We start from the raw sequence: 41,574 nt of genomic DNA, 5'->3' as shown, positions 1-41,574 counted from the left end.
GGTTCGGACAGGGCAAGGCCAAAAAAGCGAAATCCAGTCAGAAAGCGGGTCTGGTTCGGACAGAGCAAGGCCAAAAAAGCGAAAACCAGTCAGAAAGCGGGTGTGTTCGGACACGCAAGGCAAAAAAAGCACAAGCCAGTCAGAATGCGGACCAAGGGACAGATAAAGTTTTAATAATTTATGCTTTAACTGGAGTAAAAGGCCCGGATCGCACAGATCCGGGCCTTTACTATCTAGGTGATAAGCCATGCATAATAAACTGGATGGTCCGCTCAATCTCTAAATCATCTTCCCAGTCCTCTTCAGGAAACAGCAGGTAGCGCCCGATTATATAACCGAATATTGTTGATGCTGTAAGCCGGACTACACTGTAAGGAGGGAGATCGATGATTTGCCCTTCAGCCTGGCAGTAATGGATAAGCTCAGTGAATCGTTCGTAAACCTTTTCTGCTAAGTGCTCTTTAAAAAGTTTCTTTAATTCTGGATGGAAAGGTATTTCCTGGAAGAGGATCTTGAAAAGCGCCAAATTATTTTTAAAAAATATGACCCTGTTTTCGATCATCGCCCTTAAAAAATCTTCATAGTTCTCATATCTTGTATTCAGAACTTTATTTAAATCGTTGATCACAAACGGAGCGATAAATTTGGCCATCATCGGAACAACAATTGACAATAACAAGTCTTTTTTTGTTTTATAATGCCGGAAAATCGTTCCTTCCGCAACACCAGCTTTCTTGGCAATCTCGCTCGTTGAAGTGGCGGCAAAGCCTTTTTCTGAAAAAGACTCAATCGCGGCGGCGATGATTTTTTTTTGTTTGTCCGTTAAACCATCCTTTTCCTCTTCAAAAAATTCTTCAATGATAGAATCCTGGTCCGACATTTTTTGCTCCCTCATCCGTTATTTGTCCATTAAACAACATTGTAAAGGAATTCATTTTAAAAGTGAATCAGAGTTGATTTTATATTTTACGGTATCTTTTCAATGTAATGATGTTCAAGAACATAAATAGGATAGAGAATCCGGCCAGCACTAGTAAATCTATATAAATCTCACCGAGCCCATACCCGCGCACCATGACGTCCCTTAAAGCATCAGCTGCATAAAATAGGGGCGTGAAAGGGCCAATCCAGCTTAACCAATCAGAAATGGTCTCTAAATTAAATAGACCGGAAAAGAAAATTTGCGGAACGACGACGATTGGAATAAACTGAATCATTTGCAGCTCATTGTTTGCAAAGGCCGATAATAAAATTCCGAGTGTAAGTGCTGATAAAGATAAAATAAGGGTAATCAATAGCACGTATAAGAAGGATCCTTCCATCATCATATTTAAGACATAAATCGCATACCAGGCGATGATTCCCGCCTGCAGCATCGTGAAGATCCCGAAGCCAAGGACGTAGCCAACGACAATTTCCCAGCGTCGGAGTGGACTGGATAGAAGCCTCTCCAATGTCCCGGTTGTTCTTTCGCGCAGAAAAGAAACACCGGCGATCAAAAAAACAAAGAAAAAAGCGAAGAAACCAAGCAGCACGGGGCCAAAATAATCAAACTGTCCCATTTCACTGGAGCCGTGGTAATAATCAACCTCCGGTTCAGGTGCGCCATCTTGCTGGAGAGGTTTAAGCGCCCTATTCATCCACTTCATAACAGCTCCATTTACGCTCGGGTCACTTCCTTCAACAACGACAGAAGGTGTTTGCCCATCGAGTTTTAGATATCCATCTATTTCTTGTTCCGATAAATCTGTTTTTGCCTGTTTAGTAGACTCATATTCTGATATTTTGGCATCTTCCAAGTCCATTTGATTGATAACTTGTTCGGGAAAGCCAACCAACCCGATTTTCGGAGTGTAATCATCACCATTAAAGACAAGATGAAGCATTGATAATATTAAGATCGGGGCTAAAATCATCAACGCCATCGTCCGCTTATCACGCAAAAATTGCCGCAAAATTCTTATCACTAATGCACCGATTCTCACGATTTTGCACCTCCATAGCTTAAAAATGCTTCTTCGATAGTGGCAGTCCCCGTATTGGCTTTTAATTCTGCCGCAGATCCAACCGCAATCAGCCGTCCCTCGCGAATCATTCCGAGTCGATCACATTTTTCCGCTTCGTCCATGACATGGGTCGTGACGATAATGGTCGTTCCTTTTCTTTTAAGCGCATAAAAGCTTTTCCAAACATTTTTTCTTAATACAGGGTCAATGCCGACAGTCGGTTCATCGAGTATGAGCAGCTCGGGTTCATGAAGCAATGCAATCGCGAGCGACAAGCGGCGCTTCATCCCCCCGGAATAATTGGATACGAGCTTTGTCATGTGTTCTGACAGCTGAACGATTTCCATTACTTCATTCATTCTTTGTTGGCGCTCACGCCCTTTTAAACGATAAAGAGAAGCGAAAAACTCGAGGTTTTCCTTTGCTAACAGTTCACCATACAGCGCATCGGACTGAGCCATATACCCAATCCTTTCAATCAGGGACAATGACGGCATTTTTTGATTGAAAATAAAATTACTTCCTTCTGTTGGAGTGTCAAGACCCACTAACTGCTTTACGAGTGTTGTCTTTCCTGCCCCAGAAGGATCAAGAAACCCAAAAATTTCACCCATTTTGATATCCAGGTTAATATCGGCGAGCACTTGCTGATTTCCAAAAGACTTGGAAACATTCTGGATCGATATAATGTTCTTTTCCATACGAAGATCATCTCCTTTACGAAAGTGAGTAATCACTCATTTTTATTTTAAAATGAAATGACTTATTTGTAAAGTGAGTAATCACTCACTCGTTAAAAAACAAAAAAATGCCCAAAGGCATTTTTTTGTTATAAAAACTCAATCTCCATCGAATTAACCTGTGAAACAAGCAATTCTTCGTATTGTTTCTGTGCAAGGTATTGGATTTCTTGCTCGCTGGCTTTAGGGTTTTCTTTCGTTACTCTTTCAATCAAATCCTGCTGAACCTTTTGCGAGAGAACGATCAGTTCGTATTGCGTCCGTTCGGTATCCCAAAATTTATCTTCGCCAAAGTCATTGATTAACTTTTGTGCTGCTTCCGATTGTTGATATTGCTCCCGGACTTGGTCAATCTCAGCCTTTACTTCATCCGGGGCAGCTTCATGCCCCTTTTCAAGCGCAAGCAGCGCCATGGAACGAAGGCGGATGATTTGTGTCAACAGCTGGTTTTGGTCTTCATTCAACTTTTCCTGGGCATCCCAATAGGCCATTGCCTCTTCCAAAGCTTTTCCTTTATATTTTTCATTATCAGCTTCGCGGCTGATTTCGATATGAAGCTTGTTAATAAAACGGTAAAACTCGAGGTCATCATTGGTGATCCACTCACCGTTTAAGGTGGCAACTCCCTTGGCGCCCTTCACTTCATATTGAACGACTTTCTCCGTTTCTTTGCCGTCCTTTTCCATCGTAAATACGATTTCCCACTTGCCTTCCATTGGCAGTTCCGCCTCGCCGGCATAAATGCCATCTTCCTTTTCGGCAAGGGCAATATCGAAGCTGCCGTGATCCATATTAACCATCGAAAGAGCGGCCGAGACCTTCAATCCTTCGACTGCTTTATCTCCATCGGTTACCTTGATCTCAAACGGGACCGCTTTTTCTTTTGAAAAATAGAGCGGCTTTGTAAAATTCACCTCCCAATCATTACTTTCACTGCAGCCGGATAACAGGATCAAGAGGAAGATGATCAATCCGCTAAACAACTTTTTCATTATCGTAATCCCCCAATCGTTGTGCCTTCATAAATTCAGTTACCGTATACTTTTTAATGATGCTGTTTTCCAAGAATGCGACATGCGTACATACCTGCCTAATCTCATCGAGGTGATGGGATGAAAGGAGGATCGTTTTCCCGGACAGGGATTTCAGCACCTCGAGAATTTCTTGTCGTCCCATCGGATCTATCCCGCTCGTTGGTTCATCAAGAATAAGAATATCTGCATCCTGATAAAGTGTAATCGCAAGGCCGAGCCGCTGCAGCATTCCTTTTGAATACTGCTTTACCTTAGTATCGCGGTCGTCCCAAAGGTTCACTGCTTTTAGCGAAATTTCAATTTCCGCCACATCAGGCTTTCCGCTTGCCGTCCCGGCGAAAAACAACATATTTTCCATGCCTGTTAAAGCAGGATAGAGCATAAATTTTTCGGGAAGAAAGGCAATTTCGTTTTGGAATGTCCGCTTCTTTCCCGTCCGGGTTATATCGTTAATTTTCACCGTTCCCTGTTTAACAGGGAGGAGGCCGAGCAGGCTATTGATAAATGTTGATTTCCCGGCTCCATTTCTTCCGACAAGCGCACAAATCTCACTCTTTTCAATCCGCAGGTCGATATCGGCAAGGACGATTTTTTTGCCAAATCCCTGGGTTAATCCGGTTACTTCAATCATTCATATCCCTCCTTGCGGTGCATCGTAACGGAGGCTGTCATAGAAATTGTCAGCCAGATCACCAGATTTGCTGTTAAAAAGATTGCGGGTTTCGTCCATAGAAACGATTCAAACAGTTTGGACATATGCCCGGATGAGTAGACGCCAAGCCCTGACTCAAGGTAAACGCGCACAGCTTGAATCGGGTTTAGAAAAAAGGCGGCCGAAAAGAGTTTGATATTTTCATAGGATACGTCAGGGAGCAGCGAGAGCAGGACGATATCGTGTAAGAAGAAAAAATAAAACCAAATAAGAACGGTAAAGCCAACAATTTGGATTTTCGACCTGCCAATGCTGCCAACAAAGGCGCCAATTTGTGTGAATACGATCATTAAGCTGAGAACAGCAATGATAAAGGTTAAATAGGCGCTGAAATCGGGTTGAAAATAAATTTTCAGCGGCAGTAAATAGACAAATAACCATATCAATATCAAGCCGGTTAATACAACTTGAATGGCCACGCTCTTTTTAACGAGAAACGTGAAATAGCTTTCCTGTTTGGAGAGCAGCATGATCATTGTTTTTTGTTCTTTTTCCTGATAAACAGAAAAGGCACTGAAAAACAGGCAGAGTACGGGAATTACATAAATAAGTGCATCAAACAGGTTGATCAGGAGGACGTAAAAACCCTGGTCGAATGAAAGAACAGAAGACTGGATCAGCAAGGCGGCCGAAAGCAGAACAATGATGATACCAGCCAGCCAGAATCCTTTTCCTCTTAAGCTTTCCTTCCATTCCTTCCAAATGTAATACATAGTCGATTTCTCCCTCTTATTAAAATCAGCAGAGCAATCACTGCGGCGAAAATGAGCCAACCCTTTTGAAACTCTTTGTTTGTGGTTTGCACAAGCGGATAGTGGTCTTCAAACATTTTGTCATTTTTTTGTAAAAGGCCGTTGATTCTGTCGAACAGCTTTATTGCCGGGCTTTTTAAAAATAAATAGGTTAATTCTTGATCTTCGATTTGTTCATAAAGTGAAGAATAATAGGAAACCGGCTGATCGCCAATCCCGTTTTGGTCCAAGTCAGCTAACGGAAACTGCGATCCCCAATCGTTTCCTGTTCCATCGGCATTCCATGAATTATCGGCGCTCCCGCCCAGGGTGAGCGCAGGAATGGAATTACCGTGAATTTGATTCTTTGAAAAAACCTGTTCGCTTGAGCTGGCCCACAGTTCAATACCAATTTGATTTTGGATGATGCGGTTATTGGTAATCATGTTTCGTGACGATTGATCTATATATAACCCTCTTTGATTCAGATAGAAAGTGTTATTCTCAATTTCATTGTCGTTAGCTGATAAAATCAGCAAACCGAAGGACCGGTGGCCATAGTTGAAAATAAATTCGTTGTTGGTCAGTGTCAGGCGGTTGGAATTCATCACCGCGGCACCGCCGCTATTTAGGGTAAAGATGTTGCCTTTAAAAATATTATCATCAGAGTACATATAGTGGAGCCCGTATCGTGTTTCACTAATATGATTGTTAATGGTTCGGTTATTGTTTGCATAGTCAAAAAACATTCCGTCCCTTGAGCCTGAGATCCGGTTGTTTTCAAATATATTGTTATTTGAGTAATAAACATGGAGGCCATTGCCCTGTCCGGCAATTTCCCCGTTTCCGCTGCCGGAAATGACGGAGTTTTTGATCGTATTATGATCTGCTTTGCTTAAATAAACGCCGTGATACGAATTTTTAACCGTTAAATTGTCCAATACATTGTGATCTGAATAGATTTTAACGGCAGCATATTCCTCGGCTGAGTTTCGATTCATGCTGCTTCCACTAACAGTAAGATCGTGTAATTCAACTCCAGAGGCATGAATTGAAACAACATTTCCTGTGCCGTCCCCTTTAATGCTCGTTCGAGTCGAACCGATCAGCGTCAGCGCCTTGGAAATTGTGATATTGCCTTGGTAAGTTTTATTTTCCAGCTGAAGGACGGCGCCTTCTTCAGCTGAATCAATCAGCGCCTGTAGATCTTCTGCGGCTGCAGCCCGATCATCAGGCCATCCGAATAGGACAATGGCGGTCATAAAGAAAAAGGCGATCAGCTTTCTCATCTTCGGCGATCCTTCCATAAAGGAATCACAATCAGAATAAACGCCGCCATGATCAGGTATGATCCTATCCCTAGATAGCTCGTTGTAATAAAGTTGGCAATCTGGTTTTCTCCTAACATAGGCGGGACAAAAGGATCTACTTTAATCGGAGCCGTCGGGCTTAAGTTCGTACCAAAATTGTTAAGCCAGCGGTATAAATCGTAAACACCAAGCAATCCGCCCACCATGAAGACGGCGATCAGCCCATAGAGGATTGATTTTCTGCGCAGCAATGCTGTTGCCAGCGTTAAAATCGCCAGGCCGCCGATTATATAAGCTAAATAGCTTAACTCAGGAAAGTTTTCTTCACTGAATTCGGCCATTCCGATGTAATGATTGAGTCCGTTGACAATGTCAATTTGTCCATCCAGTTTATTTGGATAGACGATGATATTCAATCCTTCCGGATATTGCGGAGCAAAGAACTCCATTCTCCACCACGGAAAGAAAATTGAAGCAGCGACCAGTATTGCCGCACACACAACAAACAGTGATGAGATTCCGGATAATCGCTGTTGTTTCAGGGTAATCACACCTTTCTGAAAACGGGATAAGGGTATCCAAGTGTCATTAGATACCCTTTTCCTGGTTTAGTTCTTCGGTTTTACAAGAAAGTAACCGGTCATTTCCTGATGCAGGGCCGAGCAGAAATTCGTACAATAGAGCGGGAATGTTCCGGCTTTATTGGCCGTAAATTCGATTGTATTGGTCTGTCCAGGCTGCACTTCAATATTCAGGTCATAGCCGTTAATCGCGAAACCGTGAGTGATATCCTGATCGAAATCGATGTTGGTTAAGTGGATAAGCACTTTATCCCCTTCGTTAACCGCGATTTCATCAGGGCGCTCTGCTTTTGCATCAAAGATAAATTTGGAACGCATCGCAATTCCATAAACGTGTACTTCATTGCCGTTTCGGACAATTTTCGTATCCTCCTGTTTATAAACGGCATCTTTATTTTTCTCATCCTTTGGATAAACGGAGATCGTTTTAATTTTGTCGGCTTTGATCATCTGTGCATAGTGCGGCTCAGGGTTTACTGGAGCCGATTGAATGACCTCCATCTTCTTGCCGCGTAAATCAATCAGCTGCATTGATTCAGGATGGGAAGGACCGACGGAGAGATAGCTGTCCTTGGCAATTTTATTTAATGCGACAATATATTTTCCATCAGGAGAAACAGAATCGCCTTCGGCTGCGGCAGCATGCCCGGGTGAATATTGGACAGGGACGCGGTCTAATGTCTCTCCTGTAGCCGGATCCCATTTGACGATTTCAGAGGAGATGAACATCGTTGTATAGGCCAATCCTTTATCATCAAACTGGGTATGGAGCGGCCCAAGCGCATTTTCCGGGTTGACTTCTCTTTCCATGACAGATTCATATTTCAGGACCGGAATACCATTGCGTTCCTCGGCAAAATCACCCTTTTCAATCGCTGCGAACGCTTTTTCAAAGGAAAAAACAGTCATCGCAGGTGCGAGTTTGCCTGACGCAATAAAGTATTTACCGTCTGGCGTAACATCGACTCCGTGAGGCGATTTCGCTACAGGGACTAAATAAATTCCGCCTTTATGCTTTTCCGGGAAAATCATTTTTTGTCCGGTTACTTCGTCGTACTGTCCGTCCTTGACCTTCTGTTCAAGCTCTTTCCAGTTAAACAGAACGATATAATCGCGATCCGCCTGGGAGGCGTTGATTTCAAGGTTTGTTGTCGCTTCTTCGGTATTGTAAGTCGTCAAGACAGCCCAATCAGCCGATCCCTTTTTCCCGGCATCCGATAGATCATAAGACCAAGGCGGCAGAGCCACCTGATAAGCAATGTTCAACTTTTCACTGCTCTGGTCAAATGTGACTGCTGACATAACACCGCGGTACTTCTCGCTGTATTCATCAAGAGGTGCGTACTCTCTGCCAATCGGTACGGCAAAACGGGTCGGCAGGAACATGTACTCGGTGTTTTCAGTTACAAATGCTGCACAGTGAGGGCCGCTGGTATTTGGAACATCGATAATATCTTTTGTTGTAAACGTTTCCAAATTCATCGCGGCTGCACGGCTGTTGCCTACATCTGTGGCAAACATATATTTTCCGTCATATTCACCCTTCGTTTCGGAAAAAGCCGGGTGATGGAGGTCGCCCCATGTGTAATCGCCGAGCATTTCTTTCGTATGAGTATCCCAGCCATAACCGGTTGCTGAATCTTTGGAGAATACCGGAATCGTCCGAATATGGCGCATCGAAGGCACCCCGTAAATAAACATTTGACCGGAATGGCCGCCGGAGGCGAACAAATAATACTCATCTTTTTTGCCAAAAGGTACATACACCTTTTCAGCATTGCTATTATTATTGCTGTCATTTGTTGCTTCGCTGCGCGGTCCGGGTGAAAAATCAGCAAAGAATACCATCGCCGCCATAAAACCAGCTATTAGCCCCGTAACGGCAGGAATCCACTTTTTCATTCAGGCTGCACCACCTTCATCTTATTTTTCTGAAGCTTGTTTCAATAATTCTGCAATCTGGCTGATTTCTTCGTCTGTTAATGGGTTGCCACTAATGACACCCGACATAACAGCCGACGTTGGCTCTTTTAAAAACTCTTCGAGCGGTTTTCCATGCTTTCCTTCAACATTATTGAAAGCCTGGGATAAATCAGGGCCTGTTGCTCCGCCTTTAAGATCAAGAGAAGCTGCGGAGTGGCACCCAAGACAGCCTTTTGTTTGAAGGATATTACCTTCTGCTGCAACGGTTTCCGCCTCCTTGTTACCCTCGCTGTCCGGATTGCTGTTCGCGGCATTATCGCCTTCACTCGATGCCTCTTCCTGCTGCTCGGTCGGGGCTGTCGATTCAGGCGTATCCGTCGTTTTTCCGGAAAACACATCAAACACTAAATAACCGAGTCCAAGCCCCAATAATGCAAATATAACGAAACTGGCTGCCGCTTTTTGCATTGCTTTCCCCCCTTTATGTTTCTACAGTTTTTATCCTATCTCGTTACCTTCGTGGGCAAAGTGATAGAAAGCACAGTTTACAGGGCCGATTGTGAAACTTCTGTGACGTACAAAGCGATCAAACTGACATGCTGCATGGACACTGATCGTGATAAATCTCACTTTCTAAACATCCAGACTTGGCTAGAATGAAAAGGATAAGGAAATTGGTCGAAGGGGGTAGACAGAATGACCAATTATAAAGAAAGAATACAGTCCAGCCATGCAGTCCGGCCAACGGATATTGAAGATTTTTTGAGGAAAATAGAAGTGTTTAAAAATTTTCCGAGACAATCAATCCAAGTGATAGATAAGCAGATTATCAAGAAAAGCTATAAAAAAGGCGAGCAAATTATTTCCGAGTATGATGAAGCACAAGGGGTGTTTTTTGTTCATTCCGGAATCGTAAAATTAACGAAGCAGGACGAAGAAGGCAACGAGATCATCGTCTGTATGAAAAAGAAAGGGGATATTTTTGCCGAAGCTTGTCTATTCAACCAGGCGGGGAGTCATTACCCGGCCACAGCGAAAATGGTCAAGGATGGTGAAATTTCTTTCTTAAATACGGTTGATTTAGAATATGAGCTGATGTTGTCCCCGGAGCTTTCTATTGAAATTATCCGCTATATGAGCGCGGAGCTTCGCGAAATGATTTCGATTATGAGGGACCTTGCTCTGTTGGATGTTTATACAAAAACGTTAAAAACGCTCGAAAGGCTTGCCGCAAAATTTGGTGCGACCCGCTGTAATCGCATGCATATAGAACTGCCCATTACTGTCCAGGAGTTTGCTTCTCTCGTAGGAACATCGCGGGAAAGTGTCAGCCGCGTTTTCTCCAAGCTTAGAAAGGATGGCATTATCGATGTGCGCAGTAAAGAAATCGTTATCATTGACTGGTGCCGGTTTTGCTCATTGTTTCATTCGCGGTTATAGCAGTATATACTTTGGTGCAGCTTAATATTAATCTTTGAATACACCGTTCTATTTTTCGCCGCCAATCAATCCTGACACGGAACTCTTGTCAGGACTTTTATTTTTTTAGCAAAAAGTTTGCACAACTGTGCCGGTATGTCACAATCGGGTATAATATAAGCAGATAACTGACAGTGCTCATTCAGCGCGTTGACAGCAATAAAGGAGAAATTGTCCAAATGGCTGATTTCCAAACAAGTATTACGATCGACAAGCCTTTAAACGAAGTATTTGCTTTTATGGTCAATCTGGAAAACTCCCCGGACTTTATGCCGAACCTCATAAAGTCGGAAAAAATAACCGATGGGCCGATAAGCGCCGGCACCAAGTATTTGGAGACAAGATATATCAGCGGGCGGCAGACGGTGGCGGAGGTTGTTTTCACCGAATTTAACGAGAACCGGTCATATACGGTCAAAAGCGAGACAAACGGGCTCGGCGTCGTCTTCGATTATAACTTTCAAGAAGTGGACGAAGCGACCCGGATAGAATTCGCCGCAACTATTGAGACGAGCGGCTTCATTATGAAGCTGACGAAACCGCTGCTAGTCAAAATGATTAAACGTGAAGACGGCAACCAGCTTCAGTATTTAAAAGATGTAATGGAAGAAAATAAAACAAATTAAAAAAGAGCCGGCCGGCTCTTTTTTAAATTTGACTATTTAAACTTGTAAATCCAAAACCGCTCGTTATTAATCCATGCCAACGCTTGCGGATCGTTATGCTTTAGCTTTTCTTCCATTTCTGCAGCCATCAGTTGCGTTTGGGACCGATGTGCTTTTATCGTCTCGATTTTGATATCGGCGACTTTGCTTACATCGTTGATGATGTCAGCCTGGCCGAGTTCTTCAACACAATTGTTTGAGAAAGCTACACAGTGAAGCTTCGGGCGGCTGGCCGCAGGTATTTTTTCGAGGGCACGAACGACTGCTGCCCCGGACGCGTCATGATCCGGATGTACCGAATAGCCTGGGTAAAACGTGATCACTAGCGATGGATTTAATTCATCAACCAGAGATGTAATCATGTCTGTCAGCTTTGTTTCATCCTCAAATTCAACCGTTTTATCGCGCAGACCCATCATTCTCAAATCGGCAATCCCAAGGACTTTCGCCGCATTTTGAAGCTCTTGCTTACGAATCAACGGAAGTGTTTCCCGCGTTGCAAATGGGGGGTTCCCCATATTCCGCCCCATTTCGCCGAGCGTCAGACATGCATAAGTTACCGGGGAACCTTGTCGGACATGGGTGGCAATCGTTCCGGACACACCAAATGCTTCATCGTCCGGGTGCGGGAATACGACAAGTACGTGTCTTTCTTTTTCCATTAGATACATTCCTTTCTGGGCGGTAATCGCTCTATTCAAAAGGAGACTGGCTAATTTGCAGGGCAACAGCCAGCTTCCCGTTCGCATCATGACCGGCCATTAACAAACGGTCTGCGCCATCGAATTCATAGTGGGTAATTCCTTCCGCATATACCCAGCCGTACTCAAGCTTCAAGCCGACACGGAATGGCCCGGGTCCAGTTATCCTCCCGTGTTCATACTGAATTTTCGCATTGCGGATATATGCTCCCGCCGAGAAAAACGATTGGTCAACATGGGAAGCGTATGCTCCGTTTGTCGTCTCCATATGGACAAACACTGGTTTGTTGGCAAAGTGATCAATCGCTTTCTGGACTTCTTCTTGACTGACAACCTCCACGTGTACTCCCCCTTTCAAAAAAACTCCTCAATATAAGCTGTATATAAAATCATCATTTTAAACGCGAGTGCTACTTTATATTACTAAATAATAGAGAGAATTGCGAAGCAGCCGCTTTTGAAACATGATTGCTTAGCGCTTCTTTATGTAATAACAATTATCTCAAAAAACAGGGCCACATAAACGGCCCTGTCTGACTTACTGATTTTATCTGTGTTCAGTGTTTTCCTGCGCCAAAATGACGGTAGGCTCCGTGCATTGTCGGCCCAACATATTGGTTCAGCTGGAACCCGTGGCTGATCGCTGCAGTGATAAAGTCTTTCGCCACTGCAACTGCGTCAGGAACCGATTTTCCCTTTGCCAGTTCAGCCGTAATTGCTGAGGAATAAGTACAGCCCGCACCGTGCGTGTAGGTGGTTTCAATCCGTTCAGTTTCGTAAAGCGTAAAGTCCGAACCGTCAAAAAGAAGATCAACCGCTTTTTCATGCTCCAGCTTGCTTCCACCTTTGATCAGGACGTATTTCGCCCCTAGTTCGTGGATTTTTAGAGCCGCTTCTTTCATATCGTCAACCGTCTTGATCGGGCCTGTCTTTGCAAGCTGCCATGCTTCAAACAGGTTGGGAGTGACAACCGTTGCCCGCGGCACTAAAATGTCACGCAAAGCTTCTGCAGTCTCCGGATGCAGCACTTCATCTTCCCCTTTGCAAACCATTACAGGGTCGATCACCACGCCCGTAAACTGGTTCTCATCGATGGTCTTTGCAGCCAGTTCAATAATCTCTACCGAACCAAGCATTCCTGTTTTCATCGCATCAAGCCCGACGGAAAGTATCGTTTCGAGCTGCGCTTCAAGCGTCTTGATGTCAATCGGAAAAACATTGTGGTGCCAGTCGTTTTTCGGATCCATGGTCACAATCGTCGTTAACGCGGTCATCCCATACACACCGAGCTCCTGGAATGTTTTTAAATCCGCCTGGATTCCGGCACCGCCGCTCGAATCCGATCCGGCAATCGTTAGTACTTTTTTCATACCCATCTGTTTATGTTCCTCCTTGGAGATTATAGATCATCGCATGTCTTATAGAAATTATAACAATAACAGGGAATATCACAATAAATTCATACTACCGGCTTGCAGTTTTTGAGAAAACTCTAAGATAAGCGGTCACAAAAAATTAACACTGATTAAGAGATTTTGTCACGTTTGCGACAAAATTTTTTTTGTTCTTTTTCATTAAGACCATGTTAATCATGCGTAAAAATCGTTTTTTCTCATTTTGACTATAAAAATACTGCGTAATTATCCATTGTGACAAATGTCGCAGATTGTTTGTTTTTAAGTCTCTTAAAATGAAAGAGGGGAGAAGGTGTTTTTACCTGTATTCTAAAGAGTCTAAGGGGTGGAAGTATGAACGGGAAAGGCTGTCCTGAAGAATATCCGATTACCCTTATCGTCAATGGTAATGAGATAGCTGTATTCCAGCTGACTAACCAGGATCTTGAAGATTGGGTATACGGTTATTTGTATTCAGAGGGATTGATTGAGTCGGCAGATGATATTGAAGAAGTTCAGATCAATGAAGAAACGCTGACACTGTATGCCTCACTGAACAATGAGTTTGCAGAAGAAGCTTTTTTTACAAAAAAGAAACACTATACCGCAGGCTGCGGCAGAGGTGTAACTTTTTTTTCAATGACAGATGTGAAGAAGTTTGAAAAAGTTCATTCTTCTGTCACATATCACTTAAGCTACTTACTTAAAAAACAAAGTGAATTCGCCCGAAACTCACCTTTGTATCTGCAAACAGGCGGTATGCACGGGGCATGCCTTATTGAGGCGGACGGGAAGATCACGATCCGCGAAGACATAGGGCGCCACAACGCTGTCGATAAAATGATTGGTCATGCACTAAGAAAGCGCTTAAATCCAGAAGAGCTCATCTTGCTGACGACCGGAAGGATTTCGTACGAAATGCTTTCAAAAGCAGCGCGATTTGGTTTTGCAATAATCGGTTCGCGAACGGCTGCCACAAAGCAGGCTGTCCAGCTCGCCAAGTTCTTAAATATAGAAGTAGTCGGCTATTTGCGGGGGAAAATGGCGATTCCTTATACTTCATGTGGCCGCATTATTAAAGATTTACGGGAAGTTACTGATGGGGGTTCATCCAATTTTTAGGATTAATTAATAGATGTTCTATTCAAGTAAGAAGAGGGGGATTGTAAATGGAGTTTACTAGAAGGCAATTTTTAAAATTGTCCGGTGCAATGGCAGCTACGATTGCAGTAGTGGAACTTGGCTTTGATGACAAAAAAGCCTGGGCAGATTCGAAGCAATTTAAGATTGCAGAGCTGAAGCCGACACCGACGATTTGCCCATACTGCGGGGTAGGCTGCGGGATTCTTGTTTATTCGCAAGGGGACGATGTCATCTATACAGAAGGGGACCCCGATCATCCGATCAACGAAGGGAGCCTTTGCAGTAAAGGGACAACGGTCCGCCAGGTTTATACTTCGGACCGCAGGATGAAAAAACCGCTGTACCGTGCGCCCGGAAGCAGCAAGTGGGAAGAAGTCGATTGGGATTGGGCGTTGAACCGCATCGCTGAAAAAACGAAGGAAACGCGGGATCGCACGTTCAAAACGAAAGAAAATGGCTTGACTGTCAATAAAACGGAAGCGATCGCAAGCCTTGGCGGTGCAGCTCTGGATAATGAGGAAACTTATTTAATCGGCAAACTGCTGCGGGCCGGTTTAGGATTAACCTATATTGAACACCAGGCCCGAATATGACACAGCTCAACGGTTGCCGGTCTGGCACCAACATTGGGTCGAGGAGCAATGACAAATCACTGGAACGATCTTCAGCATACCGATGTGGCAATGATTATCGGTGCGAACCCTGCTGAAAATCATCCGATCAGCATGAGATGGATTTTAAAAGCAAAACAAAAAGGCGGAAAAGTAATTTCTGTCGATCCGCGCTATACACGGACATCAACGCAGGCAGATGTTTATGCACCATTACGTTCAGGTGGAGATATCGCCTTTATTGGCGGATTGATCAATTATATTCTTGAAAATAATCTATTCCATAAAGAATATGTGGCAGCCTATACGAATGCCTCTTTAATCGTGGCCGACAGCTACTCGTTTGATGATGGATTATTCAGCGGCTATGATCAATCAACAAGAAGCTATGATAAAAACAAATGGACATTCAAAAAAGGTCCGGATGACAAGTATTTAAGGGATGAAACGCTTCAGGACCCCCACTCTGTCTTCCAGCTGTTGAAAAAGCATTATTCGAGATATGACATTGACACAGTGACGGCTGTAACCGGGACACCGAAGGATGCATATTTGAAGGTAGCTGAGACATTCGCGTCAACCGGAAAGCCAGGCAAAGCGGGAACGATTATGTATGCGATGGGAGCAACCCAGCATACGGTTGGGACGCAAAACGTACGGGCGTATACGATTTTACAGTTGCTGCTTGGCAACATCGGTGTACAGGGCGGTGGCATCAATGCGATGCGCGGCGAGTCAAACGTCCAGGGGTCGACCGATTTTGCACTGCTTTACAATAACGTAAACGGTTATATGGAAGTTCCGACAGCCGCGCCAGAAGAAGCGACCTTAAAGGGTTTTCTTGAAAAGGTAACTCCAAAGGCGGGTTACTGGACAAATAAACCGAAATTTTATGTCAGTATGCTGAAAGCTTACTACGGGGATAACGCCAATCAGAATAATGAGTTTGGCTATCAGTATTTACCAAAGCTGACACCGAAAAAAGATTATTCGCATATGAAACTATTCGAAGCGATGTATAAAGGCGAGCTTGAGGGCTTGTTCCTGTTCGGCACAAACCCCGTTGTCGGCGGACCGAACGCAGGCAAAGAAAAAGAGGCACTGAGCAAATTGAAATGGATGGTCGCGATCGACCTTTGGGAAACGGAAACATCCGCCTTCTGGCAAAAAGAGGCTGGATCTGATCCGGCTTCGATTCAAACCGAAGTTTTCCATCTGCCTGCCTGCTCGTCTTTTGAAAAAGAAGGGTCGATTACAAACAGCAGCCGTTGGATGCAATACCGCTGGCAGGCAATTAAACCAAAGCATGAATCAAAAGCCGACCTGGAAATTGTTCATATGCTCGCAACGCGCATCAAGGCATTGTACAAAAACAGCACCAATCCGGCAGACGAGCCAATTAAAGCAATGACCTGGGATTATGGGCATGGCGACCATCCCGACATTGATCTTGTATGCCGCGAAATCAACGGGTATGATATGGCAACGAAAAAGCTGGTGCCGGGCTTTGCGAAACTCGCTGATGATGGATCTACTTGCAGCGGCAACTGGATATACAGCGGTTTTTATCCTGAAGAAGGAAAAAATCTCGCAAAGAGCCGCGATAATAAAGATACGGGCATGGGCAACTTCTTAAATTGGTCGTTTGCATGGCCGGCGAACCGGCGGATTCTGTATAACAGGGCATCAACCGATCCGAGCGGCAAGCCGTGGTCAAGGGACAGGGTAGGAATTTACTGGGATGCTTCGAAAAATCTATGGACAGGAAACGATGTTCCCGATTTCACGAAAGACCGCGCTCCCGATGCAGCAGGCGGAAAAGATGCATTCTTTATGTTGCCGACTGGCCTTGGCGGGATATTTGCCGGGGTGAACGAAGGGCCGTTCCCTGAACATTATGAACCGTTCGAAAGCCCGATTCCAAACGCTTTCTCAAGTATACAGCTAAATCCTGCCGTGAAATTTGGCTTGGAAGAACTGAATCCTAAGGGCGATCCAGCGAAATACCCGTATATTGCGACAACGTACCGGGTTTCTGAGCACTGGCAGTCCGGATCGATGACCAGGAACCAGGAATGGCTCTCAGAGCTGATGTCCCACATGTATATTGAAATCAGCGAGGAGCTTGCCAAAGAAAAAGGGATAAGCAATAAGGACAAAATTATTGTGTCTTCAGCCAGGGGTGAAATCGAGGCTTTCGCGATGGTGACAAAACGCTTTAAGCCTTATACCTTGCAAGGCAAAAAGGTGCACCAGATTGGAATGCCATGGCATTTTGGCTACAAGGGTATCGTCACCGGTGAGACGGCCAATCGCCTGACTCCTCATATTGGTGATGCTAATACGAATATACCGGAATATAAAGCATTCCTGTGCGATGTAAGGAGGGCGTGATCATGGCAGATTACATTAAATTCGTCGATGTGACGAAATGCGATGGGTGCCGGGCTTGCATGGTAGCGTGCAAAAACTGGAATGACCTTCCTGCAGAATTTGAAGACTTTCAAGGAAGCTATCAATCTCATGAAAAGATAACAGCAAACACGTGGAACGTCCTGACCTTCAACGAACAGGAAAATTCTGATGGCGACTTTGACTGGCTATTCCGGCATTCATCCTGCCTGCACTGTGTTCAGGCGGCCTGTGAAAAAGCCTGTCCGGAGGATGCGATCAGCCATACCGAATTTGGTTCGGTCGTGATTGACGCAGACAAGTGTGTAGGCTGTGGATACTGTGTGCAAAACTGTACGTTTGATGTAGTAAAGCTGGCAACCTATCAAGATAAGAATGGCAAGGAATACAAAAAAGCACAAAAATGTACGCTCTGTACGGACCGGCTTGAGCAGGGCCTACAGCCAGCCTGCGTAACAGCCTGTCATACAGAATGCCTCATTTATGGGGACAAGGCAGAGATTTTAGCAGAAGCTGAAAAACGTCTTGCTAACATCAAGGAGCGCTATCCGAATGCAAATATTTATAATCCGCAAGGAATTGATGGAACGATGACGGTTTATTTACTTGCAGATAAACCGGCTGTTTACGGTCTTCCTGAGGATCCGAAAATCCCGCTTTCACAGGTGGTTTGGAAAGATTATGCACAGCCAATCGGGAAAGCGATGCTTGGCGCGACAACAATGGCGGTTATCGGGGCAGTCATTTCGAACTCGTTTTTGAAAAAGAAAGATCCTGAACAGGGAGGCCATGACCATGACTAAGAATAATCAAAAAATGGTAAAGCGTTTTAGCAAGCCGGTTATTATTGCCCACTGGCTAAATGCAGGAGCCTTCTTTCTTCTTTATCTAACGGGCCTGCCTATGTACACCGAATTGTTCGACTGGGTCTATGTTGTTTTTGGCGGGCCGGCGGGAGCAAGGCTGGTCCACCGGATTGGCGCAGTCCTGTTTATTCTGCCGGTTGTCTATATTTTGTTGGCCGACCCAAAAAGCTTTTTTTACTGGATCAAGCAGATCCTGACCTGGAAGTCTCATGACTTTCAATTCTTTCTTCAGTTTCCGAAAGAGTTTTTCGGCGGACATGCGAAAGTTCCGAAGCAGGACTTTTATAATGCCGGTGAAAAGCTCAATTCATTGCTGGCGATTATAACCACGATCATGTTAATGGGTTCCGGGTTCATTATGTGGTTCCCAGCTTATTTTTCTCAAAGTATGATTATGTGGGCATACCCGCTTCACAATATCGGCTTGGGACTGTCGATTGCTGTCGTCGTTGGCCATATCTATTTATCGGTCGGCCATCCCAATTCCCGTGTCTCTCTGCGCGGGATGACAAAGGGAGACATCCCCGAAACATATGCAAAAGACCATCACGGCCGCTGGTACGATGATCTGAAGCAAGATGGGTCACCAAAGAAAAAGCAGGCGTAACAAAAAACGATAATCTATCAAAAACAATTCATCGACAACAGGGAAGGTGCTGCCCGCATGGGCGGCCCTTCATAGTTATTAGAAAGAAAAGAGGGGTAACGATGGGAAAAACAAATGTGCTGACAGCCGATTATGAACAGCTCCAGACTGATATTATTACCTTGCATGAACAGTGGCTCGAGCGGATATCCGAAAATCAAATGATTGCGGAGCCGCATCCAGCAAAATATGAATACCCGGTAATTCCCGGATTGGCACTTTCGATAAACTACCAACAATATAAACAGTTTATAATAGAATTATTGGATCTCCTTAACAGCAAGCAGCCGCAAACGATGGAGGCGGCAAAGGGCCTTCCTGCTCTTTTAACAGAGGAAATGGCAGAGTCCTGGTTTCATCAGGCAATTTCAATGAACAGCTTTTATTTTGAAAAATTTTCATCTGAATATAATATTCCGCAATGGCTGCCTTTTTTTGCAGCGGAGCATGCTGTGCGCCCTTATTTACAGAAAGCTGCCGCTGAGCTTCGTGAGCAGCTGAAATTGGCTGATCATTCACATGGCTGCCCGGCATGCGGAGAGCCGGCCCGGCTTGCCGTCATCGGGAAAAAAGGAAAAAAAGAGCTAACTTGCCCGCGTTGCTGCTATAGTTGGGAAGAAAAGAAAATCAGCTGTGCCCAGTGTGGAAATGACGATCATGATCAAATGCTCATACTTAAAATTGAAGATGATGAAAGTATGCAAATTCATGTGTGTAAAGCCTGTAATGGGTATACAAAAGTAGTCGATACAAAAAGGCTGCTGAAGAAAGATCACCCTGCAATATTGGACTTGAAGTCGATCCATCTTGATTATATAGCGCAGGAAAGAGGGTATGGGGTTCCCGGTTCTATTGAAACACATTAAAAAGCAATGGGGTGATCGATTTGCAAGCGACCGGAATTATTCTTGCAGGCGGGAAATCAAGCAGAATGGGTACCAACAAGGCATTTTTGGAGGTCGGTAACCAGGCTGTTATCGAACGGATTATTGCCGAGCTTTCGAAAATAGTCAGTGACCTTGTGGTGGTGACGAACCACTTTGCAGAATACCAATCTTTAGGTGTGCCGATGACAGAGGATAACTGGAAAGGAAAAGGGCCGCTTGCAGGGATGGAAGCCGGCCTTTTGGCATCAAAGCATGACAAAAATCTTGTCGTTGCTTGCGATATGCCTTTCATATCAGTTAAACTCGGTCAATTCTTGCTGGAACAGCTTAATCAGTACGAAGCAGCTGTGCCGGAAATAAACAGCCGGCTCCATCCCCTTTTTGCTGCTTACCGCAAAGAGACTGTGCCGTCGATCCAGGAATCATTATCAGAAGATCAGCTCAAAATTAGAAGTTTTCTCCACAGGGTCAATTCCAAAATACTTAAAGAAGATGAACTCTCCGGTCTGGGGCTTGATGGTGCCTCATTATATAATATGAATAATCCTGATGAGTACAGACAAGCTTTACAATTAGCAAAACAATTCAAGCAAGACGGACAAAAAGGCAGCGATCAGCGATGAAATTTTTCCAGGTTAAATCAGTTGAGGAAACCTTCCAGTCAATTCACGAAAATATTCAACCAATTACCGATAAAAAGACTAAGCCGTTATTGGAAGCACTTCATTACGTCTTAGCTGAAGATATATATGTAAAAGAAAATGTCCCGGAATTTCGCCGTTCCTCCGTGGACGGTTTTGCTTGTTTCGCCAGGGACACTTTCGGATCGTCCGAAAGCATGCCGGGGTTTTTAAAATTAACAGCTGAGGTGCAGATGGGTGAGGTACCTCCTTTTCCCCTCAAGCGCGGGGAAGCGATCTATGTTCCAACAGGAGGAATGCTTCCAGAAGGCAGCGATGCAGTGATCATGATTGAAAACTGTGAAAATCTCGATGGCCTGATCAACCTGTACCGCCAAGTCGCTCCCGGGGAGAATGTGATTTCTGTGGGGGAAGACTTAAGTAAAGGTGAGCTTTTGCTTGCTGAAGGAACGATGCTTCGCTCCCAGGAGCTTGGGGCACTCGCATCACAAGGAATAACCGAAGTCGCGGTTTACCGGAAGCCGGTAGTTGCCTATTTGTCTTCAGGGGACGAAATTGTTCCAATTGAAACCAAAGCGGCTGGCTATGGCAAGGTAAGGGACATGAACGGAGTTATGATTGGTGCCAAGGCGGCTGAATGGGGATTGGACTTTCACTATGGCGGCATTGTCAAGGACGATTATCAAGAGCTTGAAAAGAGATTAAGCCAGCTGCTTGAACAGGCCGATTGTTTAGTCATCTCCGGAGGAAGTTCGGTCGGAACAAAAGACTATTCAGCCAGTGTTATCCAATCTCTTGGCGCTCCTGGCATATTTGTTCACGGTATTTCAATCAAACCCGGGAAGCCGACAATTCTTGCAAATGCGAACGGCAAACCGATTATCGGTTTACCGGGCCATCCTGCATCGGCGCTAATCATTTTTGATCTGTTTGGAAAAGCAGTGGTTGCCCGTCTGCAAGGGGAGGGATCTTCAGAAAAACAGCTTATTTATGCAAAAGCAACAAAAAATATCGCATCTACACCGGGCCGCACGGATTACATCCGCGCTTCCCTTTTTCTAAAGGATGGAGAATGGCAGGCAGAGCCTATTCTTGGTAAATCAGGCCTCATCTCGACACTTATAAAAAGTGAAGGACTGATTGAAATTCCTGCACCGAGTGAAGGGGTTCAAAAAGGAGAGACCGTCCCAGTCAGATTATTTAAATAAGGTGTGAGAAGAATGGCTAAACATAACAACTATAAACGAAAAATATATCTCCAGAACACGCCTCGCGAACAGGCAAAAAAGGAATTGCTCGACAAATATGAACCTGACAGGTTAACCGAATATGTAAAAAGTGCAGATTCGCTCGGCCGGGTTACCGCAGAGCCTATTTTCGCCCGTTTTTCGATGCCTCACTTTCATGCAGCCGCGATGGATGGGATTGCAGTAAAAGCTGAAGCAACTTTTTCCGCCCATGAATCAAACCCGGTTCAGTTAAACCGAAGTGAAGACTTTGTCTTTGTTGATACAGGCAATCCTGTTCCTTCGCCTTACAACGCGGTCATTATGATCGAAAATGTCGAAGAAATCGATGAAGAGACTGTCGAAATTATTGAGCCTGCCGCACCATGGCAGCATATTCGCCCGATCGGCGAGGATATTGTCCAGGAGGAGATGCTGTTTCCGCAAGGACATGCAGTCAGGCCGGCAGATATCGGTGCCCTGCTGGCTTCAGGTGCGATTGAAATCCCGGTTATAAAGAAGCCGTTGGTGACAATTATTCCGACAGGAAATGAGCTGGTCCAGCCAGAGCTTGCTCCTGTCCCGGAAAAACTGATCGAATTTAACGGGACGGTTTTTGCCAATTTTATTCGCGAATGGGGCGGAGAGCCTCTGATTGAAAAGATCGTCAAAGATGACCCGTCCCTGATCCGTACAGCGTTATTAACTGCTGTCGCAAGTTCTGATATCGTGGTCATTAACGCCGGATCTTCAGCAGGTTCGCGCGATTACACCGTCCATATTATCGGGGAATTAGGCACAGTATACACGCACGGGGTGGCAACACGCCCGGGAAAACCAGTGATTCTCGGTGAAATTAACGGGACAATCGTCGTCGGTGTTCCGGGGTATCCGGTTTCAGCTTATTTGGCACTTGAGTGGTTTGTCAGGCCGCTCATCTGCAAGCATTTGCACATACATGAACCTGAACGCCCGAAACTGCTGGTCACGCTTGGAAGGCGGATTGTGTCAACAATGGGTGCCGAAGATTTTATCAGGATGAATATCGGTTACGTGAACGGGAAGTATATCGCCAACCCGCTAACGAGAGCAGCGGGCGTAACCATGTCATTTGTCCGCGCCGATGGCATCCTTGTCGTACCCCCAAACCAGCTCGGCTACGAGCAGGGGGAGAGTGTTGAAGTGGAGCTATTTAAGCCGGTAAGCGAAATAGCGGGAGCAATTGTTTTTAATGGCAGCCATGATTTAACGATTGATTTGTTGTCAGCTGCAGTTAAGAAGCACAATCCCCACATGAAAATTGTCTCTTCCCATGTCGGAAGCATGGCCGGTTTAATCGCGATTAAAAAAGGGGAAGCGCATATAGCCGGGACCCATCTTCTTGACCCGGAAACAAAACAATACAACCTTCCTTATATTAAAAGATTCCTGCCCGGCCATGAGCTTGTTCTCTACCCTTTTCTGAAACGGAAGCAAGGGTGGCTTCTCCCTCCGGGCAATCCACTGTCTATTCAAACGATAAACGATATAATAGAAAAAAAGGCAGACTATGTGAACCGGCAAAATGGTGCCGGTACGAGAGTCCTATTCGATCTTCTTTTGAACGATGCGGGCTTTTCCCCTGAACAGGTAAACGGTTATGATCGGGAAATGTTCTCACATCTGAGCGTAGCAGCAGAAGTCAAAAATAATCTGAACGCTGCAGGATTGGGTATTTACCCGGCTGCAAAAGCAATGGGTCTCGATTTTGTTCCATTATCAGATGAAAGCTATGATTTGCTGATGACGAGAGAGTTTTTTGAAAGTGAACAGGGCAGATGGTTAATCTCGATTATTAAATCAAAGGAATTCGAGGAACAAGTCAACAGAATTGGCGGCTATTCACTGCAAGTGGATGCAAAACCGATTATAATATAAATATCAATCGGCAATGGAAGAGGTGACAATCATGAAATACGAGATGACGAAGGAACCGATTAATATCCAATCGGTTATAGATAAAGTAGTCCAGCGGGAAGCCGGTGCGATCACGACATTTATTGGTACAGTCCGTGAATTCACACACGGCAAAAAAACTCTTTACCTCGTTTATGAATCATATGAGACGATGGCGGTAAAGAAGCTTGAGCAAATTGGCAAAGAGATTGCAGAGCGCTGGCCCGAAGCACAAACAGCGATCACCCATCGGATCGGCCGCCTTGACATTACCGATGTTGCCGTTGTGATAGCAGTATCGACCCCGCACCGGGCAGACGCCTATGAGGCGAACCGTTATGCAATTGAGCGCATCAAGGAAATTGTCCCAATCTGGAAAAAAGAGTATTGGGAAGATGGCGAAAAATGGATTGGCAATCAGCTAGAAACTGTTCAATATCCGGCAGGGGGGCCAGAGGAAGGTGATTTGAATGAATAAAATCCTGTTCTTTGCCCATCTTCGCGATATTGCCGGGGAAGAATCGATTATGTTAAATGTAGCCGGAAAAACGGTGTCCGAGTTAAAAGAAATAATCGCTGAAAAGTACTTAGTCGAAAAGCTCGATACGGTCATGACGGCTATTAATGAAGAATTCGCCAGCAATGAAGAAATCATCTACGAGGGCGATGTGATTGCCTTCATCCCTCCGGTCAGCGGCGGCTAAAACAGTCAGGCAATTTGCCTGGCACAAATAACAAACAAGGAAGCGTCTCGCAAAAATATTGGGAGTTGTTATCATGTCAGAACGGTATTCGCGGCAAGTATTATTTCCTTCGATTGGAGAAGCTGGTCAGCAAAAAATCAGCCAAAAACATGTATTGATTATTGGAGCCGGTGCATTGGGATCAGGAAATGCTGAAACACTGGCACGCGCTGGAATTGGCAGGCTGACAATTGTGGACAGGGATTACGTGGAAGCCAGCAACCTTCAGCGTCAACAGCTATATACAGAAGCAGATGCCGCTGAAAAGCTTCCGAAAGCAGTAGCGGCAGAAAAGCGCCTGAGAGCGATTAACTCCGAAGTGTCAATTCGTTCGATCATTGGTGATGCTACACCGGAAATGCTCGAAGAACTTATCGCGGGAGTCGACTTAATTCTTGATTCCACTGATAATTTTGAAACCAGGATGGCTCTTAATGACATATCGCAAAAATATAATATCCCGTGGATTTATGGTGCATGCGTCAGCAGCTTTGGCATGAGCTTTTCGATATTGCCTGGCCGGACTCCATGCCTGAACTGCTTGCTTAAAACCGTCCCAATTCAAGGACTTACTTGCGATACGGCCGGAATTATTGCTCCTGCGGTCCAGATGGTCATTGCCCATCAGACAGCTGAAGCCCTGAAAATATTAGTTGAGGATTGGGGAGCGATCCGAACCTCGTTTGTCAGCTTTGATTTATGGCGCAATCAATATACAAGCATGAAAATGACAAAGGCGAAAGACAAAGGCTGCCTGTCGTGCGGGGACATAAAAACCTTTCCTTATTTGGAAAGTGAAAACCACACCAAAACAACGGTGCTTTGCGGAAGGGATACGGTACAAATTCGGCCGCCGCACCAACAACAAATCAACTTAAACGACTTGGCAGGCCAGCTTCAACGCCTTGGATACCGTATAAATGGCAATCCATATTTGATTTCGGCTGAAGCGGACGAAAAGCGCATCGTCATTTTTCACGATGGTCGGGCGCTTATCCACGGTACAAAAGATTTATCACAGGCAAAGACCATTTATCAGCGGCTGCTTGGTTAATAGAGATTTGCACAATCAAAAAGCGAGGGATCACAAAACTTTCTTTGTGACCCTCGCTTTTCGATGTCCAGCTCCGACGTACAGGACGTACTAGTGCCGACGTTGCCACAGGACGTGGCGCTCTTAGTCGGCCAGCGCCTAGCCCCTCGAGTCGCTTCGGTCCTGCCAATGAAGTCAAAGAACGACTTCACCGTCAGGCCCTTCGACGTACAGGACGTACTAGTGCCGACGTTGCCACAGGACGTGGCGTTCTTAGTCGGCCAGCGCTTGTCGGGGCTGAACGATAGGAACAAACGGCTTTTGGTTTGTTTCCGCAAGGCGCTTCCGCTTTTCGTTTTAATGAACAGTTTCATCTGAAGCGACAATGACTAGTTTTCCTTTGTCCAATTCCACTTCATATCGATCAGCTTCTGATTGACTTAAACCAAGTGAACGGAATTTTGAACGAAGCTCATCACCGCGAGATTTAAACATATTGCCAACCGAATCAAGCAAGCCTTGCTCTTGTAAACCGACGTCTCCTGTGTCAGTGGCATCGGTCATGTGCTCTGAACGGTTTTTATCGTGGGCGAAAATATAAATATCTTCTTTCGAATAACCTTCTGATTGCAATGCTCCGATCATATCAGTGGCTTGAACACCGTTTTCGACTAATTGTACTTTATACATAAAAAATTCCTCCTTGTCATTAATAGTGGGAAACTTGATGAACTGTTTCCTCGTATAGTATGTTTATAACCGTTGTACATAAAAATAAACTTCTTGTTTTAAGTTGATGATTTTGTAAATAAAGAAAAGGGTAGTTTGATAGTATCTTATGAAAGAGTTGTCTTCATGACTTTATATCGTGATCAGGAGGAGTTTAAGCTATGGGAATAATATTGGATAATGACTGGGCCGAGCTGCTTGAACCGGAATTTAACAGTCCCTATTATATAAAGCTGAGCGAGTTTTTAAAGAAAGAATATCAACAGAAAACCGTACACCCGGATCAACACGACGTTTTTAACGCGCTTCGCTTTACACCTTATCAAAACGTGAAAGTGGTTTTGCTCGGACAGGACCCTTACCATGGCCCGAACCAGGCGCACGGTTTGAGCTTCTCGGTTAAACCCGGAGTAGCAATTCCCCCCTCGTTGAAAAATATGTATAAAGAACTGCACGATGATCTCGGCTGTCCTATTGCGAACAACGGCTATTTGCGAAAATGGGCCGACCAGGGTGTGTTGCTGCTAAATGCCGTGTTAACGGTTCGCGACGGTGAAGCGAACTCTCATCGCGGAAAAGGCTGGGAGTTGTTTACTGACCGGATTATTACGTTATTAAGTGAACGGGAGGAACCGGTTATTTTTTTATTGTGGGGGCGTCCCGCTCAAGAGAAGCAAAAGCTGATTGATACGGACAGGCATTACATTATTCTGTCATCCCATCCAAGTCCATTGTCGGCAAGAAGGGGCTTCTTTGGCAGCCGTCCTTTTTCAAAAGTGAACCAGATATTAAGACAAATGGGAGAAAAAGAAATAGACTGGAAAATTGACAATATTTGATAAGAAACGACATGTTTCACGTGAAACTGTCACCAGTATTGCGCGGTGTTAAGATCATCGATTATACGTTACAATAAGAGAAAAAGTTGAAAAATAAGGGATGGTTATTTTTGGAGAAACAACGGATAAACTGTATAAAGTGCCGTTATTATTATGTGACATGGGACCCGAAATTTCCAAAGGGCTGTAAAGCATACGAATTTAAATCAAGGAACCTGCCCTCCCTTGAAGTGTTCCGGGCTTCCGGAAAACCATGTCTTCGCCATGAAACGAAATAGTAACAGAAGCTTGATCTTTTTTAATATAGAGGTGTAGCGATGAACGATATATCGATTCAGAAGTTAATCGGGAAAATAGAGGAAGAATTAGTGCTGGCAAAACGGGAAGGTGCTGATGCTCGCGTGCGTGAACGAATTTATGCTATAAAAGCCTTATGCGAAATCATTCTAGATGATGACCATGCCCCGAAGCGGCATCACCGCCAGGAACCGGCAGATAATCGGCGTGATGTACAGCCGATGCCAATGGCGATCCAGCAGACAAAAAAAATCGCGATGGAAGACGGGTCAAATGGTGATTCATTGTTTGATTTCTAAAATGTCGAGATACGAGGAGATAGTATATGAAACTTTTTATTATCATTGGTGCAATTAATGCGTTTTTATCTGTCGCTTTAGGAGCGTTTGGCGCGCATGGGCTTGAAGGGAAGATTGAACCGAAGTATTTGGAAACGTGGAAAACAGGGGTAACATACCAAATGTTTCATGCTGCAGGCTTGTTGATCATCGCTATTTTATTAGGAAGGGTACCTGCGAGCTCCTTATTAACCTGGTCGGGCTGGCTTATGCTGATCGGAATTATATTATTCTCAGGCAGCTTATACATCCTCAGTGTCACCCGCATTGGCATGCTTGGTGCAATTACGCCGCTCGGCGGGTTATCATTTTTAGCCGCGTGGATCCTGTTGGTGATATTCGCCGTCAAATCTTTATAAATGTAAAAAGCTTTGCCGAAAATGGCAAAGCTTTTTTTGATCATTAAGTATTTGCTTTGTTACCTCGGCGAATACGAGGCCATTCCGGGTGCAGCGCCAAATGGATATTCATATTCAATTTCTTCCTCAAAAGTAACATAATCGAGATTTACCATAAGCAGCAAATAGCGCATGCCTGTCTGGGGATCACTCAGGATCAGATGATCGCGTCCAGCCGCTTCAATGATCCCTTTGAAAACTTTCGCATTCCACTCAGGATTGTTTTCAAAGGTCATATAAACCGTTGCCAGCTTTCCTCTGTTCAACCGTAAGATATTTTCAACGTATGATTCCTCCAGAGGCAGCATACCAGGAATTTGAGGTCCCCCGGTTGGTACTGTTCCTGGTTGAGCCGGTCCGCCTGGTGTCATTTGCGGATAGACCCCCGGTGACACTAAACCTTGGGCGCCGTAAGGCTGTGTGGGCCCGACGCCGGCGTTTCCGTAATAAGGCTGTTGAATTTGCCGATAGCCTCCATAATGTTCGTATGGGTTAGAGTTTGTAGGCTTCATCATTTTCCCTCCTGTGACTTTCATTTATAATCGATATAGATAACTCCAATTGTGGGAAATAGCTGCCATCCTTTCATCTCTCTTTTGTAACCCGTCCAGAATGGTGAGATGAGTTCGGCATTAACATCCTCACTATCTCATTCATATGAGCGGCATTAAAGATTAATGCAAAAAAAAGCTCCCAGCATGGCCGGGAGTTCAGGAAAAATTAATTTACATGAAGAAACTGTTCAATTTTTTCTTCTTCTAAAAGGTTACCAACGAAGAAAGCGCCAAATTCACCGTAACGCGCACTTACTTCATCAAAACGCATTTCATAAACAAGCTTCTTAAACTGCAGGACCTCATCTGCAAACAATGTAACGCCCCACTCATAATCGTCAAAGCCGACTGAGCCTGTGATCACTTGTTTTACGATACCGGCATACTGGCGGCCAATCATGCCATGGCTGCGCATCAGGCTGCGGCGTTCTTCCATCGGCAGCATGTACCAGTTATCATTGCCTTGCCGCCGCTTGTCCATCGGATAAAAGCAAACATGCTTTGTTTTAGGCAGAATCGGATACAAACGGGCTTGGACTTGCGGGTTTTGATACGGATCTTCATCGGCAGGTAAATAATTGCTTAATTCGACTACAGATACGTAAGAGTGGGCCGGAGTTGTAAATTCAGCTAATTTCGTTTTGTTGAATTCTGTTTCAATTTCATTCAACGCTTCCATGGTCGGCCTTAAAATCATCATCATAAAGTCAGCTTTTTGGCCAACAATTGTGTATAAAGCATGGCTGCCCTCTTTGCGCTCCTGGGCAGCACTCCATTTTTCAACAAGGCCTAAATATTCATGAATGGCTGCCTGACGTTCGTCGCTTGAAAGCATCTTCCAGGTAGTCCAATCGACCGTGCGGAAATCATGCAAGCAATACCAGCCATCGAGAGTTTGTGCTGCTTCACTCATTCATATCACTCCTAAAAAGACTAAATTCAAAGAATACTATACCACAGTTTCTCCGCGAAGCGTGTGAACAAAACCTCAACTAAGACAATATTTTCCGTTTAGAAAAGTCGTGAAAAGGATATTTTGTAAAAGAGTACAAATATTAAAGATGATTCGGTCAAAGTTTAGTGATTATTAGAAACTTTTAGAATACAAAAACATTTGGGCTGGAACCGTTGTCAGTGACTTAACTTCTTGAAATTTGCGCGGGTTACAGTATTCTAAAAGGATAGAGAAATGAAGGAGGAATACATATGAGCGATTTATTTACTTCCTTAAAGGAAAAAGTAAGCGGGCAAAATAAAAAAATTGTTTTTCCCGAAGGTTTGGATGAGCGGATCCTGACAGCAGCAGGCAGACTAGCTTCAGAAAAACTATTAACCCCTATTTTGATCGGAAATATCGAGGAAATCCAGGCAAAGGCAAAGGATCTTGGTGTATCTCTTGATGCTGTAGAAATTTATGATCCAAACAACTTTATGATGATGGATGAACTCATTGCTTCTTTCGTGGAAAGACGAAAAGGTAAAGCAACAGAAGAAGAAGCGCGCAAAATTCTTCATGATGAAAATTACTTTGGCACGATGCTCGTCTATGCCAATCGGGCGGATGGGCTTGTCAGCGGTGCGGCCCATTCAACAGCGGATACGGTAAGGCCTGCCCTGCAGATTATTAAAACGAAAGAAGGCGTGCGCAAAACATCGGGTGTTTTCATTATGGTTCGCAACGATGAAAAGTACGTTTTTGCCGATTGTGCGATTAACATTGCTCCCGACAGCCAGGATTTAGCTGAAATTGCGATTGAAAGTGCAAAAACAGCAAGAATGTTTGATATCGAACCTCGCGTCGCAATGCTAAGCTTTTCTACAAAAGGCTCGGCCAAATCTCCTGAAACGGAAAAGGTAGCAGCAGCGGTTCAAGAGGCAAAGCTGCGTGACCCTTTACTTGTTCTTGATGGAGAATTTCAGTTTGATGCTGCATTCGTTCCGGCGGTTGCCGAGAAAAAGGCTCCTGATTCTCCACTGCAAGGAGATGCGAACGTGTTCATCTTCCCAAGCCTTGAAGCTGGAAATATTGGTTATAAAATCGCGCAGCGCTTAGGGAAATTTGAAGCGATCGGCCCGATCCTGCAAGGATTGAACCGCCCGGTAAACGACTTGTCCCGAGGCTGTAATGAGGAAGATGTATATAAACTTGCCTTGATTACGGCTGCCCAGACACTGCAATAAATAGCAAATAACAACCAAACCGGGTCAGTCCTTATGAAGGCTGGCTCTTTTATTTAAACCGGACGAGATCCTTCCTTACAAGGTTTTACAGGGGTCTATGCTATAATAAACAGGATGATAGTATGTATTTATGAAGGAGTAACAGACATGGACGAGGCGCTTGGATTATTGCGTCAAAAACAATGGAGATTAATTGACCAATCGAGTGTTGGGGTCCATTTTAATGCCCTCCAATCGTTTGGTATGGATGATACATTATGTGCTTCTGTTGGATCAGGTTCATCTCCGGCAACAGCGAGAGCATGGGTCCATCATAATACTGTCGTTTTAGGAATACAGGATAGCAGGCTTCCTTTTCTGGAGGCTGGCATCGAATATCTGGAATCGGCAGGTTATCAATCTATTGTTAGGAATTCGGGAGGTTTGGCAGTTGTTCTTGACGAAGGGGTCCTAAACCTGTCGCTTATTTTCCCGGATACTGAAAAAGGGATTGATATCAATCGTGGTTATGCGGCGGTCTGGTTCCTGGTCAAAGAAATGTTTGCTGATTTTAACAAAAATATCGAAGCAGGAGAAATTTCCGGTTCTTATTGTCCTGGCAGCTATGATTTAAGCATTGATGGCAAGAAGTTCGCAGGAATTTCGCAGCGGCGCATTCAAAACGGAGTTGCAGTTCAAATCTATTTATGCATTTCGGGCAGCGGTGCTGCAAGGGCAAGGCTGCTGAAAGAATTCTATGCAAAGGCAAAAAAAGACGAATCAACAAAGTTTCAGTATCCTGAAATTGTTCCTGCTGTGATGGCCTCCCTTTCGGAGTTGCTCGGCGTAAGCCTGACGGTGCCTGAGGTAATGCTGCGGTTTATGAAAGTATTAAAGCAGCACAGTGAACAGCTCGCCAGCGGCCAGCTTAGCCCGGAAGAAATTCCACTCTTTGAAGGCTACTACATGAGAGTGGCTGAACGCAACGATAAAATTCTCGCAAACCCATAAGAAAAGCGGAAGCGCCTTGGTCAGCGCCGACAAGCGCTGGCCGACTAAGAGCGCCACGTCCTGTGGCAACGTCGGCACTAGTACGTCCTGTACGTCGGAGCTGGACATTGAAATCCCAAACAATTTTCAAAATTTTCCCGATTGAATGAAGCTCAGAAAAGCCGTGAACAGTAAAAGTTCACGGCTTTTCTTGGAATCGGCATGTGCTGCCTCTCTCCTTCTCCACGTTTCTATTAAGTTTAGAAGTAAAATAACGTGCTCCTTTTCGGCGCTATTCTGCCACTTTTTCAAGATTGCCGTTCCTATCCATCTTAAATTTAGTGGCTGGACGCTCTTCTTCTTCAAATAACGCGAGTTTTCTGGCTCGATTCATAATTTTCATTAACATCTCGTAATCTTCCTGAATCATAACCGTATCCTGTTCAAGACTTTCGATTTTTCCGGTCAACTCTTCGTTTTCCTTTTTCAATTCGGCAATTTCGCGTTTTAATCTTTCATTCTCGCTCTTCAGGATGTCACCATGCAAGTTCGAGGTATTTATGTTTTGCAAGTAGGCAATTACCATATCAAGATTAAGTGCAGTGGTTGTTACGGCTGGAATGGCAGGTTCATAATCAAATTCAGGAACGTATGCTTCGCGGGCGTCGACCGTTTCAACAAAATCAGTAGAATCAGTTGTTTCAACCGGCTCTCCCGTCTCAATAGGTGTAAACACTTCTATGGTCGGGGCTGGAGGATTGTACAGCAGCTTTTTCTTGCCGCTCTGGTCTTTTCCGAGAATTCTTTGCCTTTGTTTACGCTGCTTTTTTGCGATCTGAAGCGCTTTTTCATAACGGTGGCGGACGACTGCATTCCATCTAAAGCCGCACGCTGCGGATGTTCTATTAAGTTTGTCTCCGACCTCTTCAAAAGCGTTTAATTGAGTACTGCCTTCCCTGACGTGGCGCAAAACGGTTTCCGCCAGCAATAAATCATTTTCTTCTGTCCATGCATCTTGACGAATTTTCATTTCTACACTCCCTTTTACATCTTTGAAAATTAATTAATGTTCTAATCTAATCTTTTCCGACTTTTTCTGTTTTTATACAAAGCAGTTGCAAGGATAGTAGATTTTTTATAAAATATTTTTCCGTTTCGATAGAAATGGTTAACTATGCTGGGAAAAATAGCAATTCCACGCTGTTCTGTATATATTTTCGGCTTGCATTAAGATGCGATAAAATGTAAAATACCCTTTAGCCAGTAACGAGGTTTATGCATACCGCGGAAAGGGTTGTAAAATAAATGGCAAACGAATTTCGTGTTTGCGACGATTGTCAGGCAGTAAGCTTAAAGACGCTGATCCCCCAGTTAAAAGAAGTGGATCCTGAAGCGAAAATAGAGATTGGCTGCCAGTCCTATTGTGGACCAGGCCGAAAAAAAACATTCGCTTTTGTAAATAACCGGCCTTTGGCTGCCTTAACAGAACCTGAATTAATCGAAAAAATACAAAAGAAGCTGAATAAATAAAATCACCTTTGGATATTCGTCCTCAGGTGATTTTTTATGGTTAAACGAATTTGGCCAGGAGTATGGCGTGATGTACCAACAGCGCGGGTATATCACCCGATCTATTTCCAAAGCGCTTGTTAGACTTTACGAGAAATGCGTCGAATTTTGCAGAAATACAAGGTGATTTGCCGGAAGAAACCGGATATAATATGAATATATAAGTGTTCCATGAGCATGGGGTTCGCCCCATAGAAGGGATAAATAGAGAGAGGCGACAGAATGGCTTATTCGGCTGAGAAGTTAAGCGAAGAAAAGGTATTCAAGGATCCGGTTCACCGCTATATTCACGTCCGTGACCGCGTGATCTGGGACTTGATCGGTACGAAGGAGTTTCAACGCCTCCGCAGGATTAAACAGCTTGGAACAACCTATTTAACGTTTCATGGTGCTGAGCACAGCCGTTTTAATCATTCACTCGGAGTTTATGAGATTATCCGCCGCATCGTTGATGGCGTGTTTAATGGCAGGCCGGAGTGGAACAGCGATGAGCGCTTGCTTTCATTGTGTGCCGGACTGTTGCATGATTTGGGACATGGTCCGTTTTCCCATTCTTTTGAAAAAGTTTTTGACCTCGATCATGAACAATTTACCCAGGAGATTCTCCTCGGAGGTACAGAGGTCAATCAAGTTTTAGCGAAAGTAGCCAGCGATTTTCCGAAAAAAGTCGCTGAAGTGATTGCGAAAACATATAAAAACAAACTGGTTGTCAGTTTGATCTCAAGTCAAATTGATGCTGACCGGATGGATTACCTGCAGCGTGATGCCTATTATACTGGAGTAAGCTACGGCCATTTTGATATGGAACGAATCCTCCGGGTCATGCGTCCGCGCGAGGATCAGGTCGTTTTTAAACAGAGCGGAATGCATGCGGTGGAAGACTATATTATGAGCCGCTATCAAATGTACTGGCAGGTTTATTTTCATCCAGTAACGCGAAGTGCTGAAGTGGTCCTCACAAAAATCCTCCACCGGGCCAAGGATCTTCATGAAAAATCCTATTCGTTTAAGTTCGATCCCTTCCATTTCTATTCCCTTTTTGATGGGAAAGTTACTCTTGAAGATTACTTGAGGTTGGATGAAGCTGTATTCCTTTATTATTTTCAAATATGGCAGGATGAAGAGGATGAAATTTTAAGCGATCTTTGCAGGCGCTTTATGAATCGGAACCTCTTTAAATACATCGAATTCGATCCGGCAAAAGAATACAAAAAGCTTCATGAGTTGTCGTCTTTGTTCGTTAAGGCAGGAATTGATCCGGAATATTATTTGGTGGTCGACTCTTCTTCAGACCTGCCTTATGATTTCTATCGCCCGGGTGAAGAGGAGGAAAGGCTGCCGATTCACCTGCAGTTGAAAAACGGTGATATCCGCGAATTGTCAAGGCTATCGGAAATTGTCGAATCTGTATCGGGAAAAAGAAGAACCGACCATAAGCTCTATTTTCCGGAAGATATGCTAATGGATGATTCTGTGAACCATAATATTAAACAACATATTCGGGAGCTTCTCGAACTATAGGGAAAATGGGGCGGAATTGACAATATAACTTACAGTAAGCAGAACCCGGTATCTTATGCCCGGAGTTCAGTAATTACTGGATCACTACATAACGACTAAAACGGATATCTGTAATAATTGGGGTAGGAGATGACGGATTTTGCTAAAAGACCATGCTAAATTAATGTATGCAGTTGCGGCTGCTGAGGAAATAGTCGGCAGAAAAAAGCTGCAGAAAATCATTTATATTGCCAAGAAAGTATCGTTTCCTTTTCAGGAAAGATTCCAATTTCATTTTTACGGCCCATATTCGGAGGAGCTTACTCTAAGAGTCGAAGAACTGTGCAATATGGGGTTTCTGCATGAGCAGAAAGAAAAAACGGGCGGCTATTTTCAATACCGCTACTCTTTGACAGAGTCAGGGAAAGAATTTTTGAGTTCCAATCAAGTGGTCATACCTTGCCTTGAGGATTGCCTAATTGATATGAACAGCCAGAATGCTAGATTTCTCGAGCTTGTTTCCACTGTATTGTATTTTGATAATCTTTCACGAGCTGAGGTCAGCGAAAAAGTATTTACGCTAAAAAGCAAGCAGCACTATACAGAAGAAGAAATTGAAAGTGCCTATCAGTATATTGAAGAACTGAAACAAAAAGCTAAACTTCAGTAGGATCTTTAACTTTAGCGAAAAAGCTAAGCGCCCGTACATAAGGATGCTTAGCTTTTTTATCTGCAAGCCTATTCGTCGCTTAACCGTTTTCCAGCCACACCATAATGGTTTTTAGACATTTCTTCGATAAAAACAACAATTTTCTCTGGTGCAGCCCCGGTTGTTTCGCTAACGGCTTCGGTAACTTTTTCGACTAGCGCCCTTTTTTGCTCTTCATTTCTTCCTTCAAGCATTTTAACGGTTACATAAGGCATGGTTGATTTCCTCCAAATTTCGTTTATTAACGGGGGATATTGTCCGTTTTAACGATTTTACCATATCAAACGGGATTATCCCCCTCTTGACGCTTGTTAAAGCAGGGAATCTTAAAGTTCGCACAGGCTTTTTTCAATATCTCCATTTTTCACTTTAACGCCGGTTTCATGTATACTTTACTTAATACTCGCGATTCCTATCTGTATCAACTTAGAGCAAGATCAGAGCGAACCATATGATTGCAGACAGGAACGATATAAGTAAAAAACGAAGCGTTTCATAAAGGAGACAGGATCATTGGAACAATTTCTTGCCTTTCCACTTGAGCAAATTCCCTATGTGGCGGCAACGCTTATCATCGCACTTACGGTACATGAATTCGCCCACGCATATACAGCCTACAAATTTGGTGATGAGACCGCAAAAAAACAAGGCAGACTGACCTTAAACCCGATTCAGCACCTGGATCCGGTCGGAACCATCTTGATTTTTATTGCGGGATTCGGCTGGGCTCGTCCTGTTCCCGTGAACCGGTTTTTCTTTAAAAATCCAAAGCTGGCCGGCATCACTGTTTCAGTTGCGGGTCCACTCAGCAATCTCGTTCTCACAGTGATTGGCTTTGCCTTATTATATGGATTGGCCTCAGCCGGCCTGGCCAATAGTCTGCCGGAGTTCATCCCCGAGTTTTTGGAAATGTTTATCCGGCTAAACTTAATTCTGTTTGTATTCAATTTACTGCCGCTTCCGCCATTGGACGGTTACCGGATTATCGAAGATCTGGCACCGCGGCAGCTTCGGGCTAAAATGACGCAGTTCGAAACATACGGTTCGTTAATATTTATTATCCTGGTAATTACACCGCTAGGCGATTATACGATTCAACCCGTTTTTAATATCTTCTTTCCGGTGATTTTTAACGGGCTTGACCAGTTTTTTTACCAGTTATTTCTATGATAAGGGACCTGTTACAAGGAGGATGCACATATGGAAGAAAAGAAAAAGAAATCGATCGGTTTTAATATTATTAAAAGTGACCCAACTGATGGACACGGCGGTTTTGGTGGAGGATCTTTAAGCCTTGACAATGTTTCGCCGGTGATTGTTGATGTAGAAGAAGGCGAAGCCGTTGTAGATGTTGGAGCGTTGCATGCCAGAAGTGTTGTCGAAAAAGGGATCAAGTTTCTTGCTAACAAGGAAGACGTTCCAAACGGAAAACCATACTGGCTTGTTTGGGTAACGATAGACCGGAAAGAAACAGGACCGTACTATGCCGGGGTGACAGCCTGTGAAATGACGGTTGACCGGGCGATTAGAAGGGGTTACAAATTGCTGCCGGAGCATGTAAACCGTCTGGATAAATCGATTAAGCGCCACATCATCGTTGAGCATATGGACAACAGGTCAAAAGAGATTTTAGCAAAATTTCTGCAAAACCATGATCAAGGAATGTGGAATCGTTCGGAACCTGAGCTGCGGGAAGGCTTAACGCGCAGCGCACAGTAATTTCCTTTTATTTATGGATTTGTGACAAATTGGTGAATTATTTGTGATAAGTACTTGTCCAATTCTGATAAAAAAAGTAAACTATTTAACAACGTGAACACGTTAGAACTAGGACAGGAAAACCCCCGGGAATCAGCCCCCGGGGGTTTTTTATACGAAAAAAATTACGGAATCCACTCAAATATTTTCTTATACCATGGTGCTTTTGCTTTCGGATGTTTCGGCTCCGTGGATCGATTGTTTCCATCCTCGATATGCTCTGTACAATAGTCGACCGGCTCAGTACCTGCCGCGAAATAAGTTAACCGTTTTATCGGACAGTCTTCCGTCGCTAATTTTCCATTGACCGGATTCACATATACACCGACAACCCCTTTTGGAGGTTTGAACGCTTTGATTGGTTCATTCTCCAGTGCCTGTTCCATAAAATGGACCCAGACGTTTTTCGCATACGATTTTTCGGCGGTGAGCTCAATCGGTTTTCCTTTATCATACCCTGTCCAAACGGCCGTAACGAGCTGCGGGGCAAAGCCAATCATCCAGCTATCCGTATCGGTGGAACCTGATTTTCCTGCATACAATCGCGTCATGTCTTTGATGATCGTATCCCCTGTTACGGTTGTGTAGCCGTTTAGCTTCCTGTCAAACACACCGGTCATCATATGGGTCATCACAAACGCAAGATCCGGACGGAGAATCGTTTCCTTTGAATTTTTATACTCATAAATCACTTCACCGCGGTGGTTTTCGACTCGTTCAATGAACACTGGGGCTACCTTTTTTCCGCCATTGGCAAGCAGGCTGTATGCATTTGCCATGTCGATAACGCGCACCCCGGAGGTGCCAAGCGCAAGGGATGGCACATCCGACATTTTAGTAGAAATGCCAAAGTCCTTTATCGTCTCAACAAGCGATTTTTCACCCATTAAGAGATGAGTTTTTACGGCAAATACATTATCTGAAACCGCAAGTGCCTGGGCCATCGTAATATCATCTTCTGCGTAAAGGTTGTTATAATTATGCGGGGTGTAATCAGCCATTCCCTCTTCAAATTGAAAGGTTGTTTTTTCGCTTCTCATTGTACTTGACGGTGTGAATCCCTCATCAAGTGCCTGGTAATAAAGCAATGGCTTGATCGTTGAGCCAGGCTGGCGTATAGCCTGGACGGCCCGGTTAAAAGAGCTTTGGCGATAATCCCTGCCCCCAACCATTGCTTTAACATGGCCGTTGCCTGGATTCATCGCGACAAGACCAAGCTGAATCTCAGAATCCTTTGAGATCAAGTTTTTAACGGTCTTTTCCGCGATTTCCTGCTGTTTGAGATTTAGGGTTGTATACACTTTGAGACCGCCAAGTGCAATCGTGCGGTCATCTAGCTTCAACTCGGTTTTCAACGCGTTTCTGACTGAGTCTTGGAAATATGCAGCGGTTTCGGTTTGTAAATGAAGATGCTGTCCAGTTAGCGTTAACGGCGCTGCTGCAGCTTGTTCAGCTGCTTGTTTCTTCAGGTAGCCGTCCTCGACCATCGAATTTAATATCACCTTTTGCCGTTCCGTTGCTTTTTCCATTGAAGCGAACGGGGAATAAACACCGGGACCCTTCGGAATGCCCGCAAGCAAAGCGGCTTCGCCAACGGATAATTCCCCGGCGCTTTTGCCAAAATAAAATTGACTTGCTGCTTCAACACCATAAGCGCCGTTTCCATAATAGATGGTATTTAAATATCCTTCCAATATATCTTTTTTTGAATAATTGATTTCCAAACGAATCGTATAAAAGGCCTCAAGAATTTTCCGTTTCCACGTCTTCTCATGCGCAAGAAACAAGTTACGCGCATATTGCTGAGTAATTGTGCTTGCTCCCTGCACTTTAGAAAGAGCTTTTAGATCAGCCAGGGCAGCACCGGCGATTCGCTTGTAATCAAAGCCATGATGTTCATGGAAGCTTTTATCCTCAATCGAGACAGTTGCTTCAATTAACGAAGGGGAAATATTTTCAAGCGGAACCCAGTAGCGTTTCTGGCCGCTGTTGCTTTCACCGAGAACGGTTCCGTCATCCGTGTAATACAATGTCGATTGCGGAACTGCGAGCGGCGGCGCTCCCAATATTTTTGCATATCCCAATATACCGGTAATAAGGACAACCATGAAGGCAATTCCTATTAAACTGATGATCAAAAATGCTCTTACGTACTTGATTGTTTTGCGAAACCGACGATCGGTCATAATCTCGATAGGAATCACCCCCTGTTTTTCCATTAATAAAATGCTCAGCCACAAAGCTATTATCAGTATGAAAAAAACAGCCGGGTTTTAAACATTGCCTATGAAAAAACAATTTTTTTCTTGCATTTTTGCTAGATTCCTCTATACTTTTTCTCATGTTTGTAATTAACCGGTTGGGGAACATTATAAAGTGAATCAGAATCGGTGTTATACATAGATTGCAGCGTAATAACGAAAGGATGATAAATATGGGACTTTGGTTTACAGAAAAACAAACAGATAATTTTGGGATTACGATGAAGGTAAAACGCACTTTACATACAGAACAAACAGACTTTCAAAAGCTCGATATGGTCGAAACAGAAGAATGGGGCAATATGCTGCTTCTTGACGATATGGTCATGACCTCTGTAAAAGATGAATTTGTTTACCATGAGATGGTGGCGCATATACCTTTATTTACACACCCGAACCCTGAAAATGTTCTTGTCGTCGGCGGTGGTGACGGCGGCGTCATTCGCGAAGTTTTAAAGCACCCGAGCGTTAAAAAAGCGACACTCGTTGATATTGACGGCAAAGTCATTGAATACTCGAAAAAGTACCTGCCTGAAATCGCCGGCAAGCTTGATGATGAGCGTGTCGACGTCAAGGTTGGAGATGGCTTTATGCATATCGCCGAAAGTGAAAACGAATATGATGTCATTATGGTTGATTCGACAGAGCCTGTCGGACCTGCCGTGAACCTGTTTACAAAAGGGTTCTATGCCGGAATTTCAAAGGCGTTGAAAGAGGATGGCATTTTTGTGGCTCAATCAGATAATCCGTGGTTTAAAGCAGACTTGATCCGCAGTGTGCAAAAGGACGTCAAAGAAATATTCCCGATTACCCGGCTTTATGTTGCAAATATCCCGACATATCCAAGCGGGTTATGGGCGTTTACGATTGGATCGAAAAAGTATGATCCACTCGAAGTAAGCGACGATCGCTTTCATGATATCGATACGAAGTACTATACGAAAGAGCTTCACAAAGCAGCTTTCGTATTGCCAAAATTCGTCAGTGACTTAACAAAGTAATTTTCAGGCAGGACGGCCATGAGCTGCAGGGCTGTCCAGATTACATATAAAGTGGGGTTTTTCCATGCGTTTTGATGAAGCATATTCAGGCAATGTCTTTATTAAGAGTCATCCGGATTATAATGAAAGCGAAGCCGTCATCTATGGCATGCCGATGGATTGGACGGTAAGCTATCGCCCCGGCTCCCGGTTTGGCCCATCCCGGATCAGGGAAGTGTCAATCGGTCTCGAAGAATACAGCCCATATCTCGACAGGGAGCTTGAGGATGTTAAATACTTTGATGCCGGGGATATTCCGCTTCCATTCGGAAATCCGCAAAAAAGCATTGAAGCGATTGAAGAGTTCGTCGGGAAGATTCTTGCCGACGGAAAGTTTCCGCTCGGAATGGGCGGCGAGCATTTAGTATCATGGCCGGTCATAAAAGCGATGTACAAAAAATATCCGGATCTTGCCATTATCCATATGGACGCCCATACAGATTTGCGGGAGCATTACGAAGGTGAGCCGCTTTCCCACTCGACACCGATTCGGAAGGCAGCAGCATTGCTCGGTCCCGGGAACATCTATTCCTTTGGAATTCGTTCAGGAATGAAGGAGGAGTTTGAGTGGGCCAAACAAGCAGGGCTTCATATTTCAAAATTTGAAGTCCATAAGCCATTAAAGGAAATCCTGCCGACGCTCGCCGGCCGCCCTGTATACGTCACAATTGATATTGATGTATTGGACCCTGCCCACGCCCCGGGAACCGGTACTGTCGATGCTGGCGGAATCACATCCAGGGAACTGCTGGCGTCCATCCACGAAATTGCCGGATCAGATGTTCGTGTAGTTGGCGCAGACCTTGTCGAAGTCGCCCCTGTCTATGACCCATCCGAACAAACAGCCAATACGGCAAGCAAGCTGCTTCGTGAAATGATTCTCGGCTGGATTAAATAAGAAAAAATGAAACGGAGACAGCTCGTCTCCGTTTTTTAGTGCGGCAAAAATTGAGTATGAGTAAAATGTTTGTAGGAGAATTATTTCCCTTCTCATCCAGATAATGGCGTAGCCG

The 41,574-nt window shown here is 44.4% G+C and carries 44 protein-coding genes; 25 read left to right on the top strand and 19 right to left on the bottom strand.

All coding sequences use genetic code 11. From position 1 onward, the window contains the following. Window positions 1–229: 229 nt before the first annotated feature. The 10 genes from CU635_RS14750 to CU635_RS14705 all read right to left on the bottom strand — a co-directional run bounded on the left by CU635_RS14750 (window position 230) and on the right by CU635_RS14705 (window position 9,505). Complete coding sequence (locus CU635_RS14750) at window positions 230–880, bottom strand: TetR/AcrR family transcriptional regulator (protein ID WP_101578142.1); 651 nt, start codon at window positions 878–880, stop codon at window positions 230–232. Between the two features lie 79 nt (window positions 881–959). Next, window positions 960–1,985, bottom strand: coding sequence for an ABC transporter permease (locus CU635_RS14745; RefSeq protein ID WP_101578141.1), 1,026 nt, complete (start codon window positions 1,983–1,985; stop codon window positions 960–962). Further along, the gene (locus CU635_RS14740; RefSeq protein WP_101578140.1) at window positions 1,982–2,707 is read right to left on the bottom strand and encodes an ABC transporter ATP-binding protein; all 726 of its coding nucleotides are present in this window, start codon (window positions 2,705–2,707) and stop codon (window positions 1,982–1,984) included. Before CU635_RS14740 ends, CU635_RS14745 begins: the two co-directional genes overlap by 4 nt. Window positions 2,708–2,835: 128 nt before the next feature. Further along, entirely contained in the window at window positions 2,836–3,738 is a 903-nt protein-coding gene (locus tag CU635_RS14735; protein WP_101578139.1) for a FixH family protein, read from the bottom strand. After that, window positions 3,722–4,411, bottom strand: a complete 690-nt coding sequence (locus CU635_RS14730; RefSeq protein ID WP_101578138.1) for an ABC transporter ATP-binding protein — start codon at window positions 4,409–4,411, stop codon at window positions 3,722–3,724. The genes CU635_RS14735 and CU635_RS14730 overlap by 17 nt, the downstream gene beginning before the upstream one ends. After that, window positions 4,408–5,205, bottom strand: coding sequence for an ABC transporter permease (locus CU635_RS14725; protein WP_101578137.1), 798 nt, complete (start codon window positions 5,203–5,205; stop codon window positions 4,408–4,410). The genes CU635_RS14730 and CU635_RS14725 overlap by 4 nt, the downstream gene beginning before the upstream one ends. Then, a complete protein-coding gene (gene nosD, locus CU635_RS14720) occupies window positions 5,169–6,512 on the bottom strand; it encodes a nitrous oxide reductase family maturation protein NosD (RefSeq protein WP_180956618.1) in 1,344 nt (447 codons plus the stop codon). The genes CU635_RS14725 and nosD overlap by 37 nt, the downstream gene beginning before the upstream one ends. Then, on the bottom strand, window positions 6,509–7,084 hold the full coding sequence (locus CU635_RS14715; RefSeq protein ID WP_308303538.1) for a hypothetical protein: 576 nt from the start codon (window positions 7,082–7,084) through the stop codon (window positions 6,509–6,511). Before CU635_RS14715 ends, nosD begins: the two co-directional genes overlap by 4 nt. Window positions 7,085–7,141: 57 nt before the next feature. Beyond that, a complete protein-coding gene (gene nosZ / locus CU635_RS14710) occupies window positions 7,142–9,016 on the bottom strand; it encodes a Sec-dependent nitrous-oxide reductase (RefSeq protein ID WP_101578135.1) in 1,875 nt (624 codons plus the stop codon). A gap of 21 nt (window positions 9,017–9,037) precedes the next feature. Then, window positions 9,038–9,505 (bottom strand): cytochrome c family protein, encoded by a 468-nt coding sequence (locus CU635_RS14705; protein ID WP_101578134.1) that lies wholly within the window; start codon window positions 9,503–9,505, stop codon window positions 9,038–9,040. Between the two features lie 228 nt (window positions 9,506–9,733). Between CU635_RS14705 and CU635_RS14700 the strand changes: the two genes are divergently transcribed. Next, window positions 9,734–10,477 carry a Crp/Fnr family transcriptional regulator gene (locus tag CU635_RS14700; RefSeq protein WP_101578133.1) on the top strand — a complete coding sequence of 248 codons (744 nt, stop codon included), beginning with the start codon at window positions 9,734–9,736 and terminating at the stop codon, window positions 10,475–10,477. A 173-nt stretch (window positions 10,478–10,650) separates the two neighbouring features. Beyond that, window positions 10,651–11,142, top strand: a complete 492-nt coding sequence (locus tag CU635_RS14695) for an SRPBCC family protein (RefSeq protein WP_245917486.1) — start codon at window positions 10,651–10,653, stop codon at window positions 11,140–11,142. Window positions 11,143–11,174: 32 nt separating this feature from the next. Here CU635_RS14695 and bshB2 read toward each other — a convergent pair whose 3' ends face one another. From bshB2 to pdxK, 3 genes are all read right to left on the bottom strand, one after another. After that, a complete protein-coding gene (gene bshB2, locus CU635_RS14690; RefSeq protein WP_101578132.1) occupies window positions 11,175–11,843 on the bottom strand; it encodes a bacillithiol biosynthesis deacetylase BshB2 in 669 nt (222 codons plus the stop codon). Between the two features lie 31 nt (window positions 11,844–11,874). Further along, window positions 11,875–12,222: a YojF family protein gene (locus CU635_RS14685; protein WP_101578131.1), complete on the bottom strand. Its 348-nt coding sequence runs from the start codon at window positions 12,220–12,222 to the stop codon at window positions 11,875–11,877. Window positions 12,223–12,439: 217 nt separating this feature from the next. Continuing rightward, window positions 12,440–13,258: a pyridoxine/pyridoxal/pyridoxamine kinase gene (gene pdxK, locus CU635_RS14680; protein WP_101578130.1), complete on the bottom strand. Its 819-nt coding sequence runs from the start codon at window positions 13,256–13,258 to the stop codon at window positions 12,440–12,442. Between the two features lie 372 nt (window positions 13,259–13,630). Between pdxK and fdhD the strand changes: the two genes are divergently transcribed. The 11 genes from fdhD (at window position 13,631) to CU635_RS14625 (ending at window position 25,440) form a co-directional block, all read left to right on the top strand. Further along, window positions 13,631–14,398, top strand: coding sequence for a formate dehydrogenase accessory sulfurtransferase FdhD (gene fdhD, locus CU635_RS14675; RefSeq protein WP_101578129.1), 768 nt, complete (start codon window positions 13,631–13,633; stop codon window positions 14,396–14,398). 47 nt (window positions 14,399–14,445) lie between these two features. Then, entirely contained in the window at window positions 14,446–17,424 is a 2,979-nt protein-coding gene (gene fdnG, locus CU635_RS14670) for a formate dehydrogenase-N subunit alpha (protein WP_101578128.1), read from the top strand. 2 nt (window positions 17,425–17,426) lie between these two features. Next, complete coding sequence (locus tag CU635_RS14665; protein ID WP_101578127.1) at window positions 17,427–18,245, top strand: 4Fe-4S dicluster domain-containing protein; 819 nt, start codon at window positions 17,427–17,429, stop codon at window positions 18,243–18,245. After that, a complete protein-coding gene (locus CU635_RS14660; protein WP_101578126.1) occupies window positions 18,238–18,915 on the top strand; it encodes a formate dehydrogenase subunit gamma in 678 nt (225 codons plus the stop codon). The genes CU635_RS14665 and CU635_RS14660 overlap by 8 nt, the downstream gene beginning before the upstream one ends. A gap of 101 nt (window positions 18,916–19,016) precedes the next feature. Beyond that, entirely contained in the window at window positions 19,017–19,820 is an 804-nt protein-coding gene (locus CU635_RS14655) for a formate dehydrogenase accessory protein FdhE (protein WP_101578125.1), read from the top strand. A gap of 20 nt (window positions 19,821–19,840) precedes the next feature. Further along, window positions 19,841–20,464, top strand: a complete 624-nt coding sequence (gene mobA, locus CU635_RS14650; RefSeq protein WP_101578124.1) for a molybdenum cofactor guanylyltransferase — start codon at window positions 19,841–19,843, stop codon at window positions 20,462–20,464. Next, window positions 20,461–21,690: a molybdopterin molybdotransferase MoeA gene (locus CU635_RS14645; protein WP_101578123.1), complete on the top strand. Its 1,230-nt coding sequence runs from the start codon at window positions 20,461–20,463 to the stop codon at window positions 21,688–21,690. The genes mobA and CU635_RS14645 overlap by 4 nt, the downstream gene beginning before the upstream one ends. Window positions 21,691–21,702: 12 nt before the next feature. After that, window positions 21,703–23,625 carry a molybdopterin biosynthesis protein gene (locus tag CU635_RS14640; RefSeq protein ID WP_101578122.1) on the top strand — a complete coding sequence of 641 codons (1,923 nt, stop codon included), beginning with the start codon at window positions 21,703–21,705 and terminating at the stop codon, window positions 23,623–23,625. A 31-nt stretch (window positions 23,626–23,656) separates the two neighbouring features. After that, a complete protein-coding gene (locus CU635_RS14635; protein ID WP_101578121.1) occupies window positions 23,657–24,121 on the top strand; it encodes a molybdenum cofactor biosynthesis protein MoaE in 465 nt (154 codons plus the stop codon). After that, window positions 24,114–24,347 carry a molybdopterin converting factor subunit 1 gene (gene moaD, locus CU635_RS14630; protein WP_101578120.1) on the top strand — a complete coding sequence of 78 codons (234 nt, stop codon included), beginning with the start codon at window positions 24,114–24,116 and terminating at the stop codon, window positions 24,345–24,347. Before CU635_RS14635 ends, moaD begins: the two co-directional genes overlap by 8 nt. Window positions 24,348–24,420: 73 nt before the next feature. Continuing rightward, window positions 24,421–25,440: a thiazole biosynthesis adenylyltransferase ThiF gene (locus CU635_RS14625; RefSeq protein ID WP_101578119.1), complete on the top strand. Its 1,020-nt coding sequence runs from the start codon at window positions 24,421–24,423 to the stop codon at window positions 25,438–25,440. A gap of 336 nt (window positions 25,441–25,776) precedes the next feature. Here the strand turns inward: CU635_RS14625 and CU635_RS14620 are convergent, their stop codons facing one another. After that, the gene (locus tag CU635_RS14620) at window positions 25,777–26,109 is read right to left on the bottom strand and encodes a YflT domain-containing protein (protein WP_101578118.1); all 333 of its coding nucleotides are present in this window, start codon (window positions 26,107–26,109) and stop codon (window positions 25,777–25,779) included. A gap of 200 nt (window positions 26,110–26,309) precedes the next feature. Here CU635_RS14620 and CU635_RS14615 point away from each other — a divergent pair, with 200 nt between their 5' ends. The 3 genes from CU635_RS14615 (at window position 26,310) to CU635_RS14600 (ending at window position 27,981) form a co-directional block, all read left to right on the top strand. Further along, window positions 26,310–26,987: a uracil-DNA glycosylase gene (locus tag CU635_RS14615; protein WP_101578117.1), complete on the top strand. Its 678-nt coding sequence runs from the start codon at window positions 26,310–26,312 to the stop codon at window positions 26,985–26,987. 317 nt (window positions 26,988–27,304) lie between these two features. Beyond that, window positions 27,305–27,583: a YwdI family protein gene (locus CU635_RS14605; protein WP_101578116.1), complete on the top strand. Its 279-nt coding sequence runs from the start codon at window positions 27,305–27,307 to the stop codon at window positions 27,581–27,583. A gap of 26 nt (window positions 27,584–27,609) precedes the next feature. Continuing rightward, complete coding sequence (locus CU635_RS14600; RefSeq protein WP_101578115.1) at window positions 27,610–27,981, top strand: DUF423 domain-containing protein; 372 nt, start codon at window positions 27,610–27,612, stop codon at window positions 27,979–27,981. Window positions 27,982–28,040: 59 nt separating this feature from the next. On the opposite strand, the gene gerQ is transcribed toward CU635_RS14600, so the two are convergent. Together gerQ and hemQ are read right to left on the bottom strand one after the other, a co-directional pair. Then, window positions 28,041–28,532 (bottom strand): spore coat protein GerQ, encoded by a 492-nt coding sequence (gene gerQ / locus CU635_RS14595; RefSeq protein WP_373270904.1) that lies wholly within the window; start codon window positions 28,530–28,532, stop codon window positions 28,041–28,043. A gap of 208 nt (window positions 28,533–28,740) precedes the next feature. Continuing rightward, entirely contained in the window at window positions 28,741–29,487 is a 747-nt protein-coding gene (gene hemQ, locus CU635_RS14590) for a hydrogen peroxide-dependent heme synthase (protein WP_101578114.1), read from the bottom strand. 293 nt (window positions 29,488–29,780) lie between these two features. On the opposite strand from hemQ, the gene pta reads away from it, so the two are divergent. Beyond that, window positions 29,781–30,755 (top strand): phosphate acetyltransferase, encoded by a 975-nt coding sequence (pta, locus tag CU635_RS14585; protein WP_101578113.1) that lies wholly within the window; start codon window positions 29,781–29,783, stop codon window positions 30,753–30,755. A gap of 147 nt (window positions 30,756–30,902) precedes the next feature. Further along, window positions 30,903–31,745: an octanoyl-[GcvH]:protein N-octanoyltransferase gene (gene lipL / locus CU635_RS14580; protein WP_101578112.1), complete on the top strand. Its 843-nt coding sequence runs from the start codon at window positions 30,903–30,905 to the stop codon at window positions 31,743–31,745. 271 nt (window positions 31,746–32,016) lie between these two features. Here lipL and CU635_RS14575 read toward each other — a convergent pair whose 3' ends face one another. Next, on the bottom strand, window positions 32,017–32,754 hold the full coding sequence (locus CU635_RS14575) for an RsfA family transcriptional regulator (RefSeq protein WP_101578111.1): 738 nt from the start codon (window positions 32,752–32,754) through the stop codon (window positions 32,017–32,019). Between the two features lie 275 nt (window positions 32,755–33,029). Here CU635_RS14575 and CU635_RS14570 point away from each other — a divergent pair, with 275 nt between their 5' ends. The 3 genes from CU635_RS14570 (at window position 33,030) to CU635_RS14560 (ending at window position 35,463) form a co-directional block, all read left to right on the top strand. Then, entirely contained in the window at window positions 33,030–33,254 is a 225-nt protein-coding gene (locus CU635_RS14570; RefSeq protein ID WP_101578110.1) for a YuzB family protein, read from the top strand. A 261-nt stretch (window positions 33,255–33,515) separates the two neighbouring features. Further along, window positions 33,516–34,814, top strand: coding sequence for an HD domain-containing protein (locus tag CU635_RS14565; protein WP_101578109.1), 1,299 nt, complete (start codon window positions 33,516–33,518; stop codon window positions 34,812–34,814). 139 nt (window positions 34,815–34,953) lie between these two features. Beyond that, the gene (locus CU635_RS14560; protein ID WP_101578108.1) at window positions 34,954–35,463 is read left to right on the top strand and encodes a YwgA family protein; all 510 of its coding nucleotides are present in this window, start codon (window positions 34,954–34,956) and stop codon (window positions 35,461–35,463) included. 68 nt (window positions 35,464–35,531) lie between these two features. Here the strand turns inward: CU635_RS14560 and CU635_RS14555 are convergent, their stop codons facing one another. Beyond that, the gene (locus CU635_RS14555; protein ID WP_257985665.1) at window positions 35,532–35,735 is read right to left on the bottom strand and encodes a 2-hydroxymuconate tautomerase; all 204 of its coding nucleotides are present in this window, start codon (window positions 35,733–35,735) and stop codon (window positions 35,532–35,534) included. A gap of 280 nt (window positions 35,736–36,015) precedes the next feature. Between CU635_RS14555 and CU635_RS14550 the strand changes: the two genes are divergently transcribed. Both CU635_RS14550 and CU635_RS14545 read left to right on the top strand, forming a co-directional pair. Then, complete coding sequence (locus CU635_RS14550; protein WP_101578106.1) at window positions 36,016–36,672, top strand: site-2 protease family protein; 657 nt, start codon at window positions 36,016–36,018, stop codon at window positions 36,670–36,672. Window positions 36,673–36,702: 30 nt separating this feature from the next. After that, window positions 36,703–37,221 carry a YwhD family protein gene (locus CU635_RS14545; RefSeq protein ID WP_101578105.1) on the top strand — a complete coding sequence of 173 codons (519 nt, stop codon included), beginning with the start codon at window positions 36,703–36,705 and terminating at the stop codon, window positions 37,219–37,221. A 164-nt stretch (window positions 37,222–37,385) separates the two neighbouring features. On the opposite strand, the gene CU635_RS14540 is transcribed toward CU635_RS14545, so the two are convergent. Beyond that, window positions 37,386–39,479: a transglycosylase domain-containing protein gene (locus CU635_RS14540; RefSeq protein ID WP_245917484.1), complete on the bottom strand. Its 2,094-nt coding sequence runs from the start codon at window positions 39,477–39,479 to the stop codon at window positions 37,386–37,388. 215 nt (window positions 39,480–39,694) lie between these two features. Here CU635_RS14540 and speE point away from each other — a divergent pair, with 215 nt between their 5' ends. Together speE and speB are read left to right on the top strand one after the other, a co-directional pair. After that, a complete protein-coding gene (speE, locus tag CU635_RS14535; protein WP_101578104.1) occupies window positions 39,695–40,522 on the top strand; it encodes a spermidine synthase in 828 nt (275 codons plus the stop codon). 64 nt (window positions 40,523–40,586) lie between these two features. Next, window positions 40,587–41,459: an agmatinase gene (gene speB / locus CU635_RS14530; RefSeq protein WP_101578103.1), complete on the top strand. Its 873-nt coding sequence runs from the start codon at window positions 40,587–40,589 to the stop codon at window positions 41,457–41,459. Window positions 41,460–41,574 lie beyond the last annotated feature (115 nt).

Source organism: Bacillus canaveralius, from assembly GCF_002860125.1.
Taxonomy (GTDB): domain Bacteria; phylum Bacillota; class Bacilli; order Bacillales; family Cytobacillaceae; genus Bacillus_BJ; species Bacillus_BJ canaveralius.
The sequence above is the reverse complement of the archived record's forward strand: the minus strand, read 5'-3'. Positions and strand labels throughout refer to the sequence as shown.

Excerpts from the sequence above, each read along its gene's own strand:
- CU635_RS14750 (WP_101578142.1), bottom strand. The coding sequence starts at position 880 with ATGTCGGACCAGGATTCTATCATTGAAGAATTTTTTGAAGAGGAAAAG.
- CU635_RS14740 (WP_101578140.1), bottom strand. The coding sequence starts at position 2,707 with ATGGAAAAGAACATTATATCGATCCAGAATGTTTCCAAGTCTTTTGGA.
- CU635_RS14735 (WP_101578139.1), bottom strand. The coding sequence starts at position 3,738 with ATGAAAAAGTTGTTTAGCGGATTGATCATCTTCCTCTTGATCCTGTTA.
- CU635_RS14730 (WP_101578138.1), bottom strand. The coding sequence starts at position 4,411 with ATGATTGAAGTAACCGGATTAACCCAGGGATTTGGCAAAAAAATCGTC.
- CU635_RS14725 (WP_101578137.1), bottom strand. The coding sequence starts at position 5,205 with ATGTATTACATTTGGAAGGAATGGAAGGAAAGCTTAAGAGGAAAAGGA.
- nosD (WP_180956618.1), bottom strand. The coding sequence starts at position 6,512 with ATGAGAAAGCTGATCGCCTTTTTCTTTATGACCGCCATTGTCCTATTC.
- nosZ (WP_101578135.1), bottom strand. The coding sequence starts at position 9,016 with ATGAAAAAGTGGATTCCTGCCGTTACGGGGCTAATAGCTGGTTTTATG.
- CU635_RS14705 (WP_101578134.1), bottom strand. The coding sequence starts at position 9,505 with ATGCAAAAAGCGGCAGCCAGTTTCGTTATATTTGCATTATTGGGGCTT.
- CU635_RS14700 (WP_101578133.1), top strand. The coding sequence starts at position 9,734 with ATGACCAATTATAAAGAAAGAATACAGTCCAGCCATGCAGTCCGGCCA.
- bshB2 (WP_101578132.1), bottom strand. The coding sequence starts at position 11,843 with ATGGAAAAAGAAAGACACGTACTTGTCGTATTCCCGCACCCGGACGAT.
- pdxK (WP_101578130.1), bottom strand. The coding sequence starts at position 13,258 with ATGGGTATGAAAAAAGTACTAACGATTGCCGGATCGGATTCGAGCGGC.
- fdhD (WP_101578129.1), top strand. The coding sequence starts at position 13,631 with ATGAACGGGAAAGGCTGTCCTGAAGAATATCCGATTACCCTTATCGTC.
- CU635_RS14665 (WP_101578127.1), top strand. The coding sequence starts at position 17,427 with ATGGCAGATTACATTAAATTCGTCGATGTGACGAAATGCGATGGGTGC.
- CU635_RS14660 (WP_101578126.1), top strand. The coding sequence starts at position 18,238 with ATGACTAAGAATAATCAAAAAATGGTAAAGCGTTTTAGCAAGCCGGTT.
- CU635_RS14655 (WP_101578125.1), top strand. The coding sequence starts at position 19,017 with ATGGGAAAAACAAATGTGCTGACAGCCGATTATGAACAGCTCCAGACT.
- CU635_RS14645 (WP_101578123.1), top strand. The coding sequence starts at position 20,461 with ATGAAATTTTTCCAGGTTAAATCAGTTGAGGAAACCTTCCAGTCAATT.
- CU635_RS14640 (WP_101578122.1), top strand. The coding sequence starts at position 21,703 with ATGGCTAAACATAACAACTATAAACGAAAAATATATCTCCAGAACACG.
- CU635_RS14635 (WP_101578121.1), top strand. The coding sequence starts at position 23,657 with ATGAAATACGAGATGACGAAGGAACCGATTAATATCCAATCGGTTATA.
- moaD (WP_101578120.1), top strand. The coding sequence starts at position 24,114 with ATGAATAAAATCCTGTTCTTTGCCCATCTTCGCGATATTGCCGGGGAA.
- CU635_RS14625 (WP_101578119.1), top strand. The coding sequence starts at position 24,421 with ATGTCAGAACGGTATTCGCGGCAAGTATTATTTCCTTCGATTGGAGAA.
- CU635_RS14620 (WP_101578118.1), bottom strand. The coding sequence starts at position 26,109 with ATGTATAAAGTACAATTAGTCGAAAACGGTGTTCAAGCCACTGATATG.
- CU635_RS14615 (WP_101578117.1), top strand. The coding sequence starts at position 26,310 with ATGGGAATAATATTGGATAATGACTGGGCCGAGCTGCTTGAACCGGAA.
- CU635_RS14605 (WP_101578116.1), top strand. The coding sequence starts at position 27,305 with ATGAACGATATATCGATTCAGAAGTTAATCGGGAAAATAGAGGAAGAA.
- CU635_RS14600 (WP_101578115.1), top strand. The coding sequence starts at position 27,610 with ATGAAACTTTTTATTATCATTGGTGCAATTAATGCGTTTTTATCTGTC.
- gerQ (WP_373270904.1), bottom strand. The coding sequence starts at position 28,532 with ATGAAGCCTACAAACTCTAACCCATACGAACATTATGGAGGCTATCGG.
- hemQ (WP_101578114.1), bottom strand. The coding sequence starts at position 29,487 with ATGAGTGAAGCAGCACAAACTCTCGATGGCTGGTATTGCTTGCATGAT.
- pta (WP_101578113.1), top strand. The coding sequence starts at position 29,781 with ATGAGCGATTTATTTACTTCCTTAAAGGAAAAAGTAAGCGGGCAAAAT.
- lipL (WP_101578112.1), top strand. The coding sequence starts at position 30,903 with ATGGACGAGGCGCTTGGATTATTGCGTCAAAAACAATGGAGATTAATT.
- CU635_RS14575 (WP_101578111.1), bottom strand. The coding sequence starts at position 32,754 with ATGAAAATTCGTCAAGATGCATGGACAGAAGAAAATGATTTATTGCTG.
- CU635_RS14570 (WP_101578110.1), top strand. The coding sequence starts at position 33,030 with ATGGCAAACGAATTTCGTGTTTGCGACGATTGTCAGGCAGTAAGCTTA.
- CU635_RS14565 (WP_101578109.1), top strand. The coding sequence starts at position 33,516 with ATGGCTTATTCGGCTGAGAAGTTAAGCGAAGAAAAGGTATTCAAGGAT.
- CU635_RS14545 (WP_101578105.1), top strand. The coding sequence starts at position 36,703 with ATGGAAGAAAAGAAAAAGAAATCGATCGGTTTTAATATTATTAAAAGT.
- CU635_RS14540 (WP_245917484.1), bottom strand. The coding sequence starts at position 39,479 with ATGGAAAAACAGGGGGTGATTCCTATCGAGATTATGACCGATCGTCGG.
- speE (WP_101578104.1), top strand. The coding sequence starts at position 39,695 with ATGGGACTTTGGTTTACAGAAAAACAAACAGATAATTTTGGGATTACG.
- speB (WP_101578103.1), top strand. The coding sequence starts at position 40,587 with ATGCGTTTTGATGAAGCATATTCAGGCAATGTCTTTATTAAGAGTCAT.